Here is a 55,332-nt window from a genome sequence, read left to right as displayed (position 1 = left end):
CCGCCACTTGAAAGACGTAAACATAAGCGTGTACCGATCTCCCTGGTCGCCGTATGTGAAAACAGATGCACTTTGACAGCATTACAGAAAGTGTTTCACGAACATCTCCAGGAAATCATCCAGCGCGTGCCTGGTGAATTTATCTTCGCTACCAACAGAGATAAATCCCTGTGTCAGTTTACTACGATAGGGGATGAAATTCTTACCGATGCTTCCCGTGGTATCCGTGTTTCAATGGCTTCCTATGGCCTGAACCATTACCAGCACATACACAATGCAGCGTTTCTTGGTTGCAGTAATCTTGATAAAGATTTCCAAGGTAAATGGCGGCAGTATGCGGAGCTTAACGGCTGGAATGTTGAAGAATTTGAACAGAAGCAACGCTCCGCGATGAATTATGAACGGTGCTACCAGTTTATTAGTCGTACATCTATCCGTAATGCTGACACTGATCACCCTCTGGTGTTCGTAGTACCTGATCTGGCAACTGCTGAATACATCAAAGAGCATTATTTCCCTGGAGCAAAGATTGAATGTCTGAAATTTGGGAAAGTGAGAAAGAAAGTTAAAGGTAACAACACCCGTAAAGAAGTACAGGAACACAAATCCAAAGGATTGACCCAAAGACAAACGGCTGAACTAATGAAGAAAGGGATCGCCACAATACAACGCCACTGGAACTAATCAGGAGGACTAATTGATACAATACATAAAATTGAACAACACAAACCAGATACAGATCAACGATAGCGGGAAGGGCGTTTACCATGCCCTGGTTTGGTTCTGGAGAGGACGTAGGACACGCATTTCCTACGGAGAACTATCTGATAAATCCGGTGTAAGTGATCACGGGATCAGGTTCTGGCTTCGTGCGCTGCGCAACATTGGTGTGATTGATATCGACGATGAAAGCCATTATCTATCATTCACGCTGAAACACATCGAACGAGACAATGTAGAATTTATCTACTCAAATTTCTAAAACACACAATAGGGAAACTTTTATGATAACTGCTTTATGGTGGTTCACCATATTCTATGGCGTTCACGTTATGACAAGACAAGGAGTTTCCCCCTCTACGAGGAATGAATGGGAAAAAGAAAACGTAACGTAGTTACAAAATTTGAACGAAACGCACAATCATTATTACGAACATCTGATTTTCAAAATCTATCTCGCCTTTCGAAGGAATACAATTCTGTTCCTGGTGAATGGCAAACAACAATAATTGAGGAGAATAGCCCTGCAATGTCTCCTGACGAGATGGGCGCATTACAGGATATTCTCAATAGCTGCCCTGGTGCTTTCTGGAAACCCAGGAAGATTAAAATCTTCAATGTGGATTCTTCAAATCTCCACAAATGGCAAATTCTTAATTTCTCCTCATACGAACATTATTGCGGCTGGCTTTCGGTTAATCACCTTAACAATTTAACCCGCGACTTTGACACCCTATTTGATACCAAGGAACATTATGACTCTTAATACTATGGACACCGTGAACATCGTGAACACCCTAATTAACTATTTCCACGATATCTGGCATTTACCAGCATTGCAGCTTGTTAATAGGGCGTGGCGCGAGAGAACGCCCTCCGCGCTCCTGGAAGCGATACAATACACTGAACAGGCAATCAACGCGCTTGAACACTGGAACGCTGCTGTAGAGCACCTGGTGCAGATGAACGGGGATACCGTCACCGTGGATCAGGCGTGGCGAATTGCCAATGATATGGAGGAGCTTGCCCTCGCTATGGAACACATCACCGTTGAACTCGGAGAGCTTGCCATCCAGATCGCGGAAGAATGCTCATAACATAAAAGTTACGAAAACGCTTGACAATAAGTGCTTTTTGTGTCATAATGAGTTATAGGGTAGGTATTCGAATCACTCACCCTCGTATGACAATACGCACTCCCTGAGAATGCCGTTTCCCATAGCGGCACTCTCTCCCTCTGAATGCTATTTCTGAAAGTGTTGGTTCTTTCTTCTTTGTCTTGTTTAGTTCCGAAGGAATGCGCGGGATGTAATATCTTGTTGTGTTGGTATTGCATCGCAATCACCGCGCATCTCCGATTTTTTCAGAAAGGGCATTCGCTCTTTGCTCATTCATTCCGTTAGGATGAATGTAGTCAGACTGAATAAACGCCGTCAGCGGTAGTTACGTTCAGGCTGGCAAATTCTTATTACTATTCCAGGGTGATAAGAAATTCCATTCCCACTTCTCGCCATGACAGAAGGGCTTCTGTTCTGAAGTGGGAGCAAAGCACCCCCGATCTTTTTTTAATCTCCTAAGATATAAAACGGGGGTTCTTTTTTAGATGTCATTCTTTAACATCATGATCCTCCGAAACGAAAATGATTTTAACAGAATGCTTTCTAACAAGGGCATATCTCCTGGCGACTTCGGTCGCCTTTCTTACGCTCAATGCGTAACAGAAAAGTTAATAAAACGCGAAGGAACAACATGTTTCTATTAAATAACAAATCGCGTGTACTCAAATATAAAAATGATGTTCTCACCGTCAATCCTCAGATGATTGAGATGGTGGCTCAGTATGCTGGTTGTTCGGTTGATGAAGTGATCAAAGCGATGGATACATATTTTCCTGACGAATCACCAAAACAAGAAACAACTATTCAGGATTTGATTACACGTAAAGTAAAGGAATCAACCAAACAATGATTATTGATCTTGATACGCTGTTCCCGCAGCGCCTATCACCAACTGATATTGTCAGTTATGCCACAGACACATTCGCCTCTGTGGAAAGCAAAATTTTTGCATCTCTTCCTGCTGATGTTGAATGCGGCGATGTGCTTGATAGCACGGGTGCTCTCTACGCCTCCGGCGCTGATGCCTTTGTGGTGGTGAGTGAATTTGTCACTGCTGGCTCTAATAAAGCCGTCAACGTCCTACGCTCTCCGGCGCGTGGCTCTCTTGTCTGCATCAAATCGGACAACCTCACCGCTGCTGATGGCGCACATGATGCCGCTGTAGCTGCTCTGGCTGCTCAAGGCTTCCAGATGCGCGAATTCTTCACCAGTTAATCAAGGAAGGAAAATACTAACATGGCTATTTTAGGTCAAAACTACGTGGATCTTTCTCCACTCTTCAATCTTAACCCAACACGCAATTATCTGCTGGCCTCACTGGGGCTGTTCGATGGTGTGGGCGTTTCTTCTCATAAAGTGGCGGTGAGCCGTCTTGTTGAAGATAACCGTTCTCTGTTCAATGAGCCTACAGCGCGTTTCTCAAGTGAGCATAACGTGACAGCACGGCAGAACGGGAAAGAATATCTTGTGGAGCTTCCCTTCTATATGCGTGAGGATCAGATCACTCCAGCAGATATCCAGGGCAAGCGCAAACCTGGCACGGACACTCAAGAAACCCTCACCGATTTATTCACTGATTACACTCACAAGCACAGCGTGGCGTTTATGCGTACTCGTGAAAGCTATCTTGCTCGTAGCCTGTTCTCTGGTCAGGTGTATACGCCTAAGACAGACGATCTGTTAATCGACTTTGGCGACCTGTTCGGCGTAGCGCCGATGAATGCAACTCTTGATCTGTCAGCTACAGATAGCAGCACTCTACGTGCGATTGACGATATGGTGAGCCAGATCACCGAAGCGGCTCAAGGTATGGCGTCACAGGTAGAGAGGATTATCGTTTTCGCCAAGGGTGGATTCTATAGCGATCTGCGTTTCAGCCCTGCGATGGAAGCGGCTTTCCGCTATGTCAGCCCACTTGATGAAGGGAACGTTGTTTATCAGCGCCGTGAACTACTGCCAGGTGTAAGCACTTTCAGCATTCCAGGGACAAACTGCGACGTGGTGAAGGTGACAGATCCGCTGCTCTTAGCGCAAATGGGTGATGCCGACGCTATCGCTATTCCGCAATTTGCGGCTGGCTCCGGCGTTTACCAAAATATTTTTGGTGCCCCTTCGAGTTCCTTCCAGCTACTTGATTCTACCCCAGCAGAAACCTATAGCTGGAGTTATGAAAGCGAACGTGGTGACGTGGTGAACGTGATCTCGGAAAACTCAGCGCTAAGTGTTAACCACGGGTTGGGCTTCTCTGTTCACATCAAAGCCTCAGAATAAGAGCGATAGACGGTAGTTCTTCCCGTCTTGGAAAATAACAGAAGAGCTTTTAATCAGGGGCGTAGGGAACTGGAACACGCAAAGCAAATGCGCCAGCCCTTGCCCCTTTTTTATTTCCAGAATAAGAGGAAAGATAGATGCAGGTAGTACTAAAGAGTGCTGGCATTCATTTACAGGTGAGTGCAGATACAGCAAAAGAGTTATTAAATCTGGCGGGAGTGTGTCGTGTGCTTGAAATAGATCACGGTCATCTGCGTCAGTTATTACACCGTGGGCGTAGTGTATCAGAGGCACTCAACTACCTGGTGAGTAAGAAAGGTGGTGAATAATGTCAGGTGGACTAATCGTTAATACGAGTACGATCCGTAATACCGTCGAATTCGTGGTGGATCGTAATTCAATGAAGGAAGCTATGGACGCTTTCGATCAAATTCAGAAGAAAGCCAAAGGCATTAAAGACCCTACGTTGAATATGAAAAAATTCAGTCAGGGGCTAAAGTCTGCTGAAAGGGAACTCGATAGGCTGAATAAGAAAGCGTCAAAGCCTCGTGATAATAGCCAGCGTGAAGCAGAGCGAGCAGCAAAGGCTAAAGCGAGAGCAGAAGCTCAGGCAGCGAAAGAGGCCGCAAGAAACGCACAGCGCCGTGAACGGGCTGAATTGAAGCTATTGGACACTGCCAGCAGCTTTAAAAGTATGCAGCACCTTACCAATGTTGAGCTTACACAGGCCGCGCTTGCAGCGTCACGGATCACTAAAGCCTATGCAGCAGGTACTATCTCTCTACAACGCCAGAACAGCGAGATTAAGCGTTTACAGCAGAGTTACAGACGCATTAACGCAGAGCGTAGGGAAGCAGCTAAACGAGGCGCTACGGCTCCTGTAGGCGGTTCTGGAGCGATTACAGGCGGGCTTATGGGCTTAGGCACTGGTGCGCTTGCTGGCGCTGGTATCGGTGCGGCGGCTTACGGCGCTTATTCATGGGGCAAAGAGGCTGTTACAGCACAGGAAGAGCGTAGCGAGATTGTGCAACGTGCCAGATTGGGCGGGGTGGATTATAACGTCCTCCAGGCACTTTCCCAGTATGCTACGGCTAACGGGATCGACTCAGGAATGGGAATTCAAGGGGAGAGAAAGCTGCTCGATTCGGGGAAAGACATTTCCGAAAAGCTGGCAGACAGCTACACCAACAGCACCTTTGATAAGAAGTCTGGACAATGGAAAGGCGGGAACGCTGCTGTAGATACAGCCCTGAACATGGGATTCACTAAAGAGGATTTGAAATCCTACCAATCCAATCCGTTTGGCTTCGTCTCTGCCTACACTAACACCATGCAGGGGAAAGGGTATTCACAAGAGCAAATCCTTCATAACCTGGAAGACCTTGCAGACGATTTAGGCTTGTATCACAAGGCATTTTCTAATCAAGGTAAGGCACTCACTGATCAGGTGGACGTGCTCAAGCGTAATGGTCAGTGGTTGAACCAGGAACAGCAAGATCAGCTTGTAGCCTATCGTAAGTTTAACCAGGATCTTAGCATTCTCTCCGATAGCCAGAAACTGGCATTCTTCGAAGGGTTTATGTCAGAGATTGACCCTGAAACCATGCGAGAGTTTAAGGAAGCTATGCAGGAGGCGTTACCCTTCTTCAATGGGCTTGGGAAAGCTGCGGGTGATGTAGTGGATGGTCTGATGAAGCTAACCAACTGGATCACTGGAAAGCTCAACCTCCTCAATGGGGATAACACCTCTAAAGAAGCTGTTAGCCAGCACTACGGCACTACGTCAGCACCTGGACAGCCTGGAAGTAACCCTGTGGCTAACGCCTATGGAGCCAGCCAGCCGAAAGCAGACGGCACACACCAGCCTAATGTGTTCGATACATTCCATGATTGGTGGAACGGGACAAGCGACGCTAAAGATGTGAGCAGCTACGCGCAGAGCACCAACGGAGATTACTCTCCTGTTTCAATGTTGAAACAGAGTGCAGCAGCGCCAGTTAAGCCAGCCAGTGCACCGATCATGCAGCCTGTAGTATTGCAGAATCAGCTACCGGAAGGGCTTATCCATCTAACTATTTCTCCTGATCCGACATTCGGAAACATGCTGAATGCTACCGTTGATCAGCGTATCAGTGATAACAATCAGCGTATGGTGCTGGCTGTTTCATCTGGACAAGGGACGGGGGGCTAAATGGCAACACCTGGAAGTTTAACTATCGGGGGCAGCGATGCCTCCCGTATCAATTCAACCTCGAATAGTAATAATAGCAGTGCTACCCGCACCAAAGGTGAAAACGGATTCACCATCCTGGCATCTGTATATAATTCGTCCTCAGATAGCTACATTCAAAACTATCAAGCGATAGTTTTTGATGCTGTGACGGACACGGGAGTCCGTAGACAGGCTGATATTACCAGCTATCCCGTTGAGAGCGGGGCAGAGGTGAGCGATCACGTTCAGATTAAGAATAATACATTCAAGCTATCGGGGATTATTTCCGAAACTCCGGTGAGGCTGGAAAAGGATTTGTTATACAGCGCTGGTGTGAATGGCACTCGTATCAGTCAAGCTATCGAATACCTCGATAAGATGTTTGACAGTCGCCAGCCCATCACATTAGTGACAGAGCACAAAGTGTACGAGAATGTTATTCTCTCCGGCATTTCCTACGATTATAAATCTGAATACGCGATGCAATTCGATCTTGAATTTGAACAGATCAGACTTGTTAGCAAAGCTACAGTTAATGTTATCGCGACTAAAACGCAGGGAAATAAATCTGTAGGCGGTACGGTGAAACAGAAGGTAGTGAACAATGCACCTAAGAAAACCGAGGGTGATACGGTTACTACGGAGTTTAAGAAATAAGGGGCTTACGCCCCTTTTTTCGTTTCTGGAAAGATGATTTCTGGATAATCCACCATTTCCACATAGTCGGATAGCTCTTTCATGGAACACCCCGCGCTGTAGGTCTTGAATGCTTCTGTAGAAGCGGCTTGTGAAGAGTGCCCCGTGACGTAGCCTACACGCTGTTCGGGTACTCCGGCACGGTCAAGACACGTGATAAAATGCCCCCTCAAACTGTGAAAGCACTGACGGTCTGTAGCCATAGGCACTACGCGACGCCGTAAGCGGGTGAATGCTTGGGAATAGAATGGTCCTTTCTTACCGTCTTTGCGTTCAATCTTGTTAGCCTGTGGTAACAGGTAATCTCCAGTGTTCAAACTCAGATAATAATCCACCATGCCGATCAGAAAAGCGTGGATAGGGATGTGTCTGATACCAGCTTTCGTCTTGGATTTGCTAATGTAGAATGTCCGTATCCCTTCCACCATAACGATCTCTTCTTTCTTCAAGCTGGCTATTTCGTCCAACCTTGCACCAGAGAATAAACCGATCAGAATAACTGCACGTAGCTCTTCGTCTGCTTCGTTGAGTAGTGTAGATAGCTGATGCCATTCAAACGGCTGATAGCTTTCAATTGTGCGCCGCGCTTCAAGGTTGTGACCATGAAACGGATTTAGGGGCGCTATAGCGTCATAGCGACGTTTGGCGAACTCGTAGAGGCTACCTAACGATGTAAGCCAGTTTTGCACCGTCTGGGGCGCTACATCGCGTTTCTGCTGCTCTTCTATGAAGTCTGTAACTAATCGGCGTCCAATCTGATCCAGGCTGATATCAACTTTCCCAATACTCTGGAGAAACACCTCAACGGCTCGCGCCGATTTGCTCAGTGTGGAGAATGATCTCCGATCCTGGTAGGCAGTAGCGTATTCATCTCGTAAGAAGCACAGGTGAGGAATCGAACTGGCTCGCTCTTCAATCAATGGTTTATTCTTGTTCTTCCTGATTTGAGAGTGCAGGGAAGTGATCGCAAGCTGAATACGCTTATCCTCAGTATCAGGCTTGAACTGTTCTTTAAGGTTGTTCCACTCTACCAGCATGTGGTTACGGAAGTGACGCGCCTTGTAGATATCTCTTGTCCCTGTACTTTTCCGATACAGGCGCTTCCCGCCGAACATGTGGCGCATATAAGACGGGATGTAGATTTGAAACTGCCATACACCGTCCGGTGAAAGATAAAGATACTCCTGGCCCTTGATTGTCATGAGACTGATCCTCTAAAATCTCGCAATCAAGTATCAATAATAGTTACTATGTTGATTCGATGATCGTCGCGTTGCGGAAATTATGAAACAGAGTTTCGATTCCCTTCGCCCGCTCCAGTCTCCTCATAAATCAAGAAGTTATATTTCATCAGTTAGTTACGTTGCTCTGCTTTAGCAGGTACAACTAAAACTACCCACTGTTCTATACCCGTACCTGTCGCCTAACGGCTCCACTCGTTGCTGTATCACCAACGGGGCTTTATGGCTTCTATTGTCTGAAATCTGATACATTGCTTAAACATCATGTGGATTGCTGTAAAGTTCATCAGTATGATTGCTTGCACAATCAGCGATTGGGAAAACACTTCTGGAAGATTAGGGACGAGACGATATGAAAGTGACTGACGAGGCTTTGTTACGTTCAGGGTTTACACCATCGGATTTGCAGAAGATAAAAAACAACGTTGAAAGCTATGGCGGAACCTTGGGGGAAGCGATTCAGGATCTGGCTAATCGATTCAGGGTTGTTTTATGGATAGCATCGGCATGTCTGATGGTTTTTATCATTTTAGTATTGTTTTCTGCGAAAGAAACCGTCGTGGGTGGTGGGATATCAATTCTGATCGCAATAGTCATCGTTGCATTTATTCAGCCGCCAGTCCTTTCTTATAAATCCTGGCGGTTCTGGAGAAAATTCAGAGACTAATGGTTCGATGTGTCAGTAGCAAGCAGGTCAAATATTACTTTGGCCTTAAGTCCATAACCTACTATTTTCATTGTTAATTTTGGACGGCTCATCGTATCGACCCTGCGATAGAAATCACGGGGCATCCATTTAAATAGCCTCCATGCCTCGGGTCTTCTGGCTAATCCAAAGATGCTATATACACTTGCAGTTAACGTAATAGCGTTATAAATCGCAAGTCCTGTTTCAGGCTTGAAACCCATAAACTGGGCCGCTTCCAAAGTGCCATCAGCCACAAGCCCCTCTGTTTTATATTGTTTTCCATATATACCAGGAATAATTTCTTTTGACAGACCGTTAATGCCATCTGTTACAAGGATAGCCCCTGCCAGCATACCTAAAGGTGTCATCGTAGCGACCATCAACGCACCGCCAGCAATTGCCATTCCAGAAACCACAATGTGAATAGCTGAAATTATGTAGCCGACGATTTTATTATTTTCCTTAACAAATTCGACCTTCGCGTAAAGCTGTGCGGCTCTGGTTCTTAACAGGCGTTCTTGTTCTTGTAGATTATCTGTTTCAGCACGCAGATTTTTGATGCATGCAATGCATTCTTCATCGGTTTTGGCCCGTCGTGCAGTTTCAAATTCTTTATCTACAACCTGTTTTATCTCTTCGACAAACTTGATACGTGTAAGACCATCTTGCAAATAGAATGCTGACAGCCGGTTTGCTGTTTCGACGAGTTTCCGGGCCTCCAGATTCACCATGGTATCTGACCATGTTCTGTTCCAGCCCCTGTTAAGCAACGCAATATCCATTAAAGACTCCTTTCCAAAATGTGTCTGGTCATTTTACGTGCAATAAGGTCGAAGACAACAGGAAATACTTACACAACCCGCCCCCGTAGGTGTCCCGTCTCTTTATCCTCCCAGTTTACATCCTCCTGCTTAAAATATCCCCGGCTCTATTATAGATCCGCTGAGTGGATCGATTAGCCGCCTAATAATTTCACTGGATCTGCATGAAACATCCTGGTGTTATCACTGCGTTACACTACTTTGCTTGCGTTGCAATTTGCCTCGCTTTATTACAACAGGCGAAACGCTGTCTTCCTGTGCCTTTGCCGTAACACTGCTGACTTGCTGGCAATGGTTGAGCGGTTAACAGAACGGGGTGTAGTTGTTCAGATCCACAAAGAGGATTTTAAGACCGGGAAGAACTCTCCAGCAGGTAATATGATGCTGACCGTACTGGCAGCAGTCGCACAGATGGAACGTGAAACGATGCTGGAGCGCCAGCGTGAAGGTTACGAAGCAGCAAAAGCCGCAGGCAGGATCACCGGACGGGGCAAAGGTCGCTCTATTGATCGTGAAGCCATTAAAGCAGAACTCGCAGCAGGTAAAACCATTCGTGCAATCGCAGAAAGCCACAACGTCAGCACCAGAACAGTCATGAACATTAAGGCCGAAGCCTGAACAATTCTGCTTAAAAATAGGCTATAACATTGGCAACATAAATCTTTCAAGGAGATGAAAGGATGAGCACCAGAGCGGAGATAAAGGATGGTGCGCAGTTTGACGTTTTGCGAAGGGGTGTCGTTTATACTGAGGTGCTTGGCTGGGTTGACATGGGGCACGCTCGGGGTAGTGATATCATGGAGCTTAAAAGCCAGTTTATCGCGGGGGAGCTTAGCGGCAAACCTTCCTACATGGTGATGTATCGGCAGGACATGCACTTTGTGAAATTCAACTCACAATTCGGTGTAGGCAAGTTCTCTCGCTGGGAGATTAAACGTGGCCGGAGTACCGAAGATATTAACAGAATCATGCTGGCGATGATGATGAACACAGCAGCTCGATTTGAAGGCTTGCAAAGCCTGCGGGCTTTCTCCTGGTACACTGATAGTGGCTTTAGTGGTGAAGACTTGGTTTCTGATCTGTTCGGATTCCATCGAGCTATCATGCCAGGACGGTACGGATACCGCCTTAAACCTGTCAGTTATGATGCCGCCGTTCGTCGCTGGGATCATTACGGTGCTATTGGTTCCCATAAAAACCGTGGTTTCCGTCCGATTCTGTTCCCTGACCCGGAAGATCCGTGTGTGCGTCACCAGCCGTACACGGTGAACCTCCCGCATTTTATGACATGGCTTAAGCCGTGGGACGATTTCAGCTCTGGTAATGTCAAAGTTATTACAGACAATGGGACGTCACTTGGGTACACAGGGGTGAAGTGATAATGCGTAAATTCTTTAAATGGAGCATCCTGATATTAATTACGGGTGTTATCCTATGCTGGCTATTTGTCTATCTTGTTGCATCCGGTATCAATGAAGCTACCACATACACTGAAAATGATTTTTTCAATTATCACTCCCTGACTGATAAAGATATTGAGAAGGCTCCGCGTATATCGAATAATTATTACTTTGAATCACATCCCGGAGATGGATACGCCCCCTCAAACACAATCATTTTTAGGGGAGTATCTAACGTCGAGCCGATGAGGGCTTATTTGTCTAAGCTGGGCTATACCAAACAGAAAGGCGGTTCGAGGGAGGCGGAAATATGGACGAAGCCAGAGCAGATGAATAGTGCTCTCTTTTACCTGCGCTTTGATGCTGCTACTGGCGAAGCAGAACTAACTAAGGAACTGAATAACTGAATGTCCGTAGTGGCACACTGAATTTGGCCACCTGAACTGAGGTGATATGCTCACCTCAGAACAACACAGGTGCTTCAATGAAAAGAAGAAATTTTAGTCCTGAATTCAAACGCGAATCCGCTCAGCTGGTTGTCGACCAAAATTACACCATCTCTGACGCTGCCAGGGCAATGGATGTTGGTCTTTCCACGATGACAAAATGGTTCAAACAACTGCGTGATGAGCATCAGGGCAAAACGCCAAAAGCCTCCCCGATAACGCCGGAATAAATCGAAATACGTGAGCTTGAGAAAAAGCTACAACGTATTGAAATGGAAAACGAAATTCTAAAAAGGCTACCGCGCTCTTGATGTCAGACTCCCTGAACAGTTCTCGATAATCGGGATACTCAGGACGCGTTATCCTGTGGTCACTCTCTGCCAGGTGTTCGGGGTTCATCGCAGCAGCTATAAATACTGGAAAAACCGTCCTGAAAAGCCTGACGGCAGACGAGCTGTATTACGAAGTCAGGTACTTGAGCTGCATGGCATTAGCCGTGGTTCGGCCGGAACAAGAAGCATCGCCACAATGGCAACCCAGAGAGGCTACCAGATGGGGCGCTGGCAGGCTAATGAAAGAGCTGGGGCTGGTCAGTTGCCAGCAACCGACTCACCAGTATAAGCGTGGCGGTCATGAGCACGTTGCTATCCCGAATCATCTTGAGCGACAGTTCGCCGTAACGGAGCCCAGCCAGGTGTGGTGCGGTGATGTGGCCTATATCTGGACAGGTAAACGCTGGGCGTACCTCGCCGTTGTACTCGACATGTTTGCAAGAAAACCAATGGGCTGGGCAATGTCGTTCTCACCGGACAGCAGACTCACCATGAAAGCGCTGGAAATGGCATGGGAAACGCGCGGTAAGCCCGTCGGGGTGAGGTTCCACAGTGACCTGGGTAGTCATTATACGAGCAGGCAGTTCCGGCAGTTACTGTGGCGATATCAGATTAAGCAGAGTATGAGCCGGTGTGGAAACTGCTGGGATAACAGTCCAGTGGAGCGCTTCTTCAGGAGTCTGAAGAACGAATGGGTGCCGGTGACGGGTTACGTAAGCTTCAGCGATACAGCTCACGCAATAACGGACTATATCGTTGGATATTCGTGCTCAGACCGCACGAATATAATGGTGGGTTACCACCAAACGAATCGGAAAACCGATACTGGAAAAACTCTAACACTGTGGCCAGTTTTTGTTGACCACTACAACTGCACCGCTCACTGCTTCATCGCTGAACCAGCGAATAACGCTATAACCAGCATCGGCTATCTGCTGCTTCTGGTTTTCAACGTAACACGCTAAGTTGCACATTTCCTGTACCCTGGATACCCTGAGATTAATCCTAATAACTCAAGGGTGAGTATGGCTAGCGGGAAGAGAAAGAATCAAAAGGAATCGCCTGAAGAAGAGTTAGATCGCCTGCTGGATGAGCTTGAACTCACACCGGAGCAACGGGAGTTTATTGAATCCATGCGAGAGGATAAGAGCGATCCCAGTAGTGAGTAACGCTTGTCTTAAGCCGAACGAGTACAAACGGCATTGTAAGAAATTCCTCACCCGGTGCATGCAGAATCACGGTGCCTTTGTTCCGGCTGTCGCTGGAGTGTCATAAATATAATTACGCGCGCGCATAATTTAAAATTAAACCCTCTTTCTTTTTACGTAATCAATCGCCCCTGTTATATCTGTCGGCAAATTTTTTATTTCCCGGATCGCAGATGAAAACACGACTCCTCCTGTGCGCTGGCTTATTAGCTGCCTCCAGTGCCCATGCCAGCGCCCTCTATTTTTATGAAGCTGGCACCGAAGATACCGCGCTTGCCGGAGCAGGGCAGGCGGCTCGTGCGCAGGATGCCTCTACAATTATGACCAACCCGGCTGGCATGACGTCCTTACCGGATCATATGGTCACCGGTGGGTTACAGGTTATGGATGGCTCCATCGACAACCAGCTGGATAACGATGCCCATCAAAGCCCCGGCGATGTGATGAAAACCATCCCGAATGCCAGCGCCTTTTATAACCAGAAGGTGACCGATAATCTTTATGCCGGGGTCGGGCTTTACGGTAATTACGGCCTGGGGATCGACTACGGCAGCTGGGCGGGCGACAGGCTGATTAAAAAGAGTACCATGGTAGCCATGACGCTCAGCCCCTCGCTGGCCTATAAGCTTAACGACCGTCTTTCGATTGGCGCGTCCGCCAACGTTAACTACGGTTACTTCTCGCTGACTCGCAGCGTTAACGATGATGACTACCGGCGACGCGATGAAGACCTGGCCATGAGCTATCGGCTTGGGCTGCTGATGCAGCTAACTGACCAGACCCGAGCCGGTATTACCTGGAACAGCGAAACGGACTACAGCTTCAATATTGACGGCAACGCGCGTCTACAGAACGGCACCTACGACCTGCCGGTGTCAGCACAAATCAGCGCGCCGCAGCAAATTATGCTCAGCCTTGTGCATGACATTAACCCGCAGTGGTCGGTTATGGGCGATCTCGGCTGGCAGGACTGGAGCCAGTTCGGCGCGCCGCAAATCGTCGTCGGGGACCAGCAGCTGAACAACGTCAGCCGCCTGAAGGACACGTGGCACGGTGCGGTGGGCGTGCAGTATCGTCCAACGCCTCAATGGCGACTGAATGCCGGTGTGGCGTTCGACAGCTCGCCGTATGAAAGCCAGAGCGATGTGGCCTTAACCTTACCTACCGGCGATGAGTGGCGATTTGGTACGGGAGCCCAGTATCAGATCACCCCGGCCAGCAATATTGGTATTGCCGTGTCGTATCTTCATATGCAGTCGTCGCATGTGAAATCGCCGGTGGCGTTTGCCGGAAGTTACGACCATCCTTATCTTTGGTTTGCCAGCGTCAACTACAGCTATCAGTTTTGATCGGCTAACCGCTTAAAATATATGGTCTATAATGGCAGATACTGAATGTCAGAAGGTTGTACCATGCATATTTTACCGCCTGTTCGACCCGAAAAATCCATCGAACGACTGACCGCTATCCTTGAGCCGATAGCGGAGAAAGTGCACGTTATTCCACGTAAGCGACTCACCTGGTTACGGAAGGGGAAACAGCAGATGTACCTCTTTCTGGAAGGGGAGCTGTCCCTGCTGCGGACATCGGATGGACTGGTGGTCGTGACCGTTTACGAGCCGCATTTGTTTGGTATTGCTGAGATGATCCAGCCTACGCAAGGCCATTTTCTCCGTGCGGAAAGGGAGTCGACCATTTTACGTCTCGATGCGGACAAGGCGGCCGAGTTATTCCGTGCCGAGGGCGTCTGGGAGGATGTCGCAGCGCTGCTCTCATACCATACGGCCTATTTGATATTCCGTGATGCGCAGGTACTCCAGCAGCGTACCTATTCCGTTATTCGTAACCACCTTCAGGAAATGATTTTGCTCCCGGAGGAGACGCGTTTGCGTACCACGATACTGGAATATATTCAGGATCGTACGCTGCTTTCTCGCAGTAGTATACTCAATGTATTATCCGCCCTTAAACAGGGAGAATATATCTCCTTTAAGCGCGGTGGGTATTTGCTTGAAGTCAGACACTTACCTGAATCATTCTAGGGGAAGTTTAAAATTAAACAGAAATGGAATTAACGAGGCTGTTAATTTTCTATATCGTTTGCTTTCTAAGTTTTATCTTTATTAAGTAAACGGTATATTTATGAAAAAGACAGTTCTCGCTTTGATTATGGTTAATGCGTTTACCGCCACTTCCGCGTTCGCCGCCGCTGATGCGGGCACCTGGTATGGCGGAGCGAAATTCGGCTGGTCACACTATTTTGATACCAATATGGGTTCAAAAGCGTTTGATAACAATAATTCCGACCACTTCGATTTTGACCATGATAATGTCGGTGGGGGTGTTTATACGGGTTACCAGATTACCCCATGGCTTGCGGTAGAAGGCGGTTATGATTATTTAGGCAACATGCAGATCAAGGGTCAGCATGGCGCAGGGGCGCAAATGAAGACGCAGGGTCTGCAAATGTCCCTGAAGGCCAGCTATGCCTTGACCAATGACTGGGATATCTACGGCCGTGCCGGTGCGATGGGCTATCGCGCTGAATCCGATGTAAGTGGTCACAATCGTTTTGAAACCGGTGTGCGCCCGCTTGCAGCTGTGGGTACTGAATACGCCTTCAATAAAAACTGGGCTGGCCGCCTGGAATATCAGTGGGTAAGCAATGTGGGTAATGCAAACCAGATCGGTGTGAGCAGCGACCTGAGTTCCGTCACCGCAGGGCTTAGCTATCGCTTTGGTCAGTACGACTGATGCATGTGATATGGCGATTAAGAAAAACCCGGCTGCTATGTTGCCGGGTTTTTTGTTGTCAGCTGGCGAATAACGGTTCAAGCATAATATGAATATTTTGCAGGCCCGTGACATTATTGTCTTTCAGGTATTGCTGATTAACCATATCTAACTGTTCCAGTTTGGTCAGCGAGGCGTAAACGCGTTGAACAGCGCTGTCCGCAACAAAAATTTCTTTTGCGGTAGTGTCCTGAAGATACTGTGATTTTACGCTGCGCGTTAAGTTATCGATCTGCTGTTTATTTTCCTGATAAAGAGACGCGATATGAGATATCTGTGCCTGCGGCGGTTTTTCCCCCGGTAATACCAGCGGAATTTGCAGATGATTAATCTTTTCAACGTTGTCTGGTGGTGGAGAGCTACATGCTGTTAATGTGCTCAGACTTAATATAGCGAAAAAGAACGGCAGGCTCTTCATCGAATCACTCCGGGGAAATAATTGGACTCAGCATTATCCCTGAAGGCCGCAGCGACGAAAGAATAAACTTATTTATTTATAAACGTTATTTCCATAGGTAAAAGAAAAGCCCGGTGATAGCCTCCTTTCCCCCCATGTACCGCCAGCGTGAATATGACGCCTCGAGGATGTATGAAATTTAAAACTCTCGTTAGTGCGATGGCCGTTGCTGGTCTGCTATTGGCCTCGTTGATCTCATTGCCTGTCCTGGCACAAAAGGAGGTGAAGGAAGCCACTGCCCATACGAAACAAATGAATGATGCACTTTATGGTCAACTGCCCTTCTTTGATAAAACCGATTTCCGAAATGCGCATAAAGGCTTTATTGCCCCGCTGCCACCTGCGGTGATTAAAGGTGAAAAAGGCGCCGTTATCTGGAATCCCCAGAAATACGCTTTTATCAAAGAAGGGCAAAAAGCGCCGGATACCGTCAACCCGAGCCTGTGGCGTCAGGCGCAGCTGAATAATATCGGCGGTCTGTTTGAAGTCACGGAAGGCGTCTACCAGATCCGCAACCTCGATCTGTCGAATATGACAATCATAGAGGGCAAAGAGGGGATCACGGTTATCGATCCGCTGGTGTCTGCGGAAACGGCTAAAGCGGGCATGGATCTTTACGTTAAGCATCGCGGCAAACGTCCGGTTGTTGCCGTTATTTATACCCATAGCCACGTCGATCATTATGGCGGCGTGCGTGGCGTAATTGATGAAGCCGGGGTAATGTCCGGCAAAGTGAAAGTCTATGCGCCAGCCGGTTTTATGGAAGAGGCGGTATCGGAAAATATCATGGCCGGAAACGCCATGAGCCGCCGTGCCAGCTATATCCACGGAAACCTGCTGAAACCCGGTGTGAAGGGGCAGGTGGGGGCAGGTCTGGGGACTACCACCTCAGCCGGAACGGTCACGCTCATCGCGCCCACTCACTCTATTACCGAAGAGGAGCAGAAAGAGGTCATTGACGGTCTCACCTATGACTTTATGCTGACGCCGGAATCGGAAGCACCGTCTGAAATGCTCTGGTATGTGGAAGAGAAAAAGCTGATCGAAGCAGCAGAGAACGTCACTCACACCCTGCACAATACCTACTCGCTGCGCGGGGCGAAAATACACGATCCGCTGGCATGGTCAAAGTACATCAATAACGCCATCGATCGTTGGGGTGATAAAGCGGAAATCATTATCGCGCAGCACCACTGGCCCACGTGGGGTAACAAAAAAGTGGTGAAGCTGATGAAAAGCCAGCGTGATATCTACCGCTATATCAACGACCAGACGCTCAGACTGGCGAATAAGGGGCTGACGAGGGATGAAATAGCCGCTAATTTCGCCCTGCCTTACGGGCTGGCTAAATCCTGGGCAGGCCGTGGCTATTACGGCTCGGTAAGCAACAACGTCAAAGCCACCTATGTCTACTATCTTGGCTGGTTCGACGGCAATCCGGCGACGCTCGATGAACTGCCTCCGGTCGAGGCGGCGAAAAAGTATGTCGATTACATGGGCGGAGCCCGCGCGATCCTTGAAAAAGCCCGTGTCGATTATGCCCGGGGGAATTATCGCTGGGTGGCTCAAGTGGTCAGTAAAGTCGTTTTTGCCGATCCGAATAATAAAGCGGCGCGCGAACTGGAAGCCGATGCGTTTGAACAGCTGGGATACCATGCGGAGTCAGGGCCGTGGCGTAACGCCTACCTCACCGGTGCGCAAGAGTTGCGTAACGGCGTGAAGATAAAGCCGACGCCCAAAACCGCCAGCCCGGATGCGGTCCGTGCCATGTCGACTGAGATGATTTTTGACTACTTCGGCGTTCATCTTAACGGCGTCAGAGCAGCGAATGCCAGAGGCGTTTTTAACGTTGATTTAGGCCGCGAGGGCGGCAGGTATAAGCTGGAGCTGGAGAATGGCGTGCTAAACCACAGTGCCAATATCCAGGCAGAAGATCCGGATGCAACCATTACGCTCAGCCGCGAAACGCTGAACAAAATCATCCTTAAGGAGACCACGCTGAAAAAGGCGCAACAGGCAGGAGAGGTGACGATCGTCGGCAACGCCGCGAAGGTAGACGAAATGCTGCGCTGCATGGAGAGCTTCAGTTTCTGGTTTCCTGTCGTCACCCCTTAAAAGTAAAAAAGGCTGCTTTCGCAGCCTTTTAGCATTCGCCAGCAACAATTTGCCGGGTGGCGGCTTCGCCTTACCCGGCCTACACTCTGCGCTGCTTAAGCGCTAGATGACGCCATCCCCGCCGTCTGAACACCAGACCTGCCCGGAGGTGTATGAACACTCATCCGAGGCCAGAGTGACATACAGCGGTGCGATCTCCACAGGCTGTCCCGGGCGTCCCAGAGGGGTACTCTCGCCAAAATGTTTCACTTTTTCCTGTGGCTGCCCACCGCTGGGCTGGAGCACGGTCCAGTAAGGTCCGGGCGCTACCGCGTTCACGCGGATCCCTTTCGGACCCAGCTGTTTCGCCAGCGCTTTGGTAAACACCGCGAGACAGGCTTTGGTCTGCGCATAGTCAAGCAGTACGGCGCTCGGTTTTACCGCCTGTACAGATGAGGTATTAATGATGGAAGCGGGAGCTTTCATGTGGCGCAACGCCGCCTTTGTGATCCAGAAAGGCGCATAGACGTTGGTTTTAAAGGTCGCGTCAAAATCTTCCGTGGTCAGTTCTTCCAGCGTCTCACGATACTGCTGGCGGCCTGCGTTATTCACCAGGATGTCCAGCCCGCCCAGTTTTCCGACGGCCTGTTCCACCAGGTTCTGACAAAAAGTTTCGTCCCGCACATCGCCCGGAAGCGCGACGGCATTCCGTCCTTCCGCTTTAATCAGGGCGATCACTTCCGCAGCGTCTTCTTCCTCTTCCGGCAAATAGTTAATGGCGACATCTGCCCCTTCGCGGGCATAGGCAATGGCTACCGCGCGTCCGATGCCGGAATCGCCCCCGGTAATTAGCGCCTTCTTACCGGTAAGCCGGCCATGCCCTTTGTAGCTTGTCTCGCCGTGATCGGGAACAGGGTCCATTTCAGAGGCCAGGCCCGGTGGCGTCTGGGGCTGCTCCGGGAAAGGTGGCGTTGGGTAAGCGTTCGTACGTTGTTCATTATCACTCATAGCTAACTCCTTGTTAGGGGTGAGATTTGATGGATAGTTACAGCGTTAACGCTTCGCTGAATTATTTTTGCAAGTGGCTGACCCGCACTACGGGTGGGGATGATTTTTTATCGAGCGAGCCGCTAATACTGATCATGTTGTCAGGTTCCACGGTTCTGTCGTCAAATACGGCTTTCGGGATAATAACGTCGATTTTCCCGGTTTTATCCTGGAATACGTATTTATCGCCATTGCCATCAATAAGATTGCCGCGCAATGAAATAGAGGCGCCATCATGCATCTCTTTTGCCTGAGTAATGGTCATAATGCGCGCATCATCGGTACCACGATAACCACTGTCCAGGGCATGCGGCGGTGGCGGCGCTTCACCCTTTTGTAACCCGCCGTTATTATCTGCCCATGCGGAAGGGATAATTAATATTAACAAGGCTGAAATCACTGATAATTTCATCTGATATCCTTCATTTTGGATGTCTTGACTTATTAAGTATTGTTGCTATTCCTTTATGTGGCAAATGTGATAAGTCTTAAAAGCATTTGCGTAGAAAAATCAAAAATTTCGGCAATTAAGCGAAACGGTGACAAAAGCCATGGAACCAAAAAATGAAAAAGTGCCTGGGATAAAAGAGAGTTATCGTTTACTGACGTTTGAGTATGCATTTCGTCAGGTGGGTTTTATTGTTCTGTTAGGTATTATCGTGGCCGCGTTAGCCGGCCTGTTTTCCAGCGGTGCGGTTAGCGACGTGGAGAAAACAAACGAAGCAAAATCCCTGAACCTGAGCTATGAGCGCTTCGGCCGCCGCCAGACCGAATCGCGGATGACGCTGACGTTTCCGGTGACGTCTGAGGGTAAATATATTCTCAGCCTGACCAGCGAAAGCAGCGACGTATATGAGCCGGGCAGCGTCTGGCCGCAGCCGGACAGCATGTATAGCCGGGGGAACACCCTGTTTCTCGTTTACGACAATCTGAAACAGAGCGATAAGTTCACCGTCCTGCTGTTCATCACGCCGACAAAAGCAGGGAAATGGACCAACAGCATCCGCGTAAACAACGGGCCAGATATCCGCTTCTGGCAGTTTATTTACCCCTAGGAGTCGAATATGGACATGGTTTTTCGTGCCCTGGCAATATACCTGTTTCTGGTGATCGTGTTTAAAGTCGCCGGACGGCGCGCCCTGCTGCAAATGACCAGCTTTGACCTTATTTTGCTCTTAATTATCAGTGAGGCGACACAGCAGGCGCTACTGGGCGAAGATTTTTCCGTCACCGGTGCGATGATTACAATAACAACGCTGGTGGTGGTGGATATTATTTTTGGCCTGATTAAAAAATATTCTTCTTCTGTTGAGAATGTTCTTGATGGCACCCCGGTGATATTGGTAGAGAATGGTATTCCCATTGCGGATAAACTGAAAAAAGTCGATGTATCCTGCGATGATATATTGGTTTCAGCACGCCAGAACCACGGCATAACGGAATTAAAGGATATTAAGTACGCGATCCTTGAGCGTAACGGCCATATTTCAATTATTCCTGAAGAAAATTAACTAAGGGGCACATCCATGAGCAACCTTATTCACGATAATAATACGACCATCAGCGAGCTGACGAAAAAGCTTGCCACGACGCTCACAGAAAGAGGACTGCGTCTAACCACGGCGGAGTCCTGCACCGGCGGTAATCTCGCGGTTGCGCTTTGTGCCGAAGAGAACACGGCGGAATTTTATGACGTTGGCATGGTGGTGTTCAGCGATGCGGCGAAGGAGAGGATCCTCGGCGTGCGGCACGAAACGATTGAGCGCTTCACCGCCGTCAGTGAACAAACGGTTACTGAGATGGCCGCTAAAATTCGCGATATTGCCGAGGCGGATATTGGTGTTGCCATCAGCGGCTATGCGGGACCGGAAGGCGGAGACGATGGCACGGCAGCCGGTACGGTCTGCTTCGGCTGGAATATTCGCGGACAGACGGAAACCCGCACCGTGCTGTTTTCCGGTGAATGTCAGGATGTGGTGGAAAAAGCGGTGCGTTATTCGCTGTCTGAACTGATCGAAATACTCTCCGGGTGGGATAACGTCTGAGACAAGGGGAAAGGCTATGGCTGTTATCGTTATTACCGGCGGTACGGCGGGCGTGGGGAAAGCCACGGCGCTGCACTTTGCTAAAGCGGGCTACGATGTAGGCATTATTGCCCGCGATGAGCAGAGCCTGCGCTCCACAGAAGAGGAGTTGCGCCGTTTCGGGATCAACGCGTGTGCCGTTCAGGCCGACGTGGCGGACAGCAAGGCGGTGACCGATGCTGCTAACGAAATTGAATACCGGCTTGGAGCCATCGATGTGTGGGTGAATAACGCTATGGGCGGGATGCTGGCGCCGTTTCGCACCATGTCCCCGGAGGAGTTTCGCCGCGTCACCGAGGTGACCTATCTGGGCTATGTTAACGGCACCCGCGCCGCGCTGGAGTTAATGACCCCTCGCGATCGCGGAACGATTATTCAGGTTGGCTCCGCGCTGGCCTACCGTTCCATTCCCTTGCAGTCAGCCTACTGTGGCGCGAAGGCCGCGATCCGCGGATTTACCGATGCCGTACGCACCGAGCTGATGCATGAAAACAGCCGGGTGCAGATCGCAATGGTACAGATGCCGGGCCTCAATACGCCGCAGTTCGAGTGGGCGAGGAATAAATTTGCCTGGGCGATGCGCCCGGTCCCCCCCGTTTTTCAGCCGGAAGTGGCCGCCAGCGCTATTTTTAAGGTGGCGCAGAAACCGGTGCGGGAGCTATGGGTGGGCAGCAGCACCGTCCAGTCGATTGTCGGGCAGTTTCTTTTCCCCGGTTTTCTGGACCGGCTGATGGTTAAAAAGGCCTGGGAAGGGCAGATGACCGATACGCTAAATGCGGATGACCGTCAGGACTATCTGGATCAGCCGGTTAACGATCTGCATAAAATCCACGGGCACTTCACCGACGAAGCAAAAGAGCGCGCCACCAGCGTTACCTCCGGCATGCCGGGGAAAGTGCTGCTCGGCTCCCTCGCCGTCACGGGCGCGATCGTGGCGCGTCTGCTCCTCTCGCGGAGACGATAATCAGCGCAGTGCGGTACGATCGGTCCAGAACCAGCGGTAGCCATAGCCGCTGAGGTTAAGCGCGACGGTTTTGCCGCATACCAGCGCGTCGTCGTAGCGTTTGTCCGCCAGGCATGCGGTCCAGGTCGCATGCCGGATCCCTCTGGTGGTAAAATTAACGGGCTTATCGCTGAAGTTAACGAAGGTCAGAATGCTGCGCGTGTCGGTTTCGTAATAGATCCCCAGTACCGCATCGTTGTCGATAGTAATAAGACGAAACGGCGCGACGCCGATCTCAGGAAACTCCGAGCGCGTATTGGCGATATCGATAATGCAGTGCAGGAGGGAGTTGCGGTGCAACAGCGAATCCGCCACGTTGATTTTTTGATAGCGGTACGGACCATGGTCAATCATTGGGGCGATAAAGGTTTCCGGGTCGGCATCTGAGAAACCGCCGCCCTGCGATCCGGCCCACTGCATCGGGGTGCGTACGGCGTAACGCTCCTCCAGATCTAAATCATCGCCCATTCCAATTTCATCCCCGTAGCGCATGACCGGTACGCCAGGCAGCGAAAACAAGACCGCATGGCAAAAGGCCAGCCGCTTTCGATCGCCCTTAAGCATCGGCGCCAGACGGCGGCGGATCCCTCGCTGATACACGCTCATCTCTTCATCAGGGGCGAAGGCATCAATGACGGTCTGCTTCGCTTTTTTGCCTATCCCTTCCAGATCCAGCTCATCATGATTGCGCAGCCAGTTGGCAAAACAGCAGGAGTCCGGCGGCACAATCATCTTTTTCACCGCGTTGCGCAGCGGTCGTGCGCTCTTCTCTGCAAGGCTGACGTAAAAGTACTTATTGAGCCAGAAATTCAGCACCAGGTTGAGCCGGTCATTCTGACCAAAATAATCTTTGTAGGTGTCGACCTCCACGTCGACTTCGCCGAGCAGGATCGCGTCCGGATTACGCTGCTCGATAAGACGGCGCAGATGCTCCAGGATCCACAGGCCGCGTTTTTCATCTCCACGCCCGGCCTGTTTTGTCAGGTGCGACGCTGCATCCAGGCGAAAGCCCGACACCCCGAGCTTTAGCCAGAAGATGATGATGTTCTCAACCTCCTTCAGCACCGCCGGGGAGGCCAGATTGAGATCCGGCTCGTGGTGATAAAACATATGCCGGTAGTATTGCCCCGCTTCGTCGTCCCATGTCCAGACGCTCTTTTCCACGCCGGGGAACATCGGTGGCGTATCGTCCTCGTCCGTGTCAGACCAGAGATAATAGTCACGGTAGGGTGACTGCGGGTTGCGGCGGGCTTGCTGAAACCAGGGATGCGCATCCGAGGTGTGCTGGATCAGCAGCTCAATAATGACCTTCATCCCCAGCTCCCGCGCCTGTTCAATAAAGGCGATGATATCGTTGAGCTTGCCGAAGCGGGGATCGACCTGCAAATGGTCGCTTACGTCATAGCCTTCATCGAGAAAAGGGGTGAGGTAAAACGGGGTGATCCAGATAACCGTCGCGCCCATCCGGCGGATGTAGCGCAACTTCGCGGCGATCCCGGCGATGTCGCCACAGCCATCGCCGTTAAGATCGTAAAACAGGGCGGTATCAATCTGGTAAATAATGGCGCGTGTATGCCAGCCTGCCATAGCAATCCTTAGTGATAACCTTCGGTATCAGACACTTTGCCCCGGAAGACGTAGTAGCTCCAGGCGGTGTAAACCAGGATCACCGGGATGATTAACAGCGTGCCGATCAGCATAAACAGCTGGCTGGCAGGCGGCGCGGCGGCTTCCCACAGGGTGATGTGCGGCGGGATAATGTGTGGCCACAGGCTGATGCCCAGTCCGCTAAAGCCGAGGAAAATCAGGCCCAGCGTTAACAGGAACGGACGGGCATGGCTGTCGGGATTGCGCGTCAGCCGCCAGATCCACAGGCTGAATACCGCCACCAGAACCGGAACCGGCAGGAACCAGAAGAAGTTAGGCAGTGTAAACCAGCGCTCGGCGACAAACTGCCAGCCGAGCGGGGTCCAGATACTCACCACCGCAATGACGGCGATCAGTGCCAGCAGCACGTGGCGGGTCAGCTCACGCATCCGGTTTTGCAGCGCGCCTTCGCTTTTCATGATCAGCCATGTGGTAGCCAGCAGGGTATAGGCGACAATCAAACCCAGCCCGCAGAACAGGTTAAACGGGGTTAACCAGTCCAGCGAGGAGCCCACAAAGCGTCGCCCTTCCACGTCAAAGCCGTTGATCATCGCGCCGACCACGATCCCCTGGCTGAAGGTTGCGAGCAGGGAACCGCCAGCAAAAGAATAGTCCCAAAATTTGCGGTGGGAAGGGGTCGCCTTAAAGCGAAACTCAAATGCCACGCCGCGGAAAATAAGCCCGATCAGCATGGCCGTCAGCGGGATGGTCAGGGCATCGATAATCACCGCGTAGGCCAGCGGAAACGCGCCGAACAACCCTGCGCCGCCGAGAACCAGCCAGGTTTCATTTCCGTCCCAGACCGGTGCGACGCTGTTCACCATTACGTCGCGCTCTTTGGCATCGCCCACAAAGCTGAACAGCATGCCGATACCGAGATCGAAACCGTCCATGATGATGTACATCAGCGTGGCGAAGACAATAATGGCAAACCAGATGACCGGGATATCGACGCCCATCAGATCTTCTCCTCTTCCGGAACAGACTCGGCGGCGGACAGCGGACGGGCAGGGGTGCCCGACGTATTAGACGTTAGCGTGCCGACAGGCTGCGGCCCTTTCTTTATCAACCGGGCGAGATAAACATAACCCACGCCAAATACCGAACAGTAGACCACGATAAAGGCCAGCAGGCTGATGCTCATCTGCAACGTGCTGTGCAGAGACACCGCATCTATCGTGCGCAGATAGCCGTAGACGACCCACGGCTGGCGGCCCACTTCGGTGGTGACCCACCCGGCGAGCAGCGCAAGCAGTCCGGCTGGCCCCATGCACAGGGCAAACCAGTGGAATGGTCGCGAGTGATAGAGTCGGCGGCGATAGCGCAGCCAGACGCTCAGCACACCAAGCGTAATCATCAGCAGCCCCATGCCGACCATAATGCGGAAGGACCAGAAGACGATGAGCGAGTTCGGGCGGTCCTCTTTCGGGAAATCTTTCAGCGCCGGGACCTGTTTATCCAGGCTGTGCGTCAGGATCAGGCTGCCGAGCGCCGGAATTTCAAGCCCGTATTTGGTGCGCTCCTCCTCCATATCCGGTACGCCGAACAGCAGCAGCGGGGTAGCCTCGCCGGGCGGATTTTCCCAGTGGCCTTCAATCGCGGCGATTTTGGCAGGCTGATGCTCAAGCGTATTCAGGCCGTGCATATCCCCAACGACTGCCTGGATGGGCGCGACCAGCAGCGCCATCCACATGGCCATGGAGAACATTTTGCGAATAGCGGGCGTGTCGTTGCCGCGCAGCAGATGCCATGCCCCGGACGCGCCCACAAACAAGGCGCTGCACAGGAAGGCGGCGATGGACATATGGATCAGACGGTATGGGAATGAGGGGTTAAAAATAATGGCCAGCCAGTCTTCGGGAATGACCTGACCGTTCTGAATACTGAAGCCCTGCGGGGTGTGCATCCAGCTGTTGGAGGCGAGGATCCAGAAGGTGGACATCAGCGTGCCCAGCGCTACCATGCAGGTGGCAAAGAAGTGCAGGCCGGGCCCGACCTTGTTCCAGCCGAACAACATCACGCCCAGGAAACCGGCTTCGAGGAAGAAGGCGGTTAAGACTTCATAAGTGAGCAGAGGGCCGGTTATGCTGCCTGCGAACTGGGAAAATCCGCTCCAGTTAGTCCCAAACTGGTAAGCCATTACCAGCCCGGAAACCACGCCCATACCAAAGTTAACGGCGAAAATTTTCAGCCAGAAATGGTAAAGCGAGCGCCAGACATCATTTTTTGTGCGAAGCCACATGCCCTCGAGAACCACCAGATAGCTCGCAAGCCCGATGGTGATTGCCGGAAAGAGAATATGGAAAGAGACGGTAAAGGCGAACTGTATCCTGGCCAGATGAAACGCATCAAGCTCGAACATGCTCCGTACCTCTGGAACTGATAGCCCACAAGGCATTGCCAGACAGCCTCAGGCTGCCTGGCAAAACCGGTTACGGTTTTTTCTTACCCGCGCCAAGCTCGGCACCGGTAAGCGGATCGGCTTTAGGATCGGATTTCGTACGTGCGCACATTGCTTTGACCAGCGTAGCCTGCTCTGTTGTGAGCGTTACGCTTGCGCCGCCGTCACCGCCATCGACCGCTGGCTGAGGAGATTCCACGTAGTCGAAGTGCTTGTCGCTGTTCCAGCTTCCGCGAACTTCTCCCCCCTCAGACATATTGTAGTACTTGTTGGTGTACTCTTCGATTGGCGGCAATTTACCCGGTGGGAAGTTGTTACGGATCGACTGGAGCGCCTTCTCAAACGAAAGCTGGTGTGCTGCCTCACGCGTCATTAAAAACGCCAGCGCATCTTTAACACCTGGATCGTCCGTTACGTTAATAAGCCGTTCGTAGATAATTTTGGCGCGCGCCTCGGCCGCAATGTTAGAGCGCAGATCCGCGGTGGGTTCGCCAATGGTATCCACGTACGCCGCCGTCCACGGTACGCCTGCGGAGTTAGTGAGCGGAGTACCGCCCCCGTAGAGCAGGGAAGTGATATGACTGTCATTGCCGTTTTCGGTCATGGACCGGTACAGCTCCGCTTCATTTTCAACGCCTTCCGCCAGTTCACCTTTCGCACCCTTATTAAGCATACCCACCAGGGTGCCGATAATTTCCAGGTGACTTAACTCCTCGGTCGCGATATCCATCAGCATATCTTTACGACCGGGATCGTCGTCGCTCAATCCTTGCGTAAAGTAACGACATGCCGCGGCAAGTTCGCCCTGTGGCCCGCCAAACTGCTCAAGCAGAAGATTAGCCAGACCCGGATTCGGTTCGGCTACGCGTACCGTGTATTGCAGCTGTTTTACGTGTCGAAACATAGTTTCTCCCTCTTCCGTTATTTTTTCGCTTCAACGCCGTCCGCGTCGGAGCGCAGCAGGAACTGTTCCGTCGTCTGTGGAATATGTTGAATCAGCCAGTCCGCCATCTGGCGCTCTTCTTCCAGAATGGATTCAATGGCTGGAATGGAGGCGGTATCGCCCGCTTGTTTGGCCGCGGCCAGCAGAGAGGTGTAGCAGGCAATTTCAAACTGCTCAAAAACGTAGCCGCTGATGGAGCCTTTAACAATTTCGTCGGAAGGGAACATGCCGCCAATGGACTGGCCGAGCGCCGCCATTTTGCTCATGGAATCTTTTATGACCGAACGGGAAATATTATTGCGGTCGAGAATGTCTTCCAGCACGGTAATTTGGTGTTTAGTTTCATTAACGTGTTGTTCAATTCGTGCACGTAAGTCGGGATAATTATCAATACGGCTGGCCATTGATTCCAGCATGGATTCGGCTTGTTTTTCCATCGCATGGGCATCGCGTAGCCAATCATGGTAGTGTTCTACATGATTCATAATTAACTCCTGTGATTTATTTTCTGGTTAATTGTTGGTGCTGATGCTCATCAAATTATTATTTATCCTTTCTGGGCTTTTTGATTAATATTGCCGACAGCCAGATCGGTTAATTTGAGATCGGTTTCTTTTTCTTCTTCCAGCGTTTCTGCAAGAAGTTTAACGGCTTTTTTATAGCCTAATTGTTCAGCCAGGGTGGCCAGGGTGCCGTAGCTGGCAATTTCGTAGTGCTCGACTTTCTGTGCGGCGGCAATTAATGCAGCGTCACGCACTTCGTTTTTCTCAGTGCTCTCAATAACTTCGTTGGCTTCTTCAATTAAGCCTTCCATTGCAACGCATTTCATGCGCTTCAGCTTGAGGCCGGATTCCTGCTCAATAATCTGATCGATACGTTCGATCTGTCCCTGCGTCTCCTCAAGGTGAGCCGTGAACGCAGCGCTCAGCTTCTCGCTTGATGCGGCGCGGGCTAACTTGCTTAGCGCGCGGGTCAGCTGCTTCTCAGCGCTGTAGGTATCGGATAACAGGTGAATAAATACATCTTCAACAGTTTTCATATTCATATATTCGCTCCAGTGAAATAAAGGGAAGGTACTGCGAGCCGACAGGCCCGCAGCATGCTCTCGGTATATTTATAAGAGCTTTAAATAAGATCAGGAGTTATCAGATTTACGGCCCCCGCCGTGACTGTTCTGTCCCCCTTTCTTACCCGCTTCAGATGCGCGTTGCGGATCGTTTTTGAAATTACCGCCGCTGTGCTGGCCGCCTTTACGTCCAGCTTCTGATGCTTTTTCACGGTCTTGCGCGAAATTACCGGAACCACCACGATGTTGCTCTGCCATATATCAACCCTCATGTTGCGTTTATGTCAGGTGATACGATAAGTAATTCGTATCAGTTGTCGTTCAGAAATTAACATTAGTCGTTATGTGAGAAGAGTCAAATTTCCTGTCTGGGTTGTTTTGCACCATTTCCAGAGATGCGGGGGAAATACCGCTTCGTTACGATTTTTGAAAATCGGAAGTAAATCCATTGCTTAGGGGGAAATAAATTGTGTCGTTAGGATTCCGCTTAGCTAATAATCTTAATGTGAACGCGGCGGAAATGATTACAAGAATTGACGTAGCGCAAAAATATATCTTACCGACCTGAGTATTTATAATCGGAATAGTCTTAAGCGAGAAGTAAAATAACGAGCCGAAACAGTGTATCCGATCGTCGTTTTTGACGTGGTCAGGCGGATCGGGTGAGGGTATGCTGCATTTGTCACCACAATAATTACAGAGGCAATGTCATGGATCAGGAGCTACTGGATGCAGGGTACCGGGCCTATACCGGTGAGAAAATCGATGTCTACTTCAACACAGGGATCTGCAAACACTCGGGCAACTGCGTACGCGGCAGCGCGGCGCTGTTCGACCTGAAGCGTAAACCCTGGATCGCACCGGATGAAGTGGATGCAGAAACTGTTGCGCGCGTAATTGATACCTGCCCGAGCGGTGCGCTGAAGTACCGCCTAAAATAAGTGAGGAACCATGGATATTCTTGAAGGCCATAACAAGTTTTATGTCAACGACGCCGAAGGCAATCAGGTTGCGGAGATCGTCTTTGTCCCGACCGGCGAGCATCTGAGCATCATCGAGCACACCGATGTGGATCCGAGCCTGAAAGGGCAGGGTGTGGGTAAGCAGCTGGTGGCGAAGGTGGTAGAGAAGATGCGCGGGGAGAACCGTAAAATTATCCCGCTGTGTCCGTTTGCGAAGCATGAGTTTGATAATACGCGGGAGTATGACGATATTCGGGCGTAAAACAGATGCCCGGCATTGCGCCGGGCAGCACACTCAACCGACAAACATCACCGACACACACAGCACACCCACAATCAGCGTCAGCAGGTTACCGATGGAGCGGTAGGGTTTTAACGACGGGATCAGGTACGTCGACAGCGTCGGCATGATGAACAGGATCATGGCGATAAGCGGACCGCTGATGGCGTAAATCATGGAGATCGCATTCGGGTTGATGCAGCAGACCGCAAAGGTAATCAGCGACACGCCGAGAATCGAAACCGCGCGGTTAAAGGCGCGACTTTTCTTCACCCCCACCTGATTCAGCGACGATTTCACAATTTCCGTTGCCCCTTCAATCACGCCAAAATAGGTGCCGAGGAACGATTTCGACATCGCTATAATTGCCACGATAATGCCGGAAATGCCCAGCCATGCCGGGGACGAAGGCATCATCGACAGCGCGGACAGGATCGTCACCCCTTCCTCTTTTGCCGCCACGATATAGGACGGTGGAATCGAAAGCAGGCAGCTGAACACAAAGAACAGCACGCTGAGGCAGATGATCAGGTACGCCACTTTCATGATTTTTTTGCATTTACCCATAGCCTCTTCACCGTATTTCTCGCGACGATCTACGGCGAAGGTCGAGATGATCGGGGTATGGCTAAAAGCGAAAACCATCACCGGGATCGATATCCACACCTGGTGCAGCGTATGCTGGTCGAAGGCCATCTGGCTGGTCAGCAGCGACGGCTGCCAGCTGCCCGTCAGATACAGCGAGACAAACAGGAAATAGGCGATCAGCGGAAAGACAAGGAAACCCATCACCTTAATGGTGATGTGCCGCCCCATCAGGAAGATCAGATTCAAAATCAGCACCACGCCAAAACTCACCATCATCCGCACGCTGGTATCCACCGTCATCCGTTTCGCCAGCTGTTCTGTAAGTGAGTTGGTTATCGCCACCGCGTAAATCAGAACCACCACAAAGAAGGCCACGAAATAGAGCGTGGTGATGAGGTTGCCGATCTTTTTGCCGTAGTAATGGGAAACGGCACCGGTGATCCCTTCGTTGCCTTTCGTCTTCGACGACAGAATAAATTGCGCCAGCGCTTTATGCGGCCAGTAGGTTAAGGGATACGCCACAAGGGCGGTGATCAGCAGGACAATTGCGCCAGCAGAGCCGAGCTGAATGGGCAAGAACAGGGTTCCTGCGCCCACGGCAGTGCCGTAGAGGGCGAAACTCCAGAGAGTCTCTTCTTTTGACCAAATTTTCGACATTAGAGCAACGTATCAACTATAAAACGAACAAAAAGGAGTGCAATTTACCATAATTATGCGTTGAGGTCGCCGTTGCTTCGCTGGGGTTGGGCCGGAGAAGGTCTCCGGCCGGAAGGTCATTCGCTTGCCAGGGCGCGACGTTGCTGGCGGCGCTTGATAATTTTCTCCCGCAGGGTGTCATACACCCAGTTGTAGAGCATGGTGTACGGCAGGAAGAACAGGAAGAAACCAATCTCCAGCGTGAAGGCCTGGAGCAGCGTCACGCCCAGCACGGCGGCAACGATGGTTACGCCAATCACAATAAAGCCGCATTCAAAACCCAGCGCATGCAGGGCGCGCACTTTTGCCGTGCGCTTCACCCGCTGGACGGGCCAGAAACGGTCGAAGCCAAAGTTATAGATAATGTTCCAGAGCATTGCCGTGGTCGCCAGAATAATGGTGAGACCCCCCATTTCAACCACCGAGCGCTGCATTAGCCACGCGGCCGTCGGGGCGAGGATCGCCGTAGCAATGCCTTCAAAACAGACGGCATGGAAGATCCGCTCCGGCAATTTACGTTGGAGTGCATCCTGATGTTGCATATTTACCTCATGTAGACGCCAGTATGGGCGTTGATGCGGCCTATTCTTATCGCTTAAGGTGATATATAAAAGATAGTATCCATCGATAAAGTAGATACATCATGCGTTACTCTCCCGAAGCACTGACCGCGTTTGTTGAAACTGTCGCCGCAGGTTCGTTTTCAGCTGCGGCACGACGGCTGCGTAAAAGCCAGTCCACCATCAGCACCTCCATCGCCAACCTTGAAGCTGACCTTGGCTTTGAGCTGTTTGATCGCTCGGCGCGTCACCCGGTGTTAACCGCCCAGGGTGAACAGGTGCTGGGCTATGTCCAGTCAATCCTCGCCGCCAGCGCGCGCCTTGATGAGCTGGCCGTATCCTTAACGGCGCAAACGGAGGCGCGTTTTACCTTTGTTCTCTCCGATACGCTTAACCCGGCCGTACTGGAAGAGATGATGAGCCAGTTCGACCAGCGTTTTCCGCACACCGAATTCGAGTGTCTGATTGGGGAAGAGGAGGACGTGATCGATCTGCTGCAAAAGGAGCGGGCGCAAATTGGCCTGACGGAAGCACGCGACAGCTACCCGACCGATATTGGCGCGACCCGCCTGCCTATGCAGACGCGGATGGCTATTTACGTTTCTGCCGGACATCCTCTGGCAGGGCAACATGAGACGCAGGCGGACGAGCTGCATGGCTGGCGCGAGCTGCGGCTGAGTACCTATCTTGAACGGGAAGCGCCCCTTGCGCGCGGGCCGGTCTGGTCTGCGCCGAACTATCTGCTGCTGCTGAGCATGGCGGTACAGGGCTTTGGCTGGTGCGCGTTACCCTGCGCGCTGGTCGACGAATTTGCCGCATCGAAATCGCTGGTGCAGCTGAACGTGCCGGGCTGGCCGAGGTCGATTGCCATCGATCTGGTATGGAACAAAAGAACCCCGCCCGGCGTCGCCGGAAGCTGGCTGCGCCAGTACTTGCAGGACGCACGATAATCCTGTGACTAAACTCACTAATTTTAAACATTTGCGTCAATTGTTGATAACAATCCTCTACTATCGTCATGTCATTTTGCACAGAGGTCGTGATGAAAGATGTCGTTATAGTGGGTGCGTTACGTACGGCTATCGGCTGTTTTCAGGGAGCGCTTGCGCGTCACTCTGCGGTTGATCTCGGCAGCGTGGTGGTAAGAGCGCTGGTGGAACGCAGCGGGGTTGCCGCACATGAAATTGATGAGGTGATCCTCGGCCAGGTGCTGACCGCTGGCGCGGGACAAAACCCTGCGCGCCAGGCGGCGCTGAAGGGCGGCCTGCCTAATACCGTTTCGGCGATTACCATCAACGACGTCTGTGGTTCAGGTTTGAAAGCGCTCCATCTTGCGACGCAGGCTATCCAGTGCGGTGAAGCGGACGTGGTCATTGCCGGAGGGCAGGAAAACATGAGCCGCGCCCCGCATGTCCTGACCGACAGCCGGACCGGCGCGCAGCTCGGGAACAGTCAACTGCTTGACAGCCTGGTTCATGACGGGCTGTGGGACGCCTTCAACGACTACCATATGGGCGTAACGGCGGAAAACCTGGCGCGGGAATACGGCATCAGCCGCGAGCTTCAGGATGCGTATGCGCTTAGCTCGCAGCAAAAAGCACGCGCGGCGATCGACTCCGGCCGTTTTCGCGATGAAATTGTCCCGGTCAGTACCCTGCGCCAGAACGGCGAAGCGCTCATCGTTGATACCGACGAGCAGCCGCGCACCGATGCCAGCGCAGAAGGGCTGGCAAAACTCGATCCGGCCTTCGAAACGCTCGGTTCTGTAACGGCAGGTAACGCATCATCCATTAACGACGGTGCGGCGGCGGTGATGATGATGAGTGAAAGCAAAGCCCAGGAGCTGGCGCTGCCGGTGCTGGCGCGCATCAAAGCGTTTGCCAGCGTGGGTGTTGATCCTGCGTTAATGGGGATCGCCCCGGTCTATGCCACGCGCCGCTGTCTTGAGCGGGCGGGCTGGCAGCTGAACGATGTAGATCTGATTGAAGTCAATGAAGCCTTTGCTGCACAGGCGATCTCGGTCGGGAAAATGCTGGAATGGGATCCGCTGCGGGTCAACGTCAACGGCGGTGCGATCGCGCTCGGTCATCCTATTGGCGCTTCCGGCTGCCGCATTCTGGTGTCGCTAGTCCACGAAATGAAAAAGCGTAACGCCCGAAAAGGGATCGCAACGCTCTGCATTGGCGGAGGGCAGGGGGTAGCCCTGGCTATCGAACGGTAATTTCCCCCTCTGCGCACAGAAAGCCTCCCTCGGGAGGTTTTTTTATGTCTGCAGAATCCTTTTTTAACACTTCTGCGTTCTTTCTTAAGCCCACAATAATTATTGCGCGGTGAATTATTCGCTTTGTGAAGTTCTTAGTGTGATCTCACGCCTGGAATTTATGCGTTATACGCCTTTTTTGTTGATGAGGTTCACGTCGATCTTTGCCAAAAAAAATGAAACAAATAATTTCGATCCTTGTCACTAAAATAACGGTACATAAAAAATAAACTCAAGTTTCATAAAAACGAAACGTTATTTTAATTGAGGGTTTTTTCATGTTTAAGAAATCTCTGCTCCTTGCTTCCCTTATTAGTGCCTCTTTTGCGGCTAGCGCCGTTACCGTCGATCTGCGTCACGAATATATTGACAGCGGCTCGAATGCCGACCGTGTTGCCGTCTCGCACCGCTTTGACAATGGCTTCGGTTTTTCAGTCGAGGCGAAGTGGAAATCAGGCGGGGACAAGGCAGATCAGCCATTCGCGGATGTGGTGGGGAACGGTCACGAAGATCAGATTAGCTGGCGCTGGAAAGCGACAGACAATATCGCCCTGACGCCTGCGTTTACGATTGAAAGCACAGACAGTCGTACCATTTATAAACCGAATCTGCATGTGCAATATAGTTTCGATAATGGCTTCTACGTGGCCGCGCGTTACCGTTATGAATATACCCGCTACCCGTCAAGCTCAAATAAGGACGATGATAAAGTTAACCGTGGTGATGCGTGGGTCGGTTGGGTATTAGGTGACTGGCGTACCGAGCTGAACTATGTTTACGCGAAAAGCTCTGAAGGCGTGGCCCGAAATAACAATAAAGATTATTCCAATGAATATAACGCCAAGCTGGCCTACAAATGGGATAAAAACTGGGCACCGTATGTTGAGGTGGGCAACGTGGGGGTTAAAGACACTGACGAACGCCAGACCCGTTTCCGTTTAGGCGTGGCGTACTCCTTCTGATAATCCGGCTTCTTCGCTAAAAACCGCCGGGTGGCGCTTCGCTTACCCGGCCTACACTTTCCTTCCACTCCGTCGTTTCGTATGCCGGATGGCGCTGCGCTTACCCGGCCTACACTTTCCTTCCACTCCGTCGTTTCGTATGCCGGGTGGCCCTGCGCTTACCCGGCCTACACTTTCCTTCTACTCCGTCGTTTCGTATGCCGGATGGCGATGCGCTTACCCGGCCTACACTTTCCTTCCACTCCGTCGTTTCGTATGCCGGATGGCGATGCGCTTACCCGGCTACACTTTCTCTCCAATCAGTCGTTTCGTAGGCCGGGTAAGCGTTAGCGCCACCCGGCAAAAAGCGCCGCAATCACCCAAAAAAAAGCCCTCCGAATCGGAGGGCAAGGCCAGTTACAGAAACACTAACTCATTCAGGCATGCAACATTTCAGGTTGCTCGGGGAGTTTCGCGATATAGAGGGCTGGTTTGCCGTCTTTATCGGAACTGTACAGCACCGCTTTTTCGTCCGGCGTGAAGGACGGATGCGGGTGGGTTACCTGGCGGCTGTTCGCCACCGTAGCCCAGGAAGTGTCATGACGGGCAATGCGGTAATAGGCTTTCTTCGCCACGTCAAAGGCATACAGATAAGGATCGTTATCAATGGTGTAGCCGCCGGTGTCTTTCACATCGACAGGCGTGCCGGAACCGTCGCCAACCAGCATGGTGCCGTCGACGTTGCTCATCAGGTGCGAACAGGCGGGCATGTTCATTACCGCTTCATTCACACCGGTGTCCGGATTGAAGCGGGAGATGGTGCGCCCTTGCTGACCTTTCAGGTAAGAGACGTAGATCAGCGCGGACCCGTCCGGCACCCAAAATTCATGCGTGCAGCTTTCCCCTTCCGCGTGCGTTTTCACTTTCCGCACGTTGCTGCCATCTTCGTTGACCAGCCACATGCGGGCGTCAACCAGGTCGTGTGGCCCTTCATGACAGAAGGCCACGGTATTGTCATCGAACGGGCGATAAATCGGATGTCCCAGCCAGATCTTCTCGTCATGGATGGTGGTGCTTTCACCCGTTTTTAGATCAACGCGCAGCAGGCGGCAGTGCGGCCCTTTGTGGAAGAAGTCGTGGAAAATTTTCCAGTCGTTGAGTGGCGTCCAGTCACGTCTGGCAATCTCAATACCTACCAGTTTGGTGCAGTCGCTGTTCGCGACCCAGGTGCCGTAGCCAACCCACTCTTCCGGGACGCGGTACACTTCGCGCTCTGCCAGCGTCTTTAAATCCACCTCAAGCAGGGTGCGATCGTTTTTCACATAGTAGAGGGATTGATCGTCCGGAGAGAGGAACCCGCCAAAGGTGTTATCGCCCGCGCCTTCGGTCAGCTGCACCGCTTCGGCGTTTTTCAGATCCAGCAGGTAATAGTTCCAGTGACCGTCGAACTCCCCGGCGAACAGCAGGTGGCTGCCATCGTTAAAGAAGCACTTCTGGTAAAAGTAGTTGCGATGACAGGTTACTTCCGGTGGGGTCAGGCGGGTAACTTCCACGCCTGTATCCGGATCGCGGCTGACCTCGTAGTTCAGCTTGACCCGCATACCTTTAGCCATAATGCACTCCTTTGAACGCGTAATATAGGTTGAAAACTAGGTGTTAAATTATCAAAACATCGTTTCATTGTGTGTGACTGACAGCGCAAATTCTCAGTTTCTTTAACCAGATTGAGGGGCTTAAAGATTTATCGTGATCGAAACACCATTTCTGGCATAAACATACAGAAAAAATGAAACGTTGTTTTAAATGTAATTGAAAACCCCATGTACAGGGGATAATATGTGTTCATCACGAAAACGGAACATTGTTTCGTTATTCATCTTTGCCTTCGGGCACGATCAATTCTGGAGGTTTACGTGGACGTCAGACAAAGCATCCACAGTGCGCACGCAAAAACGCTGGATACTCAGGGGCTGCGCAGTGAGTTTTTAGTTGAGCAAGTGTTCGAAGCCGACAAGTACACCATGGTCTACAGCCATATTGACCGCATTATTGTGGGCGGGATTATGCCGGTGGCGAAAACCGTCTCCGTGGGCGGTGAAGTGGGCAAACAGCTGGGCGTGAGCTACTTCCTCGAACGCCGTGAACTGGGCGTGATTAACATTGGCGGGCCGGGCACCATAACCGTCGATGGCCAGTGCTACGAAATTGGTCACCGTGACGCGCTGTACGTCGGAAAAGGCGCGAAAGAAGTGGTGTTCGCCAGCATCGATGGCAGCAAACCGGCGAAGTTCTACTACAACTGCGCCCCGGCTCATACGACTTACCCAACCAAAAAAGTCACGCCAGCGGACGTTGCCCCGGTGACCCTTGGTGACAACCTCACCAGCAACCGCCGCACCATCAATAAATACTTCGTACCGGATGTGCTGGAAACTTGCCAGCTCAGCATGGGGCTGACCGAGCTTGCGCCGGGCAACCTGTGGAACACCATGCCGTGCCATACCCACGAGCGCCGCATGGAAGTCTATTTCTACTTCAACATGGATGAAGATGCCTGCGTGTTCCACATGATGGGACAGCCGCAGGAAACTCGCCATATCGTGATGCACAACGAGCAGGCGGTCATTTCGCCAAGCTGGTCCATCCACTCTGGCGTGGGAACGAAAGCTTATACCTTTATCTGGGGTATGGTCGGTGAAAACCAGGTCTTCGATGACATGGACCACGTCGCTGTTAAGGATCTGCGCTAGTCGCAGGCAGTTAAGCATACATCTGCCTGTTGGTGACAGGCGCTGAACGATTAAGGAACAAACATGATTCTGGATGCATTTTCTCTGCAGGGTAAAGTGGCTGTGGTTTCCGGGTGTGACACCGGGCTGGGGCAGGGTATGGCGTTAGGTCTGGCGGAAGCGGGCTGTGATATCGTCGGGATTAACATCGTAGAGCCAACGGAAACCATCGAGCGCGTCACCGCGCTGGGCCGTCGTTTCCTGAGCCTGACCGCGGACCTGCGCAAAATCGATGCGATCCCTGAACTGCTGGATCGCGCGGTGGCGGAGTTCGGGCATATCGATATTCTGGTCAACAATGCGGGCCTGATTCGCCGTGAAGATGCGATTAACTTCAGCGAAACGGACTGGGACGACGTGATGAACCTGAACATCAAGAGCGTGTTCTTTATGTCCCAGGCGGCTGCGAAGCACTTCATCGCGCAGGGGAAAGGCGGCAAGATCATCAATATTGCCTCCATGCTCTCTTTCCAGGGCGGCATCCGCGTACCGTCTTACACCGCATCGAAGAGCGCCGTGATGGGCGTGACCCGTCTGCTGGCGAACGAGTGGGCGCAGCACAATATCAACGTCAACGCGATTGCGCCGGGCTACATGGCCACCAACAATACCCAGCAGCTGCGTGCTGATGAAGAGCGCAGCGCGGCAATTCTGGAACGTATTCCAGCGGGTCGCTGGGGTCTGCCGAGCGATCTGATGGGCCCGGTTGTGTTCCTGGCTTCTCCGGCTTCGGATTACATTAACGGCTATACCGTCGCCGTTGACGGCGGCTGGCTGGCACGTTAATTCAGCCTTAATAAAGAACCTCTGCCCTCGGGTGGAGGTTTTTTTTGCGCCAAAATTGGCTTTATCCATATCCTTAAAGATGAAAAATCCATACTAAAAAGGAATAAATGACGGGTATCACACATTTATTGCTTAAATATTAACTAATTAATAAAAAATAAGGTTAAACCACCCTGATTTGAAATTGTAATGTCCATCACAGAACGGTATGTCGTAGCGAAATAATCCATATCTTCACCAGTTCCGACCTGACACTTTCTTCCGGTATCTCGTAATTTCACTTAACGAATTTCGCTGTTGAGGCAGGAAACTATGACATCTATAAATGACTCTACCCTTATGCCCGCTGCGCTGCGCGATACCCGACGCATGAACCAGTTTGTTTCTGTTGCGGCCGCCGTAGCCGGTCTACTGTTTGGTCTGGATATCGGCGTTATCGCTGGCGCACTGCCCTTTATTACCGACCACTTTACGTTAAGCAACCGCCTGCAAGAGTGGGTGGTGAGCAGCATGATGCTGGGCGCGGCCATCGGCGCGTTGTTTAACGGCTGGCTGTCGTTCCGTCTCGGGCGCAAATACAGCCTGATGGTTGGGGCGATCCTGTTCGTCGCAGGCTCCATCGGCTCCGCGTTTGCGACAAACATAGAAGTGCTGCTGCTTTCACGCGTGCTGCTTGGCGTAGCGGTGGGTATCGCGTCCTACACCGCGCCGCTTTATCTCTCTGAAATGGCAAGTGAGAACGTGCGCGGGAAGATGATCAGTATGTATCAGCTGATGGTGACGCTCGGTATCGTGCTGGCGTTTCTGTCGGATACGTACTTCAGCTACAGCGGCAACTGGCGGGCAATGCTTGGCGTGCTGGCGCTGCCTGCGCTGCTGCTGATTGTGTTAGTCATTTTCCTGCCGAACAGCCCGCGCTGGCTGGCGCAAAAAGGGCGTCACGTGGAGGCGGAAGAGGTGCTGCGCATGTTGCGCGACACGTCTGAAAAAGCGCGTGAAGAGCTGAACGAAATCCGCGAAAGCCTGAAGCTGAAGCAGGGCGGCTGGTCCCTGTTTAAGGCGAACCGCAACGTGCGCCGCGCGGTGTTCCTCGGCATGCTGTTACAGGCGATGCAGCAGTTTACGGGGATGAACATCATTATGTATTACGCCCCGCGCATTTTTAAAATGGCCGGTTTTACCACCACCGAACAGCAGATGATCGCCACGCTGGTGGTGGGGCTGACCTTTATGTTCGCCACCTTTATCGCGGTGTTCACCGTTGATAAGGCCGGACGTAAACCCGCCCTGAAAATTGGCTTTAGCGTGATGGCGCTCGGCACCTTAATCCTTGGCTACTGCCTGATGCAGTTCGATAACGGCACGGCGTCAAGCGGCCTCTCCTGGCTCTCCGTGGGCATGACCATGATGTGTATCGCCGGTTACGCGATGAGCGCCGCGCCGGTGGTGTGGATCCTGTGCTCTGAAATACAGCCGCTGAAATGCCGCGACTTTGGTATCACCTGTTCCACCACCACCAACTGGGTGTCGAACATGATCATTGGCGCGACCTTCCTGACGCTGCTGGATGCGATTGGCGCGGCAGGCACCTTCTGGCTCTATACGGTGCTGAACGTGGCGTTTATCGGTGTGACCTTCTGGCTGATCCCCGAAACCAAGGGCGTGACCCTGGAGCATATTGAACGCAAGCTGATGAGAGGGGAGAAACTACGTAATATCGGCGTGTAATGTAATTGCCCGGTGGCGCTTCGCTTACCCGGCCTACGATACCGTGTAGGCCGGGTAAGCGGCTTAGTGTTTACCGCATCGCACGTCTCAAAATACGCTCCGCCTGACGCTGGAAGTCAGCGGCCGTCTCTTCCACGGTTTTCTGCCCGTAGTCGATATACTGCAAAGAAGTACCGAACTGCGCCACAATCTGTGGGTCGTCAAAGTATGGCGAGACGGTGAGTTTCGCCGGCAGCGACTGCGCCAGACGCAGGCCTGCAACGGAAGGATCGTCCTCTTTAATGGTGCCGTCTTCAGTCAGATACTGCACCGCTACTTTGCTCAGCGGTACGCCACGCTCAAGGCCCAGCGTATCGACCCCTTCTTTGCTGTTGAGCAGGAAATTAATCAGCTTCGCCGCCGCTTCCGGGTTTTTGGTCGACTTACCAATCGACAGCATTTGCGCCGGTTTGAAGAACAGGCCCGCGTCGGTGGCGCCCGGCAGCATTGGGTAGCTGCCCAGCTCCAGTTTCGCCGGTGGCTTCAGGTTGTCGGAATATTTGTTGATGGTGGAGTTCCACATATAGGTGCCGCCCCATTCTCCCTGGATCCACGGCTTCATCTCATACATGTTGCTCTTACCAAATGAGGCATAATATTTGGTGTCCGGCATGACGTGGCTGTCGATCAGCTTTTTGTAGGTCTGGAAGAACTCCACCCACTGTTCCTTTGTGTAGCTGAACTTTTTGGTTTTCTCATCCACCGCAGGAATGTTGTACTTCTGTATCATGTAGGAATTCAGCAGCGCCAGCGTATCCTGGTGCTCGAGGATCACCGGGTAGTATTGCTTACCGAGCTTGCTCTCGAAGGTTTTACCGGCCGCCATCAGCTCGTCCCAGGTTTTCGGGTACGCAATACCCGCTTTTTTCCAGGTTTCGTCATTGAAGTAGAACACCCGCGCCGTCACCGAGATCGGAATGCCGTTCAGCTTGCCATCCACGGTGGTGGTTTGCAGCTCTTTGGGATCGAACTGCGACAGGTCGATCACCTCCTTCAACTTGTTCAGATCGTAGAAGCCGTCACCGGTTTTGGAGAAGATCGGCAGCCAGTTCCAGTTCGTCTGCATTACGTCTGGCTCGGTTCCACCCGCAATCTGGGTGGTCAGACGGGAGAGGTGACCGTCCCAGCCGGTGTATTCCGCTTTCACGTTGATGTCCGGGTTCTGCTTATGGAACTCCTCCAGCGCTTTCAGGGTGACCTGGTGACGGCCGTTGCCGCCCCACCAGGACATCCGTAAATCCACATTCTGCGCCATCGATGGCAAAGCGGTAAGGCCCAGGGTCGCGGAGATAGCTGCGCTTAAAAGCACTTTTTTCATTTTTATCACTCCATCAGAGAGAGAGGTTCTGTTCAGTTTTTGCGTCAAAAATATGACACTTATTCATATCAAACGTGAAATACACCTTACGATGAAGTCCCTTATCAATCATTGGTTTAGCTTCATCGGAAGGGATTCTTGCGGTCAGTTCGTAGTCCGCGACCTTCAGGTACACAAAGAATTCGTGGCCCATGTTCTCAACGCGCACCATCTCCCCGCTACAGCCGCCGTTCAGGAAGGGCTCATCAGAGAGCGACACAAATTCCGGACGCACGCCGAAGAAGATCTCCTGACCCGCGTAAGCGGCGACTTTCTCCTGCTTCTCCGCGTTCAGCGGCATGCTTTCATCACCAATGGCGATGTGCAGCTGTCCCGCTTTTTCGACCAGCACGCTTTTGCGTATATTCATCTCCGGCGCGCCGATAAAGCCCGCCACGAACATGTTCTTCGGCTTGTGGTAGAGATTGTCCGGCGTATCCACCTGCATGATATGGCCGAGCTTCATCACGCAGATGCGGTCGCCCATGGTCATCGCTTCGGTCTGGTCGTGGGTCACGTAAACGGTGGTGGCCGGTTTTCCGGATTTCTTCAGCTGCTTATGCAGGTCGGAAATACGGATACGCATCGAGGCGCGCAGTTTGGCGTCGAGGTTTGAAAGCGGCTCATCGAACAGGAACACATCCGGTTTTTTCACAATCGCACGGCCTACCGCCACGCGCTGCGCCTGGCCGCCGGAAAGCTGGCGCGGCAGGCGGTCGAGCAGCTCTTCAAGCTCAAGAATTTTAGCGGCTTCATTCACCTGGGACTCAATCTGATCTTTCGGCAACTTGCTCAGCTTGAGGCCAAAGGCCAGATTCTCGCGCACCGTCATGTGTGGATAGAGGGCGTAGTTCTGGAACACCATCGCAATCCCGCGCTCTTTCGGCGCGAGGTTGTTCACGATCTTGTCGCCGATACGTACCTCGCCGCCGCTGATGGTTTCCAGTCCCGCCAGCATGCGCAGAGTAGTGGATTTGGCGCAGCCGGATGGGCCGACGATCACCATGAATTCCCCTTCGGCGATTTTAAGATCGATAGCGTGTACCGCTTTAAAACCGTTGGAGTAGACCTTTTCCAGCTTGTTGAAAATAACTTCAGCCATGGTATTTCCCTCTTAACCTTTAATTCCGCTGCTGGTGACGCCCTGTACGAAGTAGCGCTGTGCCAGGAAGAAGACAATGATGGATGGCAGAATGGAGATGCTCGCCATTGCCAGAATTTCGTTCCACGGCGCCCCTTCGGTGACGTCGATGGACATTTTCAGCGCCAGTGCAATCGGGTATTTATCCACGCTGTAGACATAAATCAGCGGCCCGATAAAGTCGTTCATAGACCACATGAACTGGAACAGGGCGACGGAGATAATGGCCGGTTTAAGGATCGGCACAACCACGTACCACAGCACCTGAAGGGAGTTACAGCCGTCAATCTGCGCCGCTTCTTCCATGTCACGCGGGACGCCGCGCAGGAACTGGATCAGCATGAAGACGAAGAACCCCTGGGTGGCGAAGGCCAGCGGCAGGTACAGCGGCATATAGCTGTTCAGCATGCCCATCTCACGGAACATCAGGTACTGCGGGATCAGCAGCACGGTGCTTGGCAGCAGCATGGTGGTAATGAGCGTGGCGAACCAGAACTTCTTCCACGGGATCTCGAAGCGGGCAAAGCCATACGCCACGATGGTGGAGGAGATAATGGTCAGGATCACTTTCGGGATCACATACTTAAAGGTGTTCAGCATGTAGTGGCCGAAGTTGTACTCGGTGCCGGTTTTCCAGCCGTTGATGAAGCCGTCCCAGGTGGCATGGGCAGGCCACAGGCTCAGGGTGGTGAAGATCTCGTGGTTCGGTTTGAACGACGCGGAGAACATCCACACCAGCGGGTAAAGCATCAGCAGGCCGACAAACAGCAGGATCGCATAGCGAACGGTGGCATTGATTTTCTCTCTGCGCAGCGTGCGGGCTACTTCGCGTTCGGCGATGCTTCTTGCCGTGGAGAGTTGTTGAATATCAGCCATTTTTGCCTCCTTTATCGGCGGAGTAGAACACCCAGTATTTCGACGACTTAAAGGCGATACCGGCGAAGACGGCCACCACCAGGAACAGGATCCACGCCAGCGCCGCGCCATAACCCATATCGAAATACTTAAACGCGGTGTCGTAGATGTAGAGCGAGAACAGGTAGGTCGAATAGGTCGGCCCGCCGCCGGTGATCACGTACGGCCCGGTAAATTCCTGGAACGCCTGCGTGGTCTGCATGATGAAGTTGAAGAAGATCACCGGCGTAATCAGCGGCACGGTCACCTTCATGAACATCTGCCATTTCGATGCGCCATCGATCATCGCCGCTTCATACTGGGACTGCGGTACGTTTTGCAGCGCGGCCAGGAAGATGACCATCGCGGAACCGAACTGCCAGACGCGCAGCAGGGTAACGGACATTAGCGCCAGTGACGGTTCACCCAGCCAGTTCACCGGGTCAAAACCAAATACGCCGATAAAGCTGTTCAGCAGGCCATCGATGGCAAATAAGGCGCGCCACAATACGGCAATGGCGACGGAACTGCCGAGGATCGACGGAATATAGTAGGCAGTACGGAAAAATCCGATGCCGCGTAATTTAAAGTTCAGGACAAAGGCAATCCTTAATGCGAAGGCGAGCTTTAACGGAATGGTTAAAAATACGTATGCAAAGGTCACGCCCATTGATTTCCAGAAGAGCGTGTCTTCGGTAAACATGTAGCGATAGTTTTCGATGCCGTTAAACACCGGCGGACTCATCAAATCGTAATCCGTAAAGCTGAGGAAAAATGATGAGACGAAGGGGAATGCCGTAAAGAGTATCAACCCGATGATGTAGGGTGATATCCATGCGAGCCCCAGCAGCTTGTTTTCATTCATACATACCTACCTGGCGATCAATGGTTTAAAACGGAATCTGCTTTGTTACATCTTCCCAGGCCAGCATCGCGCGGCATGAGAGCTGAATTTTAGGGTGCAATATCTGGCGTCGGCTAAATATAAAATTGTTTATTAACGCATTTTTGCCTTCCTCTTTGCGCTAAATGCGTTGGGTTTCAAAAGAGCTGAACCGCCGTTCTTGGATACTAAAACATCGTTTTATTTTATATTATTGCGATTTATTTCTGCGTCATTCGCTTAATGATGGAAATGTGATCAGCGTCGAAACGCTGTTTCAATATAGTGAGGGAGGTGGCATTTTTGCCTTTTCACGGACGTTCGTCGGGACTGCGAGGAGGCGATACGAAGCACAAGTGGAAACGGGAAAAACAATAGTCACGCAGCGTGGCTAACTACCAGATCTGATAGCAGGTCTACAGATGTACCAATTCGGCATTCAGATAATTCTTACATTCTTGTATGATTTCTTAAACCGGAACCAGTCAGGCAGAATTTCACTGCATCCTTAAAAGAAGAACAGTTATGTCAGCAATGGATTTCAAACAACATACGGATCTCAACTTTCCTCACTATGCTCCCCCGGCGGTCAGCGCTAAAGAAATAGATCTCCTGGGTCTGCTGGACGTCCTGCTGGCAGCAAAAAAACGCATCATTACCATTGTGTTTGCATTTGCACTGGTCGGCCTGGCAATCGCCTTCCTGATACCGCAAAAATGGACCAGTAAAGCGGTCATTACGCCAGCGGAACAGACGCAGTGGAGTTCGCTGCGCCAGATGATGGTGACGCTGCAGGTGCTTGATGTGGACGTTAAAGTTACCCGTGCGGATGTATTTAATCTGTTTATCAAAAAGTTTCAGTCTCAGTCCCTGCTTGAAGAGTACATGAAGAGCTCTCCTTACGTGATGGCTCAGCTCGATGGCGCCGAGGTTGACCCGCTGGAGCTGCACCGCGCGGTGGTCAATATCGCCGAAAAGATGAAGGCTATTGATAACACCCAGGAAAAAAATGCTGATAAAGCACCGTATCTCTCCTGGACGTTAAGCTTCACTGCCCCAACGGCAGAGGACGCGCAGAAAGTGTTAAATGGTTACATTCAGTACATTTCCCGCATCGTCGAGCAGGAGACCATGCAAAACATCCGCGATCAGCTGATCCTGAGAACCAAAACGGTTCAGCAGCAGCTGGAGCTGGATCGGGTTCGACTGACCAATATCCACAATACCAACCTGCAACGCCTTAACTACTCGCTGGAAGTGGCGAACGCGGCAGGGATCAAAAAGCCGGTTTACAGTAACGGACAGGCGGTGAAAGACGATCCGGATTACTCCGTCGCGCTTGGCGCGGACGGGATTGCGCAGAAATTGCAAATTGAGAAAAATCTGAAGGATGTTTCTGAGCTGAACGCCGATTTCCAGAACCGCGAATACTATCTGGCGCAGCTGCAAAAACTCTCCTTCGAAGACGTGAGCCTGGAGCCGTTCAAATACCAGCTCTCTCCTTCTATGCCGGTGAAAAAAGATGGCCCGGGCAAAGCACTGATCGTGCTGCTGGCGGGTATTCTGGGTGGGCTGTTCGCCTGTGGCAGCGTGCTGCTGCGCGAAGCAATGCGCTCCCGCAACCCGCTGCCGGAACAACTTCCTGAGCCGGTTACGGAATAACATGAAAAAAGGCGCTCTGATGAGCGCCTTTTTTTATTTCAGGAAATCCTCGCGTACCGGCGTAAAGGTATCCAGCAAGGTGCCGGGTTTGAGGCAAACGCAGCCGTGCATCACGTGCGGCTTTTTATAGAGAGTGTCGCCCGCCGTCACCACATGCTTTTCCTCGCCAATGGTGAACTCAAATTCCCCCGAGAGAACGTAGGTGAGCTGCTCATGCGGGTGGTTATGCCGCGGGCCAATCGCACCTTGCTCGAAATTCACTTCCACTGCCATCATCCTGCCGTCGTGCGCCAGAATACGACGCGTCACGCCGTTGCCCAAATCCTCAAGCGTGGTCTCTTTATGGAAAATAAACATATTTTCGCCCTGTTATGTAATGAAACATTGTTTCATTTAACTTATCTCAGCCGCAGCGAAAAGAAAACGTTTAGCCAAATAACTGGAAAGGCGATCACAAGTTTGCTTCACTGGGTGAAACGTACAGGAGGAAAGATGAAAACGATCGGTCTGTTAGGGGGCATGAGCTGGGAATCAACGATCCCGTACTACCGCCTGATTAATGAAGGCGTCAAACAGCGTCTGGGCGGTCTGCATTCGGCCAGCCTGCTGCTGCACAGCGTGGATTTCCATGAAATAGAAGCCTGCCAGTCGAGCGGGGAGTGGGACAAAGCCGGGCAAATGCTGGCAGACGCCGCACTTGGCCTGGAGCGTGCGGGCGCGCAGGGTATTCTGCTGTGTACCAACACCATGCATAAGGTGGCGTCGCATATTGAAGACCGCTGTTCGCTGCCGTTCTTACATATCGCGGATGCCACCGGGCGTGCCATACGTGCCGCCGGCATGACGCGCGTGGCGCTGCTGGGGACGCGCTACACCATGGAGCAGGATTTTTACCGCGGGCGGCTGAGTAGCCAGTTCGGGATTGAAAGCCTGATCCCGGAGGAGGCAGACCGGGCGCGCATTAACCAGATTATTTTTGATGAACTGTGCCTCGGCACCTTCAGCGAAGCTTCGCGCGCCTGGTACGTCAGCGTGATTGAGAAACTGGCGCAGCAGGGGGCGGAAGGAGTCATCTTCGGCTGTACCGAAATTGGCCTACTGGTGCCGGCAGACCAAAGCCCGATACCGGTCTTTGATACCGCCGCCATCCATGCCGCGGATGCGGTGGAGTTTATGCTGTCATAAAGGTTTTTGCAGGTCAGGTAACCGAAGCGCCACCTGACGCGCGTGCGCAATCAGGTGTTCACTAAAGGCATCAACCAGCGCTGAGGCGGGCCGGTGCAGCGGGCGGATCAGGCTTACGGTAAAGGGAACGGAAACGCTAAAACGGCGCAGAACCACGCCGCTGCTGGCGTAGTCCATAGCCGTGAGCGGGTTCACCACCGAAATACCCACGCCCGCGCGCACCATCGCGCAAATTGATGCCGCACTGTGCGTTTCCATCACCATCCGCCGCTTCACCTGATGTTCGGCAAACAGGCCATCCAGAAGCTGTCGGTAGCTGTCGGTCTGCGACAGGCTGATATAGTTCTCACCGTGAAAATCTGCCGGGGTCAGAACTGCTTTGAAAGCAAGCGGGTGGCTGGCAGGCAGCACGCAGACCTCATCCAGCGAGAGCAGCTCCGTGCGTTCCGTTCCCGCTGGCGTGACGAGGGTTTCGGTCAGACCCAGATCGTGGCGCTGGGCCGAAAGCCACTCCTCCAGCAGCGGCGACTCCTGCGGCACGATGGTCAGGCTGACCTCCGGATAGCGGGCCAGAAACGGCTGTAGCAGTACCGGCAGGAACGACTGAGAAAAGACCGGCAGGCAGACGATGGACAGCTCGCCCTGGCGAAACTCCCTCAGGCTCTCCGCCGCGCTCACGATCCTGTCCAGCCCGTACCAGGAGCGCTGAACCTCCTCAAAAAGACGTAAACCCTGCACCGTTGGATGCAGCCTGCCGCGGGTGCGTTCAAACAGCTTCAGCCCCAGCACTTTCTCAAAACGCGCCAGCTCGCGGCTGACCGTCGGCTGCGAGGTGTGCAGCATCTGCGCGGCTTCAGTGAGATTGCCGGTGGTCATCACCGCATGAAAAATCTCGATATGGCGTAGGTTAACGGCGGGCATAGGGCACCTGATGGCTGAGCGTGGTCCATATCATTTTTGCATAGACTCACGATAAAACGATATTTTTTATTCTCTTCAGGCTGTGGCGTAATGATAAAAAACAGAATACCGGAGACGACCATGCCACGCCCGCTCAACCAGACCGAAACCGATTTAAACGCCGATAACCTGCTGCGCCTGCCTGCCGAATTCGGCTGTCCGGTGTGGGTCTACGATGCGCAGATTGTTCGCGAGAAAATCGTCGCGCTGCATCAGTTTGACGTGGTGCGTTTTGCGCAGAAGGCCTGCTCCAATATTCATATTCTGCGCCTGATGCGCGAGCAGGGCGTGAAGGTTGACTCCGTATCGCTGGGTGAAATCGAACGTGCGCTGGCGGCCGGGTTTGATCCAAAGGCCGATAGCGACGCGATCGTCTTCACCGCTGACCTGATAGACGACGCCACGCTGGCGCGCGTGCACGAGCTGCAAATCCCGGTGAATGCCGGTTCGGTGGATATGCTGGAACAGCTTGGGCAGGTTTCCCCGGGCCATCGCGTCTGGCTGCGCATCAACCCGGGCTTTGGTCACGGTCACAGTCAGAAAACCAACACCGGGGGCGAAAACAGCAAGCACGGGATCTGGTATGCCGATATGCCTGCGGCGCTGGAGGTTTTACAACGTTACAACCTTAAGCTGGTGGGTATTCACATGCATATCGGATCCGGCGTGGATTATGGCCATCTTGAGCAGGTCTGTGGCGCGATGGTGCGTCAGGTTATCGATTTTGGCCAAGATCTGGAGGCGATCTCCGCCGGGGGAGGGCTTTCGATCCCTTACCGCGAAGGGGAGGAGGCGATCGACACGGATCACTATTACGGCCTGTGGAGCGCCGCGCGTGACAGCATTGCCGCTCATCTGGGCCATGCGGTGAAGCTGGAGATTGAGCCGGGTCGTTTCCTGGTCGCCGAAGCTGGCGTGCTGGTGGCGCAGGTGCGGAGCGTGAAGGAGATGGGAAGCCGTCACTTTGTGCTGATTGATGCTGGCTTCAACGACCTGATGCGCCCGTCCATGTACGGCAGCTATCATCACATCACCGCGCTTGCCGCCGATGGCCGCGATCTGGTCAACGCCCCGCGCATCGAGACCGTTGTTGCCGGCCCGCTGTGTGAATCCGGTGACGTCTTTACTCAGCAGGAAGGCGGGAAAGTCGAAACCCGTTCGCTGCCAGAGGTAAAACCGGGAGATTATCTGGTGCTGCATGATACCGGTGCATACGGGGCGTCTATGTCTTCGAACTACAATAGCCGTCCGCTGCTGCCGGAAGTGCTGTTTGATAATGGCGTGGCGCGGCTGATTCGCCGTCGCCAGACCATTCAGGAATTGCTGGCGTTAGAGCTGGTCTGATTAAACCAGGGCCCTGTTGTCACCGAATCGCGTAACACCAGCGTGCCGGTGAACGGTGGGATCGCTTCAACCGGCTGGTTTTTTGCCAGCCGGATCGCCTGGTCGATCGCCGTCACGATCATGTTGTCGATCGGCAAATACACCGACGACAGGGCAGGCTCCAGCCACTTTGCGCTGGGGGCATCGTCAAAACCAAACAGCGAAATATCCTGCGGGATCTTCAGCCCGGCCTGGTGTAATGCTTTGGAGGCGCCCAGGGCCATATCATCATTACAGGCAAACAGGGCGCTGAACGATGTCTTTTCCGCAATCAGCTCCTTGCACAGCTCGTAACCCCGCGTCATGCCTGCATCGCCGTATTTAATCCGCCGCTCATCGAGACGAATACCGTGCTTCTCCAGCGCCTTACGGTAGCCCATCAGCCGCGCTTTACCCGTTGGGGTGTGGATCGGGACGGTGATACAGGCGATCTCCCGATGGCCTTGGCTTATCAGGTAATCCACCGCTTTGAAGGCTGCGTCCTGCTGTTCAAAGAAGACGCAGCGATCCGCCGCCTGGCTCACTTCGCGGTTAATGATCACCAGCGGCGTCTGCACGCTGTTGATCAGCTTCAGGATCGTCTTTTCGCTCATGTAACGCGTGTACAGCACGATGGCGTCGCACTTGCGGTCGGCGAGCATCTGCACCGCCAGTTCTTCCTGTTCAGGGGCATCGTGACCGTCGGTAACAATCAGCTGTTTACCGTGCGTTTCGGTCTGCCGTGACGCCTGCTGTAGCAAACGACCAAAGTAAAAACCGTCGAACGTCGAGACGACCAGACCGATGCTGTTGCTGGTCTGGTTAGCCAGCGAGCGCGCGAGAAAGTTCGGACGATAGCCCAGCTCCTCCATCGCGCGAAATACCTGCTGGCGCGTGCTCTCTTTAACCTGACCTGTGCCGTTCAGCACGCGCGAAACGGTGGCCTTCGACACGCCCGCACGCAGTGAGACATCCAGCATTGTTGCCATTCGAAATTCCTGTTTCCACGTAATGGTTTGCAGTTTAACACAGACCATCCGGCGCATAAGCGACGTGGGAAGGACAAAACCCCATAACGATCACGCTTTTCAGTAACGATCCTCGCCCGCGGAATAAATGCCTGTCATTGGTATACCAAAATGGTGATAAATCATAATCTGGAATACCTCTAACGGCGTTGGGAGCTTAATCACAGAACAAATCGCCTGTGGACGCTATTTTTGGCATACCAATAGTATCCGGCTGTACACCTTATTCAATAAAAGCCCTTTTACTGAGGTATTACCCTATGGCATTTCAGGAAAAACTGATCGACGCTCTGGGCAGTTTTGCCACTACCTTCAACAGCTATCGCTATATCCAGGCGATCAAGTCTGCGTTTATTACCTTAATGCCAGTCATCATAGTGGGGGCGTTCTCGGTATTGATCTCCAATATGGTGCTGGATCCGAAAAACGGTCTGGCGAGCTTTCAGTCGCTGTCGTTTCTCGCGGCCTTAAAGCCGATCACCAGCGCGCTCAACTATGCCACGCTGAATTTTCTCAACATCGGCGCGGTGTTTTTAATCGGCATTGAGCTGGGGCGTATTAACGGCATTAAGTCCCTGTTCCCCGGCCTGCTGGCGGTGATCTGCTTTATCTGCGTGACGCCGACCACGGTGGAAATGCTGGTGGACGGTGAGATGCACGTGGTGAAAGATGTGCTGCTGCGCCAGTTCTCAGATACCCGCAGCCTGTTCCTCGGTATGTTTATCGCCATCCTGTCGGTGGAGATCTACTGCTGGCTGGAAAACCGCAAGGGGCTGAAAATCAGGATGCCGGACACGGTGCCGCCGAACGTTGCCGCGTCGTTCTCTGCGCTGATCCCGGCCATTATCACCACCACCGCCATCGCCACCTTTGGCTTCGTGTTTCATCAGGTTACCGGCATGTATCTCTACGACGCGGTTTATCAGGTGGTACAACAGCCGCTGGAGCGCGTGGTGCAAAGCCTGCCGGGGATCCTGCTGCTGATGTTTGTCGCCCAGCTGTTCTGGGTGATTGGTATTCACGGCAACCAGATGATCAAGCCGATCCGCGAGCCGCTGCTGCTGGGGGCAATCACCGTTAACATGAGCGCGTTCGAGCAGGGCAAAGAGGTGCCAAACATCATCACCATGCCGTTCTGGGACGTCTATATGAGCATCGGCGGCTCCGGCCTGACCATCGGCCTGCTGATAGCCGTCATGATTGCCACCAAACGTAAAGAGATGAAGGAGATAGCCAAGCTCTCCATCGGGCCGGGTATTTTTAATATCAATGAGCCGGTGATCTTCGGTATGCCAATCATGCTCAACCCGATCCTGGCTATCCCCTTCATCATCACGCCGCTGGTGACGGGCTCGATTGGCTACTTTGCCACCGTGACCGGATTTGCCGGGAAAGCCGTGGTGATGGTGCCCTGGACCACGCCGCCGCTGATCAACGCCTGGCTGTCAACGGCGGGCTCCATGGGGGCGGTGATCACCCAGTTTATCTGCATCGTGACCGCGGTGATTATCTATCTGCCGTTTGTGAAAATTGCTTCACGCCGCGCAGAGCAGGCCGCACTGCAACAAGCCACCGATAACGCATGAGGATACGATGAGCACAAAACAGATAGCCATACCGCAAGATTTTATTCTGGGTGCGGCGGCATCGGCCTGGCAGACCGAGGGCTGGAGCGGCAAAAAGCCGGGGCAGGATTCGTGGATCGATCTCTGGTACATGAACGATCGTCACGTCTGGCACAACGGCTATGGTCCGGCGGTGGCAACCGACTTTATCAATCGCTTCCGCGAAGATGTAGCGCTGATGAAGCAGGCGGGACTGACGCACTATCGCACCTCGATCAACTGGTCGCGCTTTTTAACCGACTATGAAAATGCGACGGTAGATGAAGAGTACGCCGCGTATTACGACGCGCTGTTCGATGAAATGCACCGTCAGGGCATTGAGCCGATGATCTGCCTGGAACACTACGAATTGCCGGGCGTGCTGCTGGAGACCTACGGCGGCTGGGCGTCAAAGCACGTCGTCGAGCTGTTCGTTCGCTATGCAGAAAAGGTATTTGAGCGCTTTCACGGCAAAGTCACCCGCTGGTTTACCTTCAACGAACCGATTGTGGTCCAGACGCGCGTCTACCTTGACGCGCTGCGCTGGCCCTATGAGCAGAGCACCAGCACCTGGATGCAGTGGAACCACCATAAGGTGCTGGCGACGGCGAAAGTGGTGAAGCTGTTTCGCGAGAAAGGGTATGACGGCACGGTGGGCTGTATTCTTAACCCGGAAGTGACCTATCCGCGCTCCCGCGCGCCGCATGACGTGCGAGCGGCAGAGATGTACGATCTGTTCTACAACCGCGTCTTTCTCGACCCGCTGGTGCACGGGCGCTATCCGCAGGCGCTCTTTACCCTGCTGGCGCAGCATCAGGTGCAGTGGGACTACACGGCTGACGAGCTGGCGCTGATTGCCGACAACACCGTCGATGAGCTGGGCATTAACCTCTATTACCCGCATCGCGTCAAAGCCCCGTCCCGCGCCTGGCACCCGGAGACGCCGTTCCATCCGGCGTACTACTACGAGCCGTTTGAGCTGCCCGGACGGCGTATGAACACCTCCCGCGGCTGGGAGATCTTTCCGCGCATTATTTACGACATGGCGATGCGGATTAAAAACGACTATCGCAACATTGACTGGTTTGTGGCGGAAAGCGGGATGGGCGTGGAGAACGAAGTGCAGTATCGCAATCGTGACGGTGTCATTGACGACACGTACCGCATCGCGTTTATCAGCGAACATCTCTACTACACGCTGCTGGCGCGGGAGGCGGGGGCAAACTGTCACGGTTATATGCTGTGGGCCTTCACCGACAATGTCTCCCCGATGAACGCGTTTAAAAACCGCTACGGGCTGATTGAGATCGACCTTGAAAATCAACGCGCACGGCGGGCAAAGAAATCAGCGTCCTGGTTCCGCCAGCTGCGCGATGAGCGTGTGCTGACGCTCAGGGTAGACGATGAATGGAAGTAAGCCTTCTGGTAAAATAGCGCACAAACTGGCCGGGGGGACGTCCGGCCCGCGCATTAACTGAAAAACACAGGTGAAAACGTGGATAAGGCTGTCATCCTGCCGGAAAAAAAACAGTACCAGGAAATTGGCGAGGATTTACGGGCGCAGATTATCCAGGGGCATTATCCCGTGGGATCGCGTCTGCCGCCGGAGCGCAACATCGCCGAGACGTATGGCGTCAGCCGCACTATCGTGCGCGAGGCGCTGCTGATGCTTGAGCTTCAGGGAACGGTGGATATTCGCCAGGGGTCAGGCGTGTACGTGATGCGCATTCCGGAAGAGCATGAAAACGAGGAAGAGCGTTTTCTGAACAGTGACGTTGGGCCGTTTGAAATTCTCCAGGCGCGTCAACTGCTTGAAAGCAACATCGCTGCCTTTGCCGCAAAAATGGCGACACGGGCGGACATCGACAACCTGCGCCGCATTATCGAGCAAGAGCAACGGGCGATTGCCGTCGACGATCGCAGTCAGGACAACAACAAAATGTTCCACCTGGTGCTGGCTGGGGCCACACAAAACCAGATGCTGCTGGCGACGGTTGAGAGCGTCTGGCATCACATGGACAGCAGTCCGCTGTGGCAGCAGTTCAATGGCCATATCGCCAGCCGCGCCTGGCGCCTGAAGTGGCTCGGAGACAGGCAAACCATTCTCGCTGCGCTCCGCCGCCGCGACGTGATGGGGGCGTGGCAGGCGATGTTCCAGCATCTTGAAAACGTCAAAAAGAGCCTGCTTGAGCTGTCAGACGAAGACGCGCCCGATTTTGACGGCTATCTCTTCGAATCGGTCCCTCTTTTCCAGGGGAAGCTGGTGTGAATATACTGCCGCTTCACGCTGCGCCGCAGTTTACACAGCAGGTGATCGACTGGATCTGGAACGCGTTTGGTGAAGGTATGCCGCGTGCCTTTTTCCAGAGCATTGTCGAGCACAGCCTGACGCCAGGCGAGTTACCGCTCACCTTTATTGCCGTTGATGATGACCAGCTGCTGGGCACCGTTGGGTTGTGGCGTTGCGATTTAATTTCCCGACAGGATCTTCATCCCTGGCTGGCTGCGCTGTATGTCGATGAAGCCGCGCGGGGAAACGGGCTGGCGGGAAAACTTCAGCAGCATGTTATCGGCTACGCGCGACGCGCCGGGTATCACGAGCTTCATCTCTGGTCTGCCTGCCGCGACTTCTACGAACGTTACGGCTGGCACTACATCGGTGATGCGCTGGAATACCCGGATAAAACCGTCCATCTCTATCGCTGTTCGCTCACGGCTTCCGCGGGCGATACCACCGAGTGACGGCGCACTAAGGTTGGGCTGAACAGGTGGGTAATTTCCGGTGGCGGGCGATGCTCGGCCAGCGCTAACGCCAGTTCTGCCGCCTGCGTTGCCATGGTCACAATCGGGTAGCGCACGGTGGTCAGGCGAGGGCGCACGTAGCGCGACACCAGCACATCATCAAAGCCAATCAGCGAAATTTCTGCCGGGACGTCGAT

Annotated in this window: 60 protein-coding genes and 1 pseudogene (2 of these 61 only partly in view); 38 read left to right on the top strand and 23 right to left on the bottom strand. The window is 52.5% G+C overall.

What is annotated here, in order from left to right:
- From ACQG0S_RS17900 to ACQG0S_RS17860, 9 genes are all read left to right on the top strand, one after another.
- Positions 1-684: the end of a hypothetical protein gene (locus ACQG0S_RS17900; RefSeq protein ID WP_023303155.1), read on the top strand. Its footprint begins 765 nt before the window's first position; 684 of the gene's 1,449 nt are visible here — the last part of the coding sequence; its start codon lies beyond the left edge, outside the window; its stop codon occupies positions 682-684.
- Positions 685-1,090: 406 nt separating this feature from the next.
- Positions 1,091-1,486: a hypothetical protein gene (locus ACQG0S_RS17895; protein ID WP_058678883.1), complete on the top strand. Its 396-nt coding sequence runs from the start codon at positions 1,091-1,093 to the stop codon at positions 1,484-1,486.
- A complete protein-coding gene (locus ACQG0S_RS17890; RefSeq protein WP_048210322.1) occupies positions 1,476-1,817 on the top strand; it encodes a hypothetical protein in 342 nt (113 codons plus the stop codon). The genes ACQG0S_RS17895 and ACQG0S_RS17890 overlap by 11 nt, the downstream gene beginning before the upstream one ends.
- Before the next feature lie 652 nt (positions 1,818-2,469).
- A complete protein-coding gene (locus ACQG0S_RS17885; RefSeq protein ID WP_045615231.1) occupies positions 2,470-2,688 on the top strand; it encodes a hypothetical protein in 219 nt (72 codons plus the stop codon).
- Positions 2,685-3,053: a hypothetical protein gene (locus ACQG0S_RS17880; RefSeq protein ID WP_032658661.1), complete on the top strand. Its 369-nt coding sequence runs from the start codon at positions 2,685-2,687 to the stop codon at positions 3,051-3,053. Before ACQG0S_RS17885 ends, ACQG0S_RS17880 begins: the two co-directional genes overlap by 4 nt.
- A 21-nt stretch (positions 3,054-3,074) precedes the next feature.
- Positions 3,075-4,109 (top strand): major capsid protein, encoded by a 1,035-nt coding sequence (locus ACQG0S_RS17875; RefSeq protein ID WP_039271866.1) that lies wholly within the window; start codon positions 3,075-3,077, stop codon positions 4,107-4,109.
- 137 nt (positions 4,110-4,246) lie between these two features.
- Positions 4,247-4,438 (top strand): hypothetical protein, encoded by a 192-nt coding sequence (locus tag ACQG0S_RS17870; RefSeq protein ID WP_426750657.1) that lies wholly within the window; start codon positions 4,247-4,249, stop codon positions 4,436-4,438.
- Entirely contained in the window at positions 4,438-6,300 is a 1,863-nt protein-coding gene (locus ACQG0S_RS17865) for a hypothetical protein (protein ID WP_426750655.1), read from the top strand. Before ACQG0S_RS17870 ends, ACQG0S_RS17865 begins: the two co-directional genes overlap by 1 nt.
- A complete protein-coding gene (locus ACQG0S_RS17860) occupies positions 6,301-6,978 on the top strand; it encodes a phage baseplate protein (RefSeq protein WP_045623271.1) in 678 nt (225 codons plus the stop codon).
- A 5-nt stretch (positions 6,979-6,983) separates the two neighbouring features.
- Here the strand turns inward: ACQG0S_RS17860 and ACQG0S_RS17855 are convergent, their stop codons facing one another.
- Positions 6,984-8,219, bottom strand: a complete 1,236-nt coding sequence (locus tag ACQG0S_RS17855; protein ID WP_426750652.1) for a tyrosine-type recombinase/integrase — start codon at positions 8,217-8,219, stop codon at positions 6,984-6,986.
- Positions 8,220-8,610: 391 nt separating this feature from the next.
- Between ACQG0S_RS17855 and ACQG0S_RS17850 the strand changes: the two genes are divergently transcribed.
- The gene (locus tag ACQG0S_RS17850) at positions 8,611-8,925 is read left to right on the top strand and encodes a hypothetical protein (protein WP_048965623.1); all 315 of its coding nucleotides are present in this window, start codon (positions 8,611-8,613) and stop codon (positions 8,923-8,925) included.
- On the opposite strand, the gene ACQG0S_RS17845 is transcribed toward ACQG0S_RS17850, so the two are convergent.
- On the bottom strand, positions 8,922-9,728 hold the full coding sequence (locus ACQG0S_RS17845; protein ID WP_048965624.1) for a DUF4225 domain-containing protein: 807 nt from the start codon (positions 9,726-9,728) through the stop codon (positions 8,922-8,924). The two genes, ACQG0S_RS17850 and ACQG0S_RS17845, sit on opposite strands and share 4 nt — an antisense overlap.
- Before the next feature lie 240 nt (positions 9,729-9,968).
- On the opposite strand from ACQG0S_RS17845, the gene ACQG0S_RS17840 reads away from it, so the two are divergent.
- The 8 genes and pseudogenes from ACQG0S_RS17840 to ACQG0S_RS17805 all read left to right on the top strand — a co-directional run bounded on the left by ACQG0S_RS17840 (position 9,969) and on the right by ACQG0S_RS17805 (position 15,907).
- The gene (locus tag ACQG0S_RS17840; RefSeq protein WP_225303262.1) at positions 9,969-10,385 is read left to right on the top strand and encodes a recombinase family protein; all 417 of its coding nucleotides are present in this window, start codon (positions 9,969-9,971) and stop codon (positions 10,383-10,385) included.
- A 62-nt stretch (positions 10,386-10,447) separates the two neighbouring features.
- A complete protein-coding gene (locus ACQG0S_RS17835; protein ID WP_046618721.1) occupies positions 10,448-11,146 on the top strand; it encodes a hypothetical protein in 699 nt (232 codons plus the stop codon).
- A gap of 2 nt (positions 11,147-11,148) precedes the next feature.
- Positions 11,149-11,574 (top strand): hypothetical protein, encoded by a 426-nt coding sequence (locus ACQG0S_RS17830; RefSeq protein WP_045308812.1) that lies wholly within the window; start codon positions 11,149-11,151, stop codon positions 11,572-11,574.
- Positions 11,575-11,651: 77 nt separating this feature from the next.
- Positions 11,652-12,807 (top strand): annotated as a pseudogene (locus tag ACQG0S_RS17825) (IS3 family transposase).
- Between the two features lie 163 nt (positions 12,808-12,970).
- Positions 12,971-13,114, top strand: coding sequence for a hypothetical protein (locus ACQG0S_RS17820; RefSeq protein WP_023298535.1), 144 nt, complete (start codon positions 12,971-12,973; stop codon positions 13,112-13,114).
- A gap of 212 nt (positions 13,115-13,326) precedes the next feature.
- A complete protein-coding gene (locus ACQG0S_RS17815) occupies positions 13,327-14,502 on the top strand; it encodes an OmpP1/FadL family transporter (RefSeq protein WP_426750650.1) in 1,176 nt (391 codons plus the stop codon).
- Positions 14,503-14,565: 63 nt separating this feature from the next.
- Positions 14,566-15,195: a winged helix-turn-helix transcriptional regulator gene (locus ACQG0S_RS17810; RefSeq protein ID WP_048965626.1), complete on the top strand. Its 630-nt coding sequence runs from the start codon at positions 14,566-14,568 to the stop codon at positions 15,193-15,195.
- Between the two features lie 100 nt (positions 15,196-15,295).
- Positions 15,296-15,907 carry an outer membrane beta-barrel protein gene (locus ACQG0S_RS17805; protein ID WP_022649276.1) on the top strand — a complete coding sequence of 204 codons (612 nt, stop codon included), beginning with the start codon at positions 15,296-15,298 and terminating at the stop codon, positions 15,905-15,907.
- A 58-nt stretch (positions 15,908-15,965) separates the two neighbouring features.
- Here ACQG0S_RS17805 and ACQG0S_RS17800 read toward each other — a convergent pair whose 3' ends face one another.
- Positions 15,966-16,364 (bottom strand): hypothetical protein, encoded by a 399-nt coding sequence (locus tag ACQG0S_RS17800; protein WP_022649275.1) that lies wholly within the window; start codon positions 16,362-16,364, stop codon positions 15,966-15,968.
- 171 nt (positions 16,365-16,535) lie between these two features.
- Here ACQG0S_RS17800 and ACQG0S_RS17795 point away from each other — a divergent pair, with 171 nt between their 5' ends.
- A complete protein-coding gene (locus ACQG0S_RS17795; protein WP_048965627.1) occupies positions 16,536-18,518 on the top strand; it encodes an alkyl/aryl-sulfatase in 1,983 nt (660 codons plus the stop codon).
- 102 nt (positions 18,519-18,620) lie between these two features.
- Here ACQG0S_RS17795 and ACQG0S_RS17790 read toward each other — a convergent pair whose 3' ends face one another.
- Both ACQG0S_RS17790 and ACQG0S_RS17785 read right to left on the bottom strand, forming a co-directional pair.
- Positions 18,621-19,505, bottom strand: a complete 885-nt coding sequence (locus tag ACQG0S_RS17790) for an SDR family oxidoreductase (protein WP_022649272.1) — start codon at positions 19,503-19,505, stop codon at positions 18,621-18,623.
- 61 nt (positions 19,506-19,566) lie between these two features.
- The gene (locus tag ACQG0S_RS17785) at positions 19,567-19,956 is read right to left on the bottom strand and encodes a YdeI family stress tolerance OB fold protein (protein ID WP_022649271.1); all 390 of its coding nucleotides are present in this window, start codon (positions 19,954-19,956) and stop codon (positions 19,567-19,569) included.
- A 139-nt stretch (positions 19,957-20,095) separates the two neighbouring features.
- On the opposite strand from ACQG0S_RS17785, the gene ACQG0S_RS17780 reads away from it, so the two are divergent.
- The 4 genes from ACQG0S_RS17780 to ACQG0S_RS17765 are packed head-to-tail and all read left to right on the top strand — an operon-like array spanning position 20,096 to position 22,592.
- The gene (locus ACQG0S_RS17780; protein ID WP_023298530.1) at positions 20,096-20,599 is read left to right on the top strand and encodes a hypothetical protein; all 504 of its coding nucleotides are present in this window, start codon (positions 20,096-20,098) and stop codon (positions 20,597-20,599) included.
- Between the two features lie 9 nt (positions 20,600-20,608).
- Positions 20,609-21,055 (top strand): DUF421 domain-containing protein, encoded by a 447-nt coding sequence (locus ACQG0S_RS17775; RefSeq protein WP_022649269.1) that lies wholly within the window; start codon positions 20,609-20,611, stop codon positions 21,053-21,055.
- Between the two features lie 15 nt (positions 21,056-21,070).
- Positions 21,071-21,589 (top strand): 2-oxo-tetronate isomerase, encoded by a 519-nt coding sequence (locus ACQG0S_RS17770; protein ID WP_022649268.1) that lies wholly within the window; start codon positions 21,071-21,073, stop codon positions 21,587-21,589.
- A 16-nt stretch (positions 21,590-21,605) separates the two neighbouring features.
- Positions 21,606-22,592, top strand: coding sequence for an SDR family oxidoreductase (locus ACQG0S_RS17765; protein WP_023298529.1), 987 nt, complete (start codon positions 21,606-21,608; stop codon positions 22,590-22,592).
- Here ACQG0S_RS17765 and ACQG0S_RS17760 read toward each other — a convergent pair whose 3' ends face one another.
- From ACQG0S_RS17760 to ACQG0S_RS17730, 7 genes are all read right to left on the bottom strand, one after another.
- Positions 22,593-24,218, bottom strand: a complete 1,626-nt coding sequence (locus ACQG0S_RS17760; protein WP_169441288.1) for an alpha-amylase family protein — start codon at positions 24,216-24,218, stop codon at positions 22,593-22,595.
- Positions 24,219-24,226: 8 nt separating this feature from the next.
- Positions 24,227-25,237 carry a cytochrome d ubiquinol oxidase subunit II gene (cydB, locus tag ACQG0S_RS17755; protein ID WP_022649265.1) on the bottom strand — a complete coding sequence of 337 codons (1,011 nt, stop codon included), beginning with the start codon at positions 25,235-25,237 and terminating at the stop codon, positions 24,227-24,229.
- Positions 25,237-26,640: a cytochrome ubiquinol oxidase subunit I gene (locus ACQG0S_RS17750; RefSeq protein ID WP_003862857.1), complete on the bottom strand. Its 1,404-nt coding sequence runs from the start codon at positions 26,638-26,640 to the stop codon at positions 25,237-25,239. Before ACQG0S_RS17750 ends, cydB begins: the two co-directional genes overlap by 1 nt.
- A 70-nt stretch (positions 26,641-26,710) precedes the next feature.
- Entirely contained in the window at positions 26,711-27,583 is an 873-nt protein-coding gene (locus tag ACQG0S_RS17745) for a manganese catalase family protein (protein WP_022649263.1), read from the bottom strand.
- Between the two features lie 17 nt (positions 27,584-27,600).
- Positions 27,601-28,107 (bottom strand): ferritin-like domain-containing protein, encoded by a 507-nt coding sequence (locus tag ACQG0S_RS17740; protein ID WP_045308818.1) that lies wholly within the window; start codon positions 28,105-28,107, stop codon positions 27,601-27,603.
- Positions 28,108-28,169: 62 nt separating this feature from the next.
- Entirely contained in the window at positions 28,170-28,667 is a 498-nt protein-coding gene (locus ACQG0S_RS17735) for a ferritin-like domain-containing protein (RefSeq protein WP_003862851.1), read from the bottom strand.
- A gap of 90 nt (positions 28,668-28,757) precedes the next feature.
- Entirely contained in the window at positions 28,758-28,946 is a 189-nt protein-coding gene (locus ACQG0S_RS17730; RefSeq protein ID WP_022649261.1) for a general stress protein, read from the bottom strand.
- Positions 28,947-29,398: 452 nt separating this feature from the next.
- On the opposite strand from ACQG0S_RS17730, the gene yjdI reads away from it, so the two are divergent.
- A complete protein-coding gene (gene yjdI, locus ACQG0S_RS17725; protein WP_022649260.1) occupies positions 29,399-29,629 on the top strand; it encodes a 4Fe-4S mono-cluster protein YjdI in 231 nt (76 codons plus the stop codon).
- Between the two features lie 10 nt (positions 29,630-29,639).
- Positions 29,640-29,912 carry a GNAT family N-acetyltransferase gene (locus ACQG0S_RS17720; RefSeq protein WP_006811846.1) on the top strand — a complete coding sequence of 91 codons (273 nt, stop codon included), beginning with the start codon at positions 29,640-29,642 and terminating at the stop codon, positions 29,910-29,912.
- Positions 29,913-29,945: 33 nt separating this feature from the next.
- On the opposite strand, the gene ACQG0S_RS17715 is transcribed toward ACQG0S_RS17720, so the two are convergent.
- Positions 29,946-31,175 carry an amino acid permease gene (locus tag ACQG0S_RS17715; RefSeq protein ID WP_045622068.1) on the bottom strand — a complete coding sequence of 410 codons (1,230 nt, stop codon included), beginning with the start codon at positions 31,173-31,175 and terminating at the stop codon, positions 29,946-29,948.
- Between the two features lie 116 nt (positions 31,176-31,291).
- On the bottom strand, positions 31,292-31,756 hold the full coding sequence (locus ACQG0S_RS17710; RefSeq protein ID WP_032626069.1) for a multidrug/biocide efflux PACE transporter: 465 nt from the start codon (positions 31,754-31,756) through the stop codon (positions 31,292-31,294).
- Positions 31,757-31,857: 101 nt separating this feature from the next.
- Here ACQG0S_RS17710 and ACQG0S_RS17705 point away from each other — a divergent pair, with 101 nt between their 5' ends.
- From ACQG0S_RS17705 to ACQG0S_RS17695, 3 genes are all read left to right on the top strand, one after another.
- Complete coding sequence (locus tag ACQG0S_RS17705) at positions 31,858-32,724, top strand: LysR family transcriptional regulator (protein WP_038416634.1); 867 nt, start codon at positions 31,858-31,860, stop codon at positions 32,722-32,724.
- A gap of 92 nt (positions 32,725-32,816) precedes the next feature.
- On the top strand, positions 32,817-33,995 hold the full coding sequence (locus ACQG0S_RS17700) for an acetyl-CoA C-acetyltransferase (protein ID WP_032626064.1): 1,179 nt from the start codon (positions 32,817-32,819) through the stop codon (positions 33,993-33,995).
- Between the two features lie 317 nt (positions 33,996-34,312).
- Positions 34,313-34,996 carry an oligogalacturonate-specific porin KdgM family protein gene (locus tag ACQG0S_RS17695; RefSeq protein WP_003862842.1) on the top strand — a complete coding sequence of 228 codons (684 nt, stop codon included), beginning with the start codon at positions 34,313-34,315 and terminating at the stop codon, positions 34,994-34,996.
- Positions 34,997-35,412: 416 nt separating this feature from the next.
- Here ACQG0S_RS17695 and ACQG0S_RS17690 read toward each other — a convergent pair whose 3' ends face one another.
- A complete protein-coding gene (locus tag ACQG0S_RS17690) occupies positions 35,413-36,588 on the bottom strand; it encodes an oligogalacturonate lyase family protein (protein ID WP_022649254.1) in 1,176 nt (391 codons plus the stop codon).
- A gap of 300 nt (positions 36,589-36,888) precedes the next feature.
- On the opposite strand from ACQG0S_RS17690, the gene kduI reads away from it, so the two are divergent.
- The 3 genes from kduI (at position 36,889) to araE (ending at position 40,278) form a co-directional block, all read left to right on the top strand.
- Complete coding sequence (gene kduI / locus ACQG0S_RS17685) at positions 36,889-37,725, top strand: 5-dehydro-4-deoxy-D-glucuronate isomerase (protein WP_017382863.1); 837 nt, start codon at positions 36,889-36,891, stop codon at positions 37,723-37,725.
- Positions 37,726-37,788: 63 nt separating this feature from the next.
- Positions 37,789-38,550, top strand: coding sequence for a 2-dehydro-3-deoxy-D-gluconate 5-dehydrogenase KduD (kduD, locus tag ACQG0S_RS17680; RefSeq protein WP_003862835.1), 762 nt, complete (start codon positions 37,789-37,791; stop codon positions 38,548-38,550).
- Between the two features lie 312 nt (positions 38,551-38,862).
- Positions 38,863-40,278, top strand: a complete 1,416-nt coding sequence (araE, locus tag ACQG0S_RS17675; RefSeq protein ID WP_023298523.1) for an arabinose-proton symporter AraE — start codon at positions 38,863-38,865, stop codon at positions 40,276-40,278.
- Between the two features lie 70 nt (positions 40,279-40,348).
- Here araE and ACQG0S_RS17670 read toward each other — a convergent pair whose 3' ends face one another.
- The 4 genes from ACQG0S_RS17670 to ACQG0S_RS17655 are packed head-to-tail and all read right to left on the bottom strand — an operon-like array spanning position 40,349 to position 44,574.
- The gene (locus ACQG0S_RS17670) at positions 40,349-41,635 is read right to left on the bottom strand and encodes an ABC transporter substrate-binding protein (protein ID WP_023298522.1); all 1,287 of its coding nucleotides are present in this window, start codon (positions 41,633-41,635) and stop codon (positions 40,349-40,351) included.
- Positions 41,636-41,648: 13 nt separating this feature from the next.
- Positions 41,649-42,776: an ABC transporter ATP-binding protein gene (locus tag ACQG0S_RS17665; protein ID WP_063137621.1), complete on the bottom strand. Its 1,128-nt coding sequence runs from the start codon at positions 42,774-42,776 to the stop codon at positions 41,649-41,651.
- A gap of 12 nt (positions 42,777-42,788) precedes the next feature.
- Complete coding sequence (locus ACQG0S_RS17660) at positions 42,789-43,691, bottom strand: carbohydrate ABC transporter permease (RefSeq protein WP_022649251.1); 903 nt, start codon at positions 43,689-43,691, stop codon at positions 42,789-42,791.
- Entirely contained in the window at positions 43,684-44,574 is an 891-nt protein-coding gene (locus tag ACQG0S_RS17655) for a carbohydrate ABC transporter permease (RefSeq protein WP_426750644.1), read from the bottom strand. Before ACQG0S_RS17655 ends, ACQG0S_RS17660 begins: the two co-directional genes overlap by 8 nt.
- Positions 44,575-45,117: 543 nt before the next feature.
- On the opposite strand from ACQG0S_RS17655, the gene wzz(fepE) reads away from it, so the two are divergent.
- Positions 45,118-46,254 (top strand): LPS O-antigen length regulator Wzz(fepE), encoded by a 1,137-nt coding sequence (wzz(fepE), locus tag ACQG0S_RS17650; RefSeq protein WP_023298520.1) that lies wholly within the window; start codon positions 45,118-45,120, stop codon positions 46,252-46,254.
- Between the two features lie 33 nt (positions 46,255-46,287).
- On the opposite strand, the gene ACQG0S_RS17645 is transcribed toward wzz(fepE), so the two are convergent.
- Positions 46,288-46,611 (bottom strand): cupin domain-containing protein, encoded by a 324-nt coding sequence (locus ACQG0S_RS17645; protein ID WP_048965692.1) that lies wholly within the window; start codon positions 46,609-46,611, stop codon positions 46,288-46,290.
- Between the two features lie 135 nt (positions 46,612-46,746).
- Between ACQG0S_RS17645 and ACQG0S_RS17640 the strand changes: the two genes are divergently transcribed.
- Positions 46,747-47,439, top strand: a complete 693-nt coding sequence (locus ACQG0S_RS17640) for an aspartate/glutamate racemase (RefSeq protein WP_023306862.1) — start codon at positions 46,747-46,749, stop codon at positions 47,437-47,439.
- On the opposite strand, the gene ACQG0S_RS17635 is transcribed toward ACQG0S_RS17640, so the two are convergent.
- Positions 47,434-48,360, bottom strand: coding sequence for a LysR family transcriptional regulator (locus ACQG0S_RS17635; protein ID WP_022649247.1), 927 nt, complete (start codon positions 48,358-48,360; stop codon positions 47,434-47,436). The two genes, ACQG0S_RS17640 and ACQG0S_RS17635, sit on opposite strands and share 6 nt — an antisense overlap.
- Before the next feature lie 120 nt (positions 48,361-48,480).
- Between ACQG0S_RS17635 and lysA the strand changes: the two genes are divergently transcribed.
- Positions 48,481-49,743 carry a diaminopimelate decarboxylase gene (lysA, locus tag ACQG0S_RS17630; RefSeq protein ID WP_048965691.1) on the top strand — a complete coding sequence of 421 codons (1,263 nt, stop codon included), beginning with the start codon at positions 48,481-48,483 and terminating at the stop codon, positions 49,741-49,743.
- On the opposite strand, the gene ACQG0S_RS17625 is transcribed toward lysA, so the two are convergent.
- Entirely contained in the window at positions 49,713-50,750 is a 1,038-nt protein-coding gene (locus tag ACQG0S_RS17625; protein ID WP_022649245.1) for a LacI family DNA-binding transcriptional regulator, read from the bottom strand. The genes lysA and ACQG0S_RS17625 overlap by 31 nt on opposite strands.
- Before the next feature lie 299 nt (positions 50,751-51,049).
- On the opposite strand from ACQG0S_RS17625, the gene ACQG0S_RS17620 reads away from it, so the two are divergent.
- From ACQG0S_RS17620 to ACQG0S_RS17605, 4 genes are all read left to right on the top strand, one after another.
- A complete protein-coding gene (locus ACQG0S_RS17620; protein WP_006811828.1) occupies positions 51,050-52,375 on the top strand; it encodes a PTS sugar transporter subunit IIC in 1,326 nt (441 codons plus the stop codon).
- 7 nt (positions 52,376-52,382) lie between these two features.
- Positions 52,383-53,810 (top strand): glycoside hydrolase family 1 protein, encoded by a 1,428-nt coding sequence (locus tag ACQG0S_RS17615; RefSeq protein WP_048965690.1) that lies wholly within the window; start codon positions 52,383-52,385, stop codon positions 53,808-53,810.
- 78 nt (positions 53,811-53,888) lie between these two features.
- Entirely contained in the window at positions 53,889-54,662 is a 774-nt protein-coding gene (locus ACQG0S_RS17610) for a GntR family transcriptional regulator (RefSeq protein WP_022649243.1), read from the top strand.
- Complete coding sequence (locus tag ACQG0S_RS17605; RefSeq protein WP_022649242.1) at positions 54,659-55,135, top strand: GNAT family N-acetyltransferase; 477 nt, start codon at positions 54,659-54,661, stop codon at positions 55,133-55,135. The genes ACQG0S_RS17610 and ACQG0S_RS17605 overlap by 4 nt, the downstream gene beginning before the upstream one ends.
- Here ACQG0S_RS17605 and galR read toward each other — a convergent pair.
- Positions 55,090-55,332, bottom strand: partial view of an HTH-type transcriptional regulator GalR gene (gene galR, locus ACQG0S_RS17600; RefSeq protein WP_003862806.1) — the 3' end only. The gene runs 780 nt beyond the window's last position; 243 of the gene's 1,023 nt are visible here — the last part of the coding sequence; its start codon lies off the right edge, out of view; the stop codon is at positions 55,090-55,092. The two genes, ACQG0S_RS17605 and galR, sit on opposite strands and share 46 nt — an antisense overlap.

It is taken from the genome of Enterobacter cloacae complex sp. 418I7, assembly GCF_050030705.1.
GTDB classification, from domain to species: domain Bacteria; phylum Pseudomonadota; class Gammaproteobacteria; order Enterobacterales; family Enterobacteriaceae; genus Enterobacter; species Enterobacter intestinihominis.
Note: the sequence above shows the minus strand (reverse complement) of the source record. Positions and strands in the feature narration are given on the sequence as shown.

Excerpts from the sequence above, each read along its gene's own strand:
- ACQG0S_RS17895 (WP_058678883.1), top strand. The coding sequence starts at position 1,091 with ATGGGAAAAAGAAAACGTAACGTAGTTACAAAATTTGAACGAAACGCA.
- ACQG0S_RS17890 (WP_048210322.1), top strand. The coding sequence starts at position 1,476 with ATGACTCTTAATACTATGGACACCGTGAACATCGTGAACACCCTAATT.
- ACQG0S_RS17885 (WP_045615231.1), top strand. The coding sequence starts at position 2,470 with ATGTTTCTATTAAATAACAAATCGCGTGTACTCAAATATAAAAATGAT.
- ACQG0S_RS17880 (WP_032658661.1), top strand. The coding sequence starts at position 2,685 with ATGATTATTGATCTTGATACGCTGTTCCCGCAGCGCCTATCACCAACT.
- ACQG0S_RS17875 (WP_039271866.1), top strand. The coding sequence starts at position 3,075 with ATGGCTATTTTAGGTCAAAACTACGTGGATCTTTCTCCACTCTTCAAT.
- ACQG0S_RS17870 (WP_426750657.1), top strand. The coding sequence starts at position 4,247 with ATGCAGGTAGTACTAAAGAGTGCTGGCATTCATTTACAGGTGAGTGCA.
- ACQG0S_RS17865 (WP_426750655.1), top strand. The coding sequence starts at position 4,438 with ATGTCAGGTGGACTAATCGTTAATACGAGTACGATCCGTAATACCGTC.
- ACQG0S_RS17860 (WP_045623271.1), top strand. The coding sequence starts at position 6,301 with ATGGCAACACCTGGAAGTTTAACTATCGGGGGCAGCGATGCCTCCCGT.
- ACQG0S_RS17855 (WP_426750652.1), bottom strand. The coding sequence starts at position 8,219 with ATGACAATCAAGGGCCAGGAGTATCTTTATCTTTCACCGGACGGTGTA.
- ACQG0S_RS17850 (WP_048965623.1), top strand. The coding sequence starts at position 8,611 with ATGAAAGTGACTGACGAGGCTTTGTTACGTTCAGGGTTTACACCATCG.
- ACQG0S_RS17845 (WP_048965624.1), bottom strand. The coding sequence starts at position 9,728 with ATGGATATTGCGTTGCTTAACAGGGGCTGGAACAGAACATGGTCAGAT.
- ACQG0S_RS17835 (WP_046618721.1), top strand. The coding sequence starts at position 10,448 with ATGAGCACCAGAGCGGAGATAAAGGATGGTGCGCAGTTTGACGTTTTG.
- ACQG0S_RS17830 (WP_045308812.1), top strand. The coding sequence starts at position 11,149 with ATGCGTAAATTCTTTAAATGGAGCATCCTGATATTAATTACGGGTGTT.
- ACQG0S_RS17820 (WP_023298535.1), top strand. The coding sequence starts at position 12,971 with ATGGCTAGCGGGAAGAGAAAGAATCAAAAGGAATCGCCTGAAGAAGAG.
- ACQG0S_RS17815 (WP_426750650.1), top strand. The coding sequence starts at position 13,327 with ATGAAAACACGACTCCTCCTGTGCGCTGGCTTATTAGCTGCCTCCAGT.
- ACQG0S_RS17810 (WP_048965626.1), top strand. The coding sequence starts at position 14,566 with ATGCATATTTTACCGCCTGTTCGACCCGAAAAATCCATCGAACGACTG.
- ACQG0S_RS17805 (WP_022649276.1), top strand. The coding sequence starts at position 15,296 with ATGAAAAAGACAGTTCTCGCTTTGATTATGGTTAATGCGTTTACCGCC.
- ACQG0S_RS17800 (WP_022649275.1), bottom strand. The coding sequence starts at position 16,364 with ATGAAGAGCCTGCCGTTCTTTTTCGCTATATTAAGTCTGAGCACATTA.
- ACQG0S_RS17795 (WP_048965627.1), top strand. The coding sequence starts at position 16,536 with ATGAAATTTAAAACTCTCGTTAGTGCGATGGCCGTTGCTGGTCTGCTA.
- ACQG0S_RS17790 (WP_022649272.1), bottom strand. The coding sequence starts at position 19,505 with ATGAGTGATAATGAACAACGTACGAACGCTTACCCAACGCCACCTTTC.
- ACQG0S_RS17785 (WP_022649271.1), bottom strand. The coding sequence starts at position 19,956 with ATGAAATTATCAGTGATTTCAGCCTTGTTAATATTAATTATCCCTTCC.
- ACQG0S_RS17780 (WP_023298530.1), top strand. The coding sequence starts at position 20,096 with ATGGAACCAAAAAATGAAAAAGTGCCTGGGATAAAAGAGAGTTATCGT.
- ACQG0S_RS17775 (WP_022649269.1), top strand. The coding sequence starts at position 20,609 with ATGGACATGGTTTTTCGTGCCCTGGCAATATACCTGTTTCTGGTGATC.
- ACQG0S_RS17770 (WP_022649268.1), top strand. The coding sequence starts at position 21,071 with ATGAGCAACCTTATTCACGATAATAATACGACCATCAGCGAGCTGACG.
- ACQG0S_RS17765 (WP_023298529.1), top strand. The coding sequence starts at position 21,606 with ATGGCTGTTATCGTTATTACCGGCGGTACGGCGGGCGTGGGGAAAGCC.
- ACQG0S_RS17760 (WP_169441288.1), bottom strand. The coding sequence starts at position 24,218 with ATGGCAGGCTGGCATACACGCGCCATTATTTACCAGATTGATACCGCC.
- cydB (WP_022649265.1), bottom strand. The coding sequence starts at position 25,237 with ATGGGCGTCGATATCCCGGTCATCTGGTTTGCCATTATTGTCTTCGCC.
- ACQG0S_RS17750 (WP_003862857.1), bottom strand. The coding sequence starts at position 26,640 with ATGTTCGAGCTTGATGCGTTTCATCTGGCCAGGATACAGTTCGCCTTT.
- ACQG0S_RS17745 (WP_022649263.1), bottom strand. The coding sequence starts at position 27,583 with ATGTTTCGACACGTAAAACAGCTGCAATACACGGTACGCGTAGCCGAA.
- ACQG0S_RS17740 (WP_045308818.1), bottom strand. The coding sequence starts at position 28,107 with ATGAATCATGTAGAACACTACCATGATTGGCTACGCGATGCCCATGCG.
- ACQG0S_RS17735 (WP_003862851.1), bottom strand. The coding sequence starts at position 28,667 with ATGAATATGAAAACTGTTGAAGATGTATTTATTCACCTGTTATCCGAT.
- ACQG0S_RS17730 (WP_022649261.1), bottom strand. The coding sequence starts at position 28,946 with ATGGCAGAGCAACATCGTGGTGGTTCCGGTAATTTCGCGCAAGACCGT.
- yjdI (WP_022649260.1), top strand. The coding sequence starts at position 29,399 with ATGGATCAGGAGCTACTGGATGCAGGGTACCGGGCCTATACCGGTGAG.
- ACQG0S_RS17720 (WP_006811846.1), top strand. The coding sequence starts at position 29,640 with ATGGATATTCTTGAAGGCCATAACAAGTTTTATGTCAACGACGCCGAA.
- ACQG0S_RS17715 (WP_045622068.1), bottom strand. The coding sequence starts at position 31,175 with ATGTCGAAAATTTGGTCAAAAGAAGAGACTCTCTGGAGTTTCGCCCTC.
- ACQG0S_RS17710 (WP_032626069.1), bottom strand. The coding sequence starts at position 31,756 with ATGCAACATCAGGATGCACTCCAACGTAAATTGCCGGAGCGGATCTTC.
- ACQG0S_RS17705 (WP_038416634.1), top strand. The coding sequence starts at position 31,858 with ATGCGTTACTCTCCCGAAGCACTGACCGCGTTTGTTGAAACTGTCGCC.
- ACQG0S_RS17700 (WP_032626064.1), top strand. The coding sequence starts at position 32,817 with ATGAAAGATGTCGTTATAGTGGGTGCGTTACGTACGGCTATCGGCTGT.
- ACQG0S_RS17695 (WP_003862842.1), top strand. The coding sequence starts at position 34,313 with ATGTTTAAGAAATCTCTGCTCCTTGCTTCCCTTATTAGTGCCTCTTTT.
- ACQG0S_RS17690 (WP_022649254.1), bottom strand. The coding sequence starts at position 36,588 with ATGGCTAAAGGTATGCGGGTCAAGCTGAACTACGAGGTCAGCCGCGAT.
- kduD (WP_003862835.1), top strand. The coding sequence starts at position 37,789 with ATGATTCTGGATGCATTTTCTCTGCAGGGTAAAGTGGCTGTGGTTTCC.
- araE (WP_023298523.1), top strand. The coding sequence starts at position 38,863 with ATGACATCTATAAATGACTCTACCCTTATGCCCGCTGCGCTGCGCGAT.
- ACQG0S_RS17670 (WP_023298522.1), bottom strand. The coding sequence starts at position 41,635 with ATGAAAAAAGTGCTTTTAAGCGCAGCTATCTCCGCGACCCTGGGCCTT.
- ACQG0S_RS17665 (WP_063137621.1), bottom strand. The coding sequence starts at position 42,776 with ATGGCTGAAGTTATTTTCAACAAGCTGGAAAAGGTCTACTCCAACGGT.
- ACQG0S_RS17660 (WP_022649251.1), bottom strand. The coding sequence starts at position 43,691 with ATGGCTGATATTCAACAACTCTCCACGGCAAGAAGCATCGCCGAACGC.
- ACQG0S_RS17655 (WP_426750644.1), bottom strand. The coding sequence starts at position 44,574 with ATGAATGAAAACAAGCTGCTGGGGCTCGCATGGATATCACCCTACATC.
- ACQG0S_RS17645 (WP_048965692.1), bottom strand. The coding sequence starts at position 46,611 with ATGTTTATTTTCCATAAAGAGACCACGCTTGAGGATTTGGGCAACGGC.
- ACQG0S_RS17640 (WP_023306862.1), top strand. The coding sequence starts at position 46,747 with ATGAAAACGATCGGTCTGTTAGGGGGCATGAGCTGGGAATCAACGATC.
- ACQG0S_RS17635 (WP_022649247.1), bottom strand. The coding sequence starts at position 48,360 with ATGCCCGCCGTTAACCTACGCCATATCGAGATTTTTCATGCGGTGATG.
- lysA (WP_048965691.1), top strand. The coding sequence starts at position 48,481 with ATGCCACGCCCGCTCAACCAGACCGAAACCGATTTAAACGCCGATAAC.
- ACQG0S_RS17625 (WP_022649245.1), bottom strand. The coding sequence starts at position 50,750 with ATGGCAACAATGCTGGATGTCTCACTGCGTGCGGGCGTGTCGAAGGCC.
- ACQG0S_RS17620 (WP_006811828.1), top strand. The coding sequence starts at position 51,050 with ATGGCATTTCAGGAAAAACTGATCGACGCTCTGGGCAGTTTTGCCACT.
- ACQG0S_RS17615 (WP_048965690.1), top strand. The coding sequence starts at position 52,383 with ATGAGCACAAAACAGATAGCCATACCGCAAGATTTTATTCTGGGTGCG.